At 63.6% G+C, this 56940-nt stretch carries 50 protein-coding genes, 1 tRNA gene and 1 pseudogene (1 of these 52 only partly in view); 28 read left to right on the plus strand and 24 right to left on the minus strand.

What is annotated here, in order from left to right; all coding sequences use genetic code 11:
* From BraRD5C2_RS16745 to BraRD5C2_RS16775, 7 genes and pseudogenes are all read right to left on the minus strand, one after another.
* Window positions 1-320: pseudogene (locus BraRD5C2_RS16745) on the minus strand (hypothetical protein); the annotation flags it as partial.
* Between the two features lie 740 nt (window positions 321-1060).
* Window positions 1061-2635 (minus strand): porin, encoded by a 1575-nt coding sequence (locus BraRD5C2_RS16750; protein WP_223969824.1) that lies wholly within the window; start codon window positions 2633-2635, stop codon window positions 1061-1063.
* An 843-nt stretch (window positions 2636-3478) separates the two neighbouring features.
* Entirely contained in the window at window positions 3479-6583 is a 3105-nt protein-coding gene (locus BraRD5C2_RS16755; RefSeq protein WP_223970107.1) for a DEAD/DEAH box helicase, read from the minus strand.
* A 335-nt stretch (window positions 6584-6918) separates the two neighbouring features.
* Window positions 6919-7185, minus strand: a complete 267-nt coding sequence (locus BraRD5C2_RS16760) for a hypothetical protein (protein ID WP_223969825.1) — start codon at window positions 7183-7185, stop codon at window positions 6919-6921.
* Window positions 7186-7256: 71 nt separating this feature from the next.
* Window positions 7257-9977 (minus strand): carboxypeptidase-like regulatory domain-containing protein, encoded by a 2721-nt coding sequence (locus tag BraRD5C2_RS16765; protein ID WP_223969826.1) that lies wholly within the window; start codon window positions 9975-9977, stop codon window positions 7257-7259.
* The gene (locus BraRD5C2_RS16770; RefSeq protein ID WP_223969827.1) at window positions 9974-12160 is read right to left on the minus strand and encodes a hypothetical protein; all 2187 of its coding nucleotides are present in this window, start codon (window positions 12158-12160) and stop codon (window positions 9974-9976) included. The genes BraRD5C2_RS16765 and BraRD5C2_RS16770 overlap by 4 nt, the downstream gene beginning before the upstream one ends.
* A gap of 29 nt (window positions 12161-12189) precedes the next feature.
* A complete protein-coding gene (locus tag BraRD5C2_RS16775) occupies window positions 12190-12630 on the minus strand; it encodes a hypothetical protein (RefSeq protein ID WP_223969828.1) in 441 nt (146 codons plus the stop codon).
* Window positions 12631-12951: 321 nt separating this feature from the next.
* Between BraRD5C2_RS16775 and BraRD5C2_RS16780 the strand changes: the two genes are divergently transcribed.
* The 6 genes from BraRD5C2_RS16780 (at window position 12952) to BraRD5C2_RS16805 (ending at window position 19006) form a co-directional block, all read left to right on the plus strand.
* Window positions 12952-13806 carry a methyltransferase domain-containing protein gene (locus BraRD5C2_RS16780; RefSeq protein ID WP_223969829.1) on the plus strand — a complete coding sequence of 285 codons (855 nt, stop codon included), beginning with the start codon at window positions 12952-12954 and terminating at the stop codon, window positions 13804-13806.
* A gap of 27 nt (window positions 13807-13833) precedes the next feature.
* Window positions 13834-15051, plus strand: coding sequence for an MBOAT family O-acyltransferase (locus BraRD5C2_RS16785; protein ID WP_223969830.1), 1218 nt, complete (start codon window positions 13834-13836; stop codon window positions 15049-15051).
* A 116-nt stretch (window positions 15052-15167) separates the two neighbouring features.
* Window positions 15168-16283: a hypothetical protein gene (locus BraRD5C2_RS16790; protein WP_223969831.1), complete on the plus strand. Its 1116-nt coding sequence runs from the start codon at window positions 15168-15170 to the stop codon at window positions 16281-16283.
* A 117-nt stretch (window positions 16284-16400) separates the two neighbouring features.
* Window positions 16401-16646 carry an acyl carrier protein gene (locus tag BraRD5C2_RS16795; protein WP_157345131.1) on the plus strand — a complete coding sequence of 82 codons (246 nt, stop codon included), beginning with the start codon at window positions 16401-16403 and terminating at the stop codon, window positions 16644-16646.
* Window positions 16643-17071: a MaoC/PaaZ C-terminal domain-containing protein gene (locus BraRD5C2_RS16800; RefSeq protein WP_223969832.1), complete on the plus strand. Its 429-nt coding sequence runs from the start codon at window positions 16643-16645 to the stop codon at window positions 17069-17071. Before BraRD5C2_RS16795 ends, BraRD5C2_RS16800 begins: the two co-directional genes overlap by 4 nt.
* A 42-nt stretch (window positions 17072-17113) precedes the next feature.
* On the plus strand, window positions 17114-19006 hold the full coding sequence (locus BraRD5C2_RS16805; RefSeq protein ID WP_223969833.1) for an HAD-IIIC family phosphatase: 1893 nt from the start codon (window positions 17114-17116) through the stop codon (window positions 19004-19006).
* Window positions 19007-19322: 316 nt separating this feature from the next.
* Here the strand turns inward: BraRD5C2_RS16805 and BraRD5C2_RS16810 are convergent.
* Window positions 19323-19397, minus strand: a tRNA-Gln gene (locus tag BraRD5C2_RS16810).
* 221 nt (window positions 19398-19618) lie between these two features.
* On the opposite strand from BraRD5C2_RS16810, the gene BraRD5C2_RS16815 reads away from it, so the two are divergent.
* Entirely contained in the window at window positions 19619-21397 is a 1779-nt protein-coding gene (locus tag BraRD5C2_RS16815; RefSeq protein WP_223969834.1) for an acyl-CoA dehydrogenase, read from the plus strand.
* Window positions 21398-21852: 455 nt separating this feature from the next.
* Here the strand turns inward: BraRD5C2_RS16815 and rpsU are convergent, their stop codons facing one another.
* Window positions 21853-22149: a 30S ribosomal protein S21 gene (gene rpsU / locus BraRD5C2_RS16820; protein ID WP_223969835.1), complete on the minus strand. Its 297-nt coding sequence runs from the start codon at window positions 22147-22149 to the stop codon at window positions 21853-21855.
* Window positions 22150-22747: 598 nt separating this feature from the next.
* Here rpsU and BraRD5C2_RS16825 point away from each other — a divergent pair.
* Window positions 22748-22981 carry a DUF6894 family protein gene (locus tag BraRD5C2_RS16825; RefSeq protein ID WP_223969836.1) on the plus strand — a complete coding sequence of 78 codons (234 nt, stop codon included), beginning with the start codon at window positions 22748-22750 and terminating at the stop codon, window positions 22979-22981.
* A 92-nt stretch (window positions 22982-23073) separates the two neighbouring features.
* Here BraRD5C2_RS16825 and BraRD5C2_RS16830 read toward each other — a convergent pair whose 3' ends face one another.
* Genes BraRD5C2_RS16830 through BraRD5C2_RS16840 form a run of 3 tightly spaced genes read right to left on the minus strand, consistent with a single transcriptional unit; the run spans window position 23074 to window position 24919 of the window.
* On the minus strand, window positions 23074-23766 hold the full coding sequence (locus tag BraRD5C2_RS16830; RefSeq protein WP_223969837.1) for a VOC family protein: 693 nt from the start codon (window positions 23764-23766) through the stop codon (window positions 23074-23076).
* Between the two features lie 41 nt (window positions 23767-23807).
* Window positions 23808-24209: a nuclear transport factor 2 family protein gene (locus tag BraRD5C2_RS16835; protein ID WP_223969838.1), complete on the minus strand. Its 402-nt coding sequence runs from the start codon at window positions 24207-24209 to the stop codon at window positions 23808-23810.
* A gap of 41 nt (window positions 24210-24250) precedes the next feature.
* Window positions 24251-24919 carry a hypothetical protein gene (locus BraRD5C2_RS16840; protein ID WP_223969839.1) on the minus strand — a complete coding sequence of 223 codons (669 nt, stop codon included), beginning with the start codon at window positions 24917-24919 and terminating at the stop codon, window positions 24251-24253.
* Between the two features lie 185 nt (window positions 24920-25104).
* On the opposite strand from BraRD5C2_RS16840, the gene BraRD5C2_RS16845 reads away from it, so the two are divergent.
* The 12 genes from BraRD5C2_RS16845 (at window position 25105) to BraRD5C2_RS16900 (ending at window position 37746) form a co-directional block, all read left to right on the plus strand.
* Window positions 25105-25995: a LysR substrate-binding domain-containing protein gene (locus BraRD5C2_RS16845; RefSeq protein WP_223969840.1), complete on the plus strand. Its 891-nt coding sequence runs from the start codon at window positions 25105-25107 to the stop codon at window positions 25993-25995.
* Window positions 25996-26020: 25 nt separating this feature from the next.
* Complete coding sequence (locus tag BraRD5C2_RS16850) at window positions 26021-26584, plus strand: DinB family protein (protein ID WP_223969841.1); 564 nt, start codon at window positions 26021-26023, stop codon at window positions 26582-26584.
* Between the two features lie 209 nt (window positions 26585-26793).
* Window positions 26794-27522 carry an alpha/beta fold hydrolase gene (locus BraRD5C2_RS16855; RefSeq protein ID WP_223969842.1) on the plus strand — a complete coding sequence of 243 codons (729 nt, stop codon included), beginning with the start codon at window positions 26794-26796 and terminating at the stop codon, window positions 27520-27522.
* A 240-nt stretch (window positions 27523-27762) separates the two neighbouring features.
* Window positions 27763-28524, plus strand: a complete 762-nt coding sequence (locus BraRD5C2_RS16860) for a crotonase/enoyl-CoA hydratase family protein (RefSeq protein ID WP_223969843.1) — start codon at window positions 27763-27765, stop codon at window positions 28522-28524.
* Window positions 28525-28600: 76 nt separating this feature from the next.
* Window positions 28601-30271 carry a bifunctional metallophosphatase/5'-nucleotidase gene (locus tag BraRD5C2_RS16865; RefSeq protein WP_223969844.1) on the plus strand — a complete coding sequence of 557 codons (1671 nt, stop codon included), beginning with the start codon at window positions 28601-28603 and terminating at the stop codon, window positions 30269-30271.
* 108 nt (window positions 30272-30379) lie between these two features.
* Window positions 30380-31306: a histone deacetylase family protein gene (locus BraRD5C2_RS16870; protein ID WP_223969845.1), complete on the plus strand. Its 927-nt coding sequence runs from the start codon at window positions 30380-30382 to the stop codon at window positions 31304-31306.
* 125 nt (window positions 31307-31431) lie between these two features.
* The gene (locus BraRD5C2_RS16875) at window positions 31432-31683 is read left to right on the plus strand and encodes an exodeoxyribonuclease VII small subunit (protein WP_028334494.1); all 252 of its coding nucleotides are present in this window, start codon (window positions 31432-31434) and stop codon (window positions 31681-31683) included.
* 553 nt (window positions 31684-32236) lie between these two features.
* On the plus strand, window positions 32237-34165 hold the full coding sequence (gene dxs / locus BraRD5C2_RS16880) for a 1-deoxy-D-xylulose-5-phosphate synthase (RefSeq protein WP_223969846.1): 1929 nt from the start codon (window positions 32237-32239) through the stop codon (window positions 34163-34165).
* Window positions 34166-34303: 138 nt separating this feature from the next.
* A complete protein-coding gene (locus tag BraRD5C2_RS16885; RefSeq protein ID WP_223969847.1) occupies window positions 34304-34867 on the plus strand; it encodes a nucleoside 2-deoxyribosyltransferase in 564 nt (187 codons plus the stop codon).
* Complete coding sequence (locus tag BraRD5C2_RS16890) at window positions 34864-35637, plus strand: TlyA family RNA methyltransferase (protein WP_223969848.1); 774 nt, start codon at window positions 34864-34866, stop codon at window positions 35635-35637. The genes BraRD5C2_RS16885 and BraRD5C2_RS16890 overlap by 4 nt, the downstream gene beginning before the upstream one ends.
* Complete coding sequence (locus BraRD5C2_RS16895; RefSeq protein ID WP_223969849.1) at window positions 35630-36871, plus strand: class I SAM-dependent RNA methyltransferase; 1242 nt, start codon at window positions 35630-35632, stop codon at window positions 36869-36871. Before BraRD5C2_RS16890 ends, BraRD5C2_RS16895 begins: the two co-directional genes overlap by 8 nt.
* Before the next feature lie 53 nt (window positions 36872-36924).
* Window positions 36925-37746 carry a nucleotidyltransferase domain-containing protein gene (locus BraRD5C2_RS16900; RefSeq protein WP_223969850.1) on the plus strand — a complete coding sequence of 274 codons (822 nt, stop codon included), beginning with the start codon at window positions 36925-36927 and terminating at the stop codon, window positions 37744-37746.
* 82 nt (window positions 37747-37828) lie between these two features.
* Here BraRD5C2_RS16900 and BraRD5C2_RS16905 read toward each other — a convergent pair whose 3' ends face one another.
* Window positions 37829-38677: a DUF1194 domain-containing protein gene (locus tag BraRD5C2_RS16905; RefSeq protein WP_223969851.1), complete on the minus strand. Its 849-nt coding sequence runs from the start codon at window positions 38675-38677 to the stop codon at window positions 37829-37831.
* A gap of 243 nt (window positions 38678-38920) precedes the next feature.
* On the opposite strand from BraRD5C2_RS16905, the gene clpS reads away from it, so the two are divergent.
* Window positions 38921-39226 (plus strand): ATP-dependent Clp protease adapter ClpS, encoded by a 306-nt coding sequence (gene clpS / locus BraRD5C2_RS16910; RefSeq protein ID WP_024580653.1) that lies wholly within the window; start codon window positions 38921-38923, stop codon window positions 39224-39226.
* A 6-nt stretch (window positions 39227-39232) separates the two neighbouring features.
* Here clpS and BraRD5C2_RS16915 read toward each other — a convergent pair whose 3' ends face one another.
* The 4 genes from BraRD5C2_RS16915 to BraRD5C2_RS16930 form a co-directional block, all read right to left on the minus strand.
* Window positions 39233-40111, minus strand: coding sequence for a DMT family transporter (locus BraRD5C2_RS16915; protein ID WP_223969852.1), 879 nt, complete (start codon window positions 40109-40111; stop codon window positions 39233-39235).
* Between the two features lie 11 nt (window positions 40112-40122).
* Window positions 40123-41316 carry an adenylate/guanylate cyclase domain-containing protein gene (locus BraRD5C2_RS16920; RefSeq protein ID WP_223969853.1) on the minus strand — a complete coding sequence of 398 codons (1194 nt, stop codon included), beginning with the start codon at window positions 41314-41316 and terminating at the stop codon, window positions 40123-40125.
* Window positions 41317-41366: 50 nt separating this feature from the next.
* Window positions 41367-42455: a chorismate synthase gene (gene aroC / locus BraRD5C2_RS16925; RefSeq protein WP_223969854.1), complete on the minus strand. Its 1089-nt coding sequence runs from the start codon at window positions 42453-42455 to the stop codon at window positions 41367-41369.
* A 75-nt stretch (window positions 42456-42530) separates the two neighbouring features.
* Window positions 42531-43130 (minus strand): histidine phosphatase family protein, encoded by a 600-nt coding sequence (locus BraRD5C2_RS16930; protein WP_223969855.1) that lies wholly within the window; start codon window positions 43128-43130, stop codon window positions 42531-42533.
* A 174-nt stretch (window positions 43131-43304) separates the two neighbouring features.
* On the opposite strand from BraRD5C2_RS16930, the gene BraRD5C2_RS16935 reads away from it, so the two are divergent.
* Complete coding sequence (locus BraRD5C2_RS16935; RefSeq protein ID WP_092124724.1) at window positions 43305-43793, plus strand: sigma-70 family RNA polymerase sigma factor; 489 nt, start codon at window positions 43305-43307, stop codon at window positions 43791-43793.
* A gap of 67 nt (window positions 43794-43860) precedes the next feature.
* Entirely contained in the window at window positions 43861-44625 is a 765-nt protein-coding gene (locus tag BraRD5C2_RS16940; protein ID WP_223969856.1) for an anti-sigma factor family protein, read from the plus strand.
* Between the two features lie 389 nt (window positions 44626-45014).
* Here BraRD5C2_RS16940 and BraRD5C2_RS16945 read toward each other — a convergent pair whose 3' ends face one another.
* Window positions 45015-45980, minus strand: coding sequence for a DnaJ C-terminal domain-containing protein (locus BraRD5C2_RS16945; protein WP_223969857.1), 966 nt, complete (start codon window positions 45978-45980; stop codon window positions 45015-45017).
* Between the two features lie 137 nt (window positions 45981-46117).
* Window positions 46118-46525, minus strand: a complete 408-nt coding sequence (locus BraRD5C2_RS16950; protein ID WP_223969858.1) for an RT0821/Lpp0805 family surface protein — start codon at window positions 46523-46525, stop codon at window positions 46118-46120.
* A gap of 108 nt (window positions 46526-46633) precedes the next feature.
* Between BraRD5C2_RS16950 and pdxH the strand changes: the two genes are divergently transcribed.
* The gene (pdxH, locus tag BraRD5C2_RS16955) at window positions 46634-47272 is read left to right on the plus strand and encodes a pyridoxamine 5'-phosphate oxidase (RefSeq protein WP_223969859.1); all 639 of its coding nucleotides are present in this window, start codon (window positions 46634-46636) and stop codon (window positions 47270-47272) included.
* 37 nt (window positions 47273-47309) lie between these two features.
* On the plus strand, window positions 47310-48062 hold the full coding sequence (locus tag BraRD5C2_RS16960; RefSeq protein WP_223969860.1) for an SDR family NAD(P)-dependent oxidoreductase: 753 nt from the start codon (window positions 47310-47312) through the stop codon (window positions 48060-48062).
* A gap of 137 nt (window positions 48063-48199) precedes the next feature.
* On the opposite strand, the gene BraRD5C2_RS16965 is transcribed toward BraRD5C2_RS16960, so the two are convergent.
* Window positions 48200-48421: a hypothetical protein gene (locus BraRD5C2_RS16965; protein WP_223969861.1), complete on the minus strand. Its 222-nt coding sequence runs from the start codon at window positions 48419-48421 to the stop codon at window positions 48200-48202.
* 130 nt (window positions 48422-48551) lie between these two features.
* A complete protein-coding gene (locus BraRD5C2_RS16970; RefSeq protein WP_223969862.1) occupies window positions 48552-49529 on the minus strand; it encodes a magnesium transporter CorA family protein in 978 nt (325 codons plus the stop codon).
* Between the two features lie 362 nt (window positions 49530-49891).
* Here BraRD5C2_RS16970 and BraRD5C2_RS16975 point away from each other — a divergent pair, with 362 nt between their 5' ends.
* Window positions 49892-50569: a L,D-transpeptidase gene (locus tag BraRD5C2_RS16975; protein ID WP_223969863.1), complete on the plus strand. Its 678-nt coding sequence runs from the start codon at window positions 49892-49894 to the stop codon at window positions 50567-50569.
* A gap of 23 nt (window positions 50570-50592) precedes the next feature.
* Here BraRD5C2_RS16975 and BraRD5C2_RS16980 read toward each other — a convergent pair whose 3' ends face one another.
* Window positions 50593-51783, minus strand: coding sequence for an extensin family protein (locus BraRD5C2_RS16980; protein WP_374708009.1), 1191 nt, complete (start codon window positions 51781-51783; stop codon window positions 50593-50595).
* Between the two features lie 76 nt (window positions 51784-51859).
* Here BraRD5C2_RS16980 and BraRD5C2_RS16985 point away from each other — a divergent pair, with 76 nt between their 5' ends.
* A complete protein-coding gene (locus tag BraRD5C2_RS16985) occupies window positions 51860-53488 on the plus strand; it encodes a 3-(methylthio)propionyl-CoA ligase (RefSeq protein ID WP_223969865.1) in 1629 nt (542 codons plus the stop codon).
* 281 nt (window positions 53489-53769) lie between these two features.
* Window positions 53770-54627 carry a DUF1499 domain-containing protein gene (locus BraRD5C2_RS16990; RefSeq protein ID WP_223969866.1) on the plus strand — a complete coding sequence of 286 codons (858 nt, stop codon included), beginning with the start codon at window positions 53770-53772 and terminating at the stop codon, window positions 54625-54627.
* Window positions 54628-54735: 108 nt separating this feature from the next.
* On the opposite strand, the gene BraRD5C2_RS16995 is transcribed toward BraRD5C2_RS16990, so the two are convergent.
* A complete protein-coding gene (locus BraRD5C2_RS16995; protein ID WP_223969867.1) occupies window positions 54736-55653 on the minus strand; it encodes an MBL fold metallo-hydrolase in 918 nt (305 codons plus the stop codon).
* A gap of 130 nt (window positions 55654-55783) precedes the next feature.
* Window positions 55784-56940, minus strand: the 3' portion of a protein-coding gene (locus BraRD5C2_RS17000; RefSeq protein WP_223969868.1) for an acyl-CoA dehydrogenase. The gene runs 58 nt beyond the window's last position; the window shows 1157 of its 1215 coding nt (coding positions 59-1215); its start codon lies off the right edge, out of view; the stop codon is at window positions 55784-55786.

The raw sequence follows: 56940 nt of genomic DNA on the forward strand, positions 1-56940 counted from the left end.
GGGTCGTGAAATCCGATCGGCGAGCGCGGAAATTCGGGTGTGCCTCCCGGCGGCAGGTCGTGATCCCAGGTGATTTCGCCGTCCTCGACCTTGAGATCGCAGACCAGTGGCAGCAGGAACCCGCAGGTCATCGCGTCAACGAATGGCGGGCAGCGCTTGATGGTGTCCTCGTCGTGCAGGTTGATCGAGGAGAAGGCCGTTGCCGGCATGGTCTTGAGCCAGTCGGGAATGCCCTGCGCTGCCGGAATGGGCCGCGGTATTAGCCCCTCAAGCCCCGCCGGGCAGCGGAAATTGAGCGTCAGCTTGTTGGTGGTGGACATTGGGCGCTCCGATCTCCTGACGGACTACATCAATGCGTCGCAGCCATTCAAGCGCGTTTTCGCGAACAAGCGTGAACGTCCACGGTCGCTAGCAGACTAAGAAGTGGCTGGAGGACAGGGCTTTTTGTTGTCTCTGACACACGCCAGCAGAACAACTATGGCTTGAAAGTTCTTTATCGGCTTATGGAATTCCGGGGAGAACAAGCTTCAATGTCACAGAATTTCGTTATGCTGGGGCGCTCGTTTAACGAGCGTTAGATCAATTTGTAACTCGCCTTATAGACGCTCCCTATGAGCATTTTCGGATCCTTGCGATCCCTTTTTCATAGCCCTTCGTCGAGATAAACGGATCAGCTGAACTCTCTCGGCTCAGAGGTTAGGTTTCGCAGGATGATAGGTGAACGGGTCTGCCGCCCATCCTCGGCCATGTCGTTCCAGCCAACCCATCGCCACTAGCTTTCGGCACGTTGGATTGACGCGCTGTATGGAGGCTCCCTCCCCGAAGATGCGCTCAGCAAGTTGGCGCTCTGTGAGACCTGGCTGCTCGCGGATTATACGAACTATTCGTTGGGCTACCGTCATGGCAGGACAAACGTCCGCCGTGGATGGGTCTGCGTCAATGACCCAATTATGACGTCGCGCGAAAGAAAAATGGCTAGCGAGCAGTCACCACCGAGCAAAGCAAAACCCCCGGCGTTTCCACCGGGGGCTCTGTTAGCTTGCAATCAGGTCAACCGGTATTACCAGTTGCGCTGAGCGCGGAGCATCAGGAGAAGCGTATTCTGGTCCTTCAGCTCGTACAAAGCTGTGGGCTTGCCAATGGGAGCGCTGGGCGCCACGACTGTACCTTCGGCCTTCTGATCCAGGTGGGTGTAGGTCAGGTCTGCCGTGAAGGTCAGGTTCTTGACCGGGGTCCACTGGGTCTGCGTGCCGATCTGCGCAATGTTGTAGTCGGGGTTGCAGGTCGTTATAGCAGCTCCGCTGCCCGCGGGAGCAAGTGCGCTCCGGAGCGAACCACCCACGCCGCCAACACCGCAGATGAGCACCTTGGCCGTGTCGTTATACATGACAGCAGCATAAGCACCGTAGATCGACGTGTTCCAGTAGGGGTTCCAGTTGTGCACGTATGCACCGCGGAAGCCCCAGGTCTGAACCAGCTGCTGCTGCGTTCCGGTCGCGAACACCGAGTCAGGCGCAATGCCGAACCCTACGCTCTGATAGGCGCCGGGCAGATTGGTGCCACCATAAATGGTGTTCCCACCGGCCGAACCGGCAAGGTCCTGGATGTTGTAGCGCGTCGCACCGTCCGTATAGACGCCTTGCAAGTTGATGGTGTCGCCAGGTCCGGTCGGGAGGTTCTTGATCGACAAGGCCAACTGACCTGCCCAACCCCATCTGTCGTCCGGATGGCCGGTCAACTCAGTGCCGCCGTAGTAGGCCGCGTGGTTGTCATGCGCCGCGAACGACGCCTGGAACAGACCCCAAGCCTGGTCGACGCGCAGCATCGCGACGAAGTCCGGTGCGATCGTGCCAGCGTAATCGCTCGCGCCGAAAGGACCGGTAGCGCCGATAGCAGCACCAATCGGGCTGAGGGCGCCAAGATTGGCCACACCAGCCTGATAGTAGGCCGTCTGATCCTGAGCCGACAGAGACAGCGACACGCCGTTGCCGAACTGAGCGGTGTAGGTGAACTGGTTCACACCAGTGATCGTACCGCCGCCGCCGACGAGACCGTCGAAGTTGTTGCCCGGATAGTTGGCCCACGGAGCCGAGAACTGCGAGACCGCCTTACCCATGGTGAAGCCGGCGAACTGGATGAAGGCGTAGTAGACGCCAACCGTACCGCCTGCAACGCCGCCGGAGTTGGCGTTGTTCGGAGCCGAAGCAGTGCCGATCGGCGAGTAAACGGTCGCGCCGTTGCCTTGGCCGGCGTAGGTGTCGGTCGTCCACGAGAACGTCGCATCGAAGAAGGTACGGACGACGCCGTACTCGGTCGCGGTGCGCGTATCGATGTTCAGGTCTTCACGAGAGCGCCAGGTGTAGCCGTTGGTGAAGCGGTTGTTCGCCGCGCCAGCGCCCGAGGTGTTGCCCGTGTTGTCCGAGTTGGTGTTCGCCAAAACGTCCACACGCAGGTAGCCGCCCAGCTTGATACAGGTATCGGTGCCCGGGATGTAGTAGAAACCGGGACCATACAGGGAGCAAACCTTCACGTACTCGACCGCTTTGGCCTTGACGGGAAGATCGGCCGCCTGAGCTCCGCCGACCGCGACGAGAGCCGCCGCCGAGCCGAGGATAAGGCTCTTAACCATCTTCATGTTAAACCTCCAAGTTGCTCTATCTCAGGGAAGGTTCCGGATCCGCCGGGTAAAACACCCTAGGTTGGTTCCCTTTGTCCCTTAAATCCCCGCTCAGTCGCTTCGCGCCTTCGGACACACCCGCATGAACGCGAGGGACTTAAGCGAACCACCTAAAACGGGACGACCTTGGGATGCCCCCCTCCGTCGCAGTTCCATAAGAGACAGAAGGCCCCCGATCACGCAACAAAAGACCGCTCGCGTTGAGGTAAGTTACGGCTGTTTTCGGGCAAATGTTGCACAAATATCACGGGTATTTGAACTGCAGCATATCAACAAGTCATTGAAATACAAAAAGAATATTTGAGATACCGCTAGCGGGCACAAGTTCGGGCAACATCGGGCGGAACGGTGTGCAAAACGCGTCTTCCTATGGAGAAAGCGAAAATCGGAGCCCGTTCCGGCGCCGCTGATTCCGGCTCGGTGCACAATTTTTCGGCCCGAAAACCCCGGTATCTGAATGACATAGCCCGCCTCAAATACCGTCGACTCGCGCCTGGAAGGGGGCATTCCGATTGCTCGGTGCAGGCTGGAAGACGGCGGACGGACCGCCTCACATGTGCACTACCGGCGCTACATGTCACCGCGATGTCAGCGTGCGGGATCAGTTGATTTGTTCTCCGTAGCCACCGCGCGATGAAATATCTCCACTGCACGCGCAATGCACTCACAAGACGCGATGCAGTCCGATTCAGTCACGAGACTCGTCGCTGAAGAGAGTCAGCAAGCGCTGCGAAGCGGCGGCGTGATCGTTCGTATCGGGGAACGCCAACGACGAAGGCTTGGCCAGGAGTAACGTCGTACTCACTCGTCCAAGATATCGAGCAGATCGTCGATTCGCTCGAACGGCGGTTCGTTTGTCTTGCCTGAATAGAAGACGCGATCGCCGTCGCGCTGGAGCGATCGTGCTCTTGATTTAGGCAGCCTCCCCGGCAGAAACGTCGCTGCGACGGCCTCCGGCCCGACGTCGAGCCTCACGATACCTCGCCGCTTGCAATCGATCCTGAGCCTGGCCGCCGCGAAGAAATCCCGGGCGGCCGACGGCAGCTTGCCGAAGCGGCGAGAGGTCTCGTCTTCCAGATCTTCCAGATCGTCTTCGCTCCGGCACCTCGCGACGCGGCCATAGATTTCAAGGCGCATGGATTCCGATTGCACATAACTCCTGGGCAGCAGATCCGCGAGTGGAAGGTTGAGATCGGGCACCCACAGATCCGCGGAGCGGTCGTTCGCCTTCTCCGAGGCCTGCTTCAGAAGATGGCTATAGAGCACCGGCCCGAACACCTGCACGTGGCCGGACTGCCGCTCGGAAAGCAGATCTCCGGCGCCTCTGAGGTCCAGATCGCGCTCGCTGATCGCAAAGCCAGCGCCCGGCCTGCTGAACTCCTCGAGCACGGCCAAACGCTTGCCCGATTGCTCCGAGTTCGATTCCGTCAGCATGGACGCGAAGGCGCGCGTGCCACCGCGCCCCACCCGCCCCCTGAGTTGGTGGAGCTGTGCCAGACCAAACTTTTCCGGCCAACAGACCACGATGGTGTTCGCCCGCGGAATGTCGAGACCGCTTTCCACGATGTTGGTCGCCAGCAACACGTCGGCCTCGCCTTCGACGAAGCTCATCATTCGGTCGTCAAGCTCATCGGCCGGCAGCTTGCCGTGCAGGCAAACGATGCGCAGTTCCGGCGCCACGGCCTGCACGCGCGCCAACAGCGGATCGATATCCTGGATGCGTGGACAGATCAGGAAGCTTTGCCCGTGACGTCGCTGCTCGCGCAGCAGTGCAGCGGCAATGGCGGCGTCCGAAAGCGGCGCAATCCTGGTCACGACCGGAAGCCGATGGACCGGCGGGGACGCGATCACGCTCAGGTCCCTGAATCCGGCAAGACCGGCCGCAAGCGTGCGCGGGATCGGCGTGGCACTCATCCAGAGCGTATGGACGCTCTTCGCCAGACCGGAAAGCTTGGCCTTCTCCGCCGCCCCGAAGTGCTGCTCTTCGTCGACAACGACCAGGCTCAGCTTGGCGAATTTCACGTCCTTCGCTGCGATCGCCTGCGTGCCGACCACGACCTTCATCTTTCCGCTTCGCAGGGCTTCCTTGGTCTGCTTCATCTCCGCAGCCGACGTCGCGCGCGACAGGCTTCCGACTTCGATGCCGAGCGGGGCAAACCGTTTGCGGAACGTCGCGACGTGCTGTCTTGCCAGAACGGTCGTCGGCACAACGACGGCAACCTGCTTGCCTGACAGGGCAACGGCCGCCGCCGCGCGCAAGGCAACCTCGGTCTTGCCAAACCCGACGTCGCCGCAGACGACCCGATCCATCGGATGACCCGAGGCCAGATCATCCAGCACGTCCCGGATCGCCTTCGCCTGGTCGACGGTCGTGAAATAAGGAAAGCGCGCGACGAACCGCTCGTATGCTGGTCCGGGAGCGACCAGCCTGGGCGCGCGCCGTCGGCGTCGCTGCGCGATGTGCTTGGCAAGCGCCTTGGCGGCAAGTTGAATTTCCTGCTCCGCCCTGGTCCGCCGCGCCCACCACGTGCTGCCGTCCGCCTTGTCCAATGTCAGCCTGCCGCGCTCCGCCGCATACGGCCAGATCAGCGCAAGATCGGCGGGCGGAACGAGCACGGCATCATCCCCGGCAAATGCCAGGCGGATCATCTCGCGCGATGATCCCTTCCCCATGTCGTAGGTCTGCAAACCATCGAGCACGGCCAACCCGCGTGGCAGATGAACGACGACCGCGCCGCGCTCCGGCACGTCGGGATGATCGAAGGCCGCACTCGAGGCTCTGGCCATCGGCTGCGGATGATGCGCCCGGCTGCCGAGCACGTCGGTCGCCGTGACGACCACAAGCGGCTTGCGGCCCGCACCGATGAAGCCGGTGTCGAAGTCAGCCAGCAGCGCCGCTTCGCCGCCCCGCCCCTTCGCCGCCTCGCTCCAGTCGGTGACGCGCTCCGCCTTGATCCCGCTCATGCGCTCGATCGCGCGCAGGTCGTCCTCCACCGCCGCAACAAACAGCAGCCGCGATCCGGCGCGCTGCGTGTCGGCGACAAATGCGCGGAGCGCTTTTCGCGACGAGGCGACCTTCGAGAAATCAGGCGTCGGGATGAACGCCGCCTTGCGAGGCAGCGCACTCATGGATTTGTTCAGCCGCTTCCAGTCGGCGGGCGCAAAATACTCGCGGTCCGCCTCTCTGCGGCCGGCCGCCTCCTTGATCGTGCTCAGCCAGCTATCGGCGTGACCTGAAACTCCCGCGTCCGCGATCCAGCGCGCGCGCTGACAATAATCCGGCAGCGCCGCCCGCTGGGCCCGCTTGCCTTCCAACGCGATCCGTTCCGACATCGGATCGATGAGCAATTCCTGGGTATCGAAGACGACGTCGTGCTCGTTGGGATCGACGCCAGCGATCCTGCGGATCACGCCACCGGAATGCTCGATTCTGTACGGCCCAAGCGCGCCGGCAGGAAACACTTCGAACGTCATTCCGTGGAACAGGACGCTTCCGGGATAATCCGCCTCTTCGTCGAGATCGTATCCAATAGCTTCCAGACGATCCTTGAGATCCTGCTCGGCATAGCGCGCGCCGACCTTCAGGCTGATGCTGATGCGGCCCCAGCTCGCGGGCAGCGGCAACCGTTCCATGATCGCCTCGGCCGTCGAAACCAGGAAGACCGGCTTCCTACTCTTCGCAAGACGCCGCAACACCGAACTCCGCCGGCCGGCGATCTCGCGCGACGGCTCCAGCCCGTCGAACGGCAAGGTATTCAGCCTTGGGAACACCAGCACCTCGAGCGAAGGATCGAGCGAATGCAGCACGCTGCCGAGGCGCTCCGCCCGGTTCTCGCTCTCCGCAAGAAAGACGATGCCGTCGCGCCCGGACTTCTTCCATTGCTCGAGAAGATGCAGCGCCAGCATGCCGAGTGGCGAGGAAGATGAGATCCCGGAACGCGTCGATCCCTTGCTGTTCTTCTTCGCGCCAGCAGCCGCGCGGGCCTTCTTGGTCTTCGCCACGTCAAATCCATCGTTATTGCGCAAGCTCGATCGCCCCGAGACAAGCATCTCCGGTCGATCGCGGGCCGCCGGCGCCCCCCGACGCACGCGGCCAGCGCCCTCATTACAGCCTCGCACTCGCGTTGGATAGCCGCGGGTTCAAGATCAATTGCGGCATCGGCGAATGTCTCGCTCCGCACCGCCATCCTTATTGTAATCCAGCTTTCACATCAGATCGCGCCACCCGGGCATCCGAGAATTCACCCGCCCGAAAAATCACCGCAAGCCAGCTGCGCATCGCGCCGGCTCGAATTGTCTTTCGGGTATGAGCCACATCGGCGCTCGCGCCACTGCAGTTTTGTGGCGTCTCCCGTTGTGATTGTCTCGTCCGCAATGCGATGCGTGAATGTGCGCAGCACCGCGAGTTCGCGCCGGGCGATCCGGCAGAGCTTGCGCTTGCGATACACGCGATGAGCTGACGCGACGTCGCGCGACGCGAGAGCGCTCGGTGAACTGCGACGATTCATGTGCCCTAACCCGCAGAAATCTTTCGCAGGTCAACACAGCGGAGGCTGCTCGCTCAAGCGATATTGAGCAACTACCGCTCTTGCGCCAAAAGTCCAGGCATCGCCTCGCAAGCTTGTGGATCGGCGGCGGTATTGGCTGGAGACGGAGATGACCTGCTCGAGAATTGCAGGCTCCGCCCCAATTCAATGTCGAGCTCGGCCTCGTCCTTGCCGATCTCGATGCGGCGCCCCTGTCTTGGGAAGCACTGCCGTGCGCCCAGTTGGGCGCGGATGCTCACGATCTGCCCGCTCGGCTGGCCGGGGAAAAAATAGTACCCGTCCTGATCGGTCGCGGTCGAGGTGACGCGTCCGGACTCTGCCGCCGCTCGAACTTGCACACCCGGCGCGGGCGTCCAGCCGTCGAGCGTGACACGGCCAGCGACCAACTTGGACCCGTCCGAAGCTTGACCGTTCCCGGAGGGCCGCAAAGCCCTGAAATTTTGCACATCGAGCGTCGTGCCGGCAGGCGCGTTCATCAACGATACCCTCACCTCCTTGACCCTTCCGAGCGGGAGGCCGGGCCGACGCCAGTCGTCGCCCTCGTCGATGAATTTGGACCAGGCCAACTGCGTCACATCGAGCGTATGCGACACCCACTCGTCGAGCTTCTTCAAACGCGGAACAGACCACGTGCTGGACGGCACACGCCGATCCGGCGCCTGATCTTCCAGAATGGAAACCGTGCCGCCGTCCTGCATCAGCAATTCGACCTTGAAACGGGATCCAAGGCAGCTCGCGCCATTCTTGGCTGAACAGCGCTTGCGAACAGCAAGCTGCAGGTGGCTCGTGTTCCAGAGGTCGAGCCTCCAGGGTTTGATCACGACGCCTGCGTCGCCGGACGTGTCGGTCGCAAGACTGACGTAGGAATTGGCTGCCGATGCGTCGGCGAAATGTCCTGATTTGACTTCGACACTTGCGCGGTCATTCAAAGATACCCGGCCGATAATCGGGGTCGGCACCTGATCGTCGACCAATGTGATCGACGTCCTGCCGGTTTCATCCGGCGGGTTGCGGGTAAATGATTGCGTCTCCTTGTCGCCGATCCTCACCGACGCATGTTCGACATCCGGAACATACACCGTGAGGCCGTGAAGGTCGCGCGTACCGGCGTGCATATCGGGCCAGGTTGTTTGCGTGACCGGATCTGTCCATGGCGTGATCGAGATCGCGGATTTGTCGATTGCGAGATGGGAGGCGATGTTGGAATGCATCACCTGGTACCGGACCCACGTGTTCGCCGGAGGTGACCAGATGCGCCGGCCAATACCGATCGAGCCGTCAAAGTCATAGACGTAGTTCGCAAACCGTCGCATCCATTTCCGAACGGCCGGCGTCACCGGCTCCTCCGGCGAGGTCCGAAAAACCGCCGTTCCTTCTTCGGAGCCGAAATGGGTGTAGATCAGGCCCTTCACTTTCTTGCCGCGATTGATCGACTGGAGGTGAGATGCAATCAGCATTGCGAGGGCGTTGCCCTGGGACACGTTGCAGCTCGGTCCGCAATAGAGCTCCTTCCTTTCGTCCTCGGGAATATCCGCGAGCACGGTTCGCGCCGACGCATCGAACTTGTCTTCGCTGTCGGTGTCGAGCGGTGGCGGCTGTGCACGAGGCAAATTGTAGAGCTGCTCGTAGGTCGATGAGAGCGGCAGCAGCCCGTGCTGGACTTCAGGTCCGTCAGGAACAGCGAATATGTCCTTCACATCGGCAGGAAAATAGGACCAGACCGAGAGCACACCAAGCTTTCTCAAAAGGTCGGAATGGTAGGCATGGCTCTGCTTCTGGTCAGCAAGCGGAGCATGCGTATCGACGAGGGCGGGGTTGTCGAACGCAACAAATTTCGCAACCTGTCCTGGAACGCCGAAGTCCTGAATAAGCGTGTTGCCACCGTGGGACGTCAGTATGGCGGGGCGAACGTTCCACGCTTCCAGCCACGGGATTTCGGACAGAACCGTGTACCGGCTGAAGTGATCACGCTCCACTCTGGTGAGGGAAGCGGAACAGCCGGTCGCACACGACGGCGCGATAAATTCAATCCGGTCTAGCGACATCGGATCTACAGGGTGCGCCACGCTGTTCGATTGAAGTGGGACGATCACCTCGACGATCCAGCCGAGCGGTCCGACCTCAAACTGAATGTCTTGTCCGCGAGCGATGTCTCCCGGACCAAAAATGCTCGATCCGCCTTTGCTATCGTGTAACATGATCGAAAGGTCGGCGGGCGGAGCCGCGGAGAAATAGAATCTCACGTTACGGCTTGGCTGAGGAGGCAGGCCAACAGAAGATATACTCAGGCTCGATCGTGCCGCGGACAGGGAAAGCGCCGGCTGAATCTCCGTTCGAACAGGAAATGGAGAGTCCTCGTGCCAGCTGTGGAAATGATCGATGTTTCCGCGATGCCACTCTCGCAGAAGCAGGGCAAACGTGGGTTCTGAGCCGATGCCCGAAGGGTATCGATTCAACTGTCCCGGGCCGACAAAGAACGCCGAGATTTCCTCGCGACCCTGCGGCCAAAGCGAGTCGGATATCGTCAAACCGAGTTCTTCATTGAAGAAGCGATGAATGGCAGCGCCGTGCCAGGGGCGAAGCGCGTCGGTGTCTGCGGCAAAGCTGACGATATGCGAGAACGGGTACGGCAACAGGCGAACCGGAGCATCCGGTTTCCCGCCATCGGCAAGGGCTGATGCCGGGCCGAGCGCACAGCATCCGAGCGCTACAATCAGGCGCAGAACGATCAGATAGGCGCCCGGCTTTTTCATCTCGACGTATCGGAAAGGATTTTAGCCAATGGCGCCGTCAGCTCCTGCGCGAGCCATTGATGTCCGAGTTTCGAGTAATGTCCGTCGTGTTGAAATGTCAGCAGCCTCGGCACGTCCCCGTATTTCCCGGAGAAGTTGGGGTTCACGCAGGTGTATCCGTTTCTGGCGCAGTACTCTGTTATATTTCTGACAAAGCCCTTTGCGCCCGCGGCAACTTTGGTGCCGTCGGCCAAGGTCAGCGTGATCTCACAATTATTCCGGCACTGTGCCTGATCGACCCCGGTATGAAATATGAAATTCTGACCAGGGTGGTGCTTCTCGATATATGAGACGATGTCGGTCCAGTACTGGAATGCCTCCTTGCCGGGTTGCGGCATAACATCGAAAGGCACTGTCAACGCCGTGCCGAATGGAATTCCTTTGACATATTCCGGCAGAGTCGGCTTGACGGTGAATACCGCAAAAACCGGCGAGGCGGTCCGGAAGGTCAATGCACCGCTTGCATCATGGAGGAAATTCGGAAGCGGGCTGTTCTCCGGATCGAATCCCAATCCGTCGCGCAGCATCGTTGGACTGACCTGCGAGACCAGCCCCGCAAGCATCGATACCAAAGTGCCCTGAACTCCGAACTTCGAAGTGTAGTCCCGAATTCTTGGATAGTTCGTCCCGATGTCGCCATTGTCGGTCGCGGCGGAGATGACCTCGACGCATCTATGCATGGCCACGCCGAGACTTTCCTCGAGAAGAATATTGACCTTCTCGAACGGGCGGACTTGCAGGGCGACCATGTCGCTGCCACCCGTACTGGCAAGACGGATGCAATTATCGGGATTGTCGAAGAAGCGGTCCCGGTCGACGTAACCCTGGTTGTTCACGAATGTGGTCGAATCGTACTCCTGGACCGTGCCGGCGCCTGGCCAGTATTGGCGGCTATGCGGTTCGTAGAACGCGGCGTACGGAGACGGCTTGCGGGCGCCTATGAATTTCGCGCGGGCTGAATCAGGAGCATGGCCGTCCTCATTGACGTAGATCGGACGCACGTCGATGACGAGATCATCGCGATCATACGACGGAACGAACCATCGACCGAGCGTTGCGGAATGCTCGAACTCTTCGCGTCTGAGGCGAAGGGATACCGGCTTCGTCGGATCTAGCGCGGTGAACACGAAGCTACCGTCCGCCGCGAGCACGCCCTTTGTCGTGGCGCCGGATTCGTCCAGCAATTCGATCGACGTGTTCGGCGCAATCGCGCCGCCGACCACCTTGCCTGCCAAAGCGACGCCGTTGCTGGTTGGCGGCGGCGCCGGCCGAACCAGAGCGAGCGTCTGAAAACGCATGGTCGTTCCGGCCGCACCATCGACCTTCACGAACCATTGCGAGATCGCCTTCGTCTGACCGTTTCTCAGGTTCAGGAGGACGTTGGGAGGTAGCGGGACGGTCACCTGGCTCCCGGCAAGCTTTATGTCTCCGACCACCTGCGCGTTGTTGGCACGCGTGACGATGTCGTCGGGAACAACCGGCGGAAGCAGACCTGCCGGCTCCGGGCTCTTGGCGGGCAGATCCAGTGCCCAAGCGAGAGATTGTCCGTCATTGAGAATAAATCCGACTGTCAGCTTACCTGTCGTCGGAGGGGCCGCGAACTTGATCTGTAAATGGGTGGCATCCCTCGCCGGAGTGAAGTCGGGTGACCAGATCAGCCACGCCTGTCCATGGGTGATCTCGAAATCCGCTTCGGTGACGCTGATTGGGCCAGAGCGCCTTTCGCGAAAGTTGCCGCCGTAAATCTCGAAGAGCCCGTTCTTGCGATAGGGCCCCACGGCATCAAGCATCGCAAAAACCGGTGCGCCGCGCCCGCGATACTCACTCGCATCCGGCGTTTGGTCGACGAGCGTGCCTCCGGCGCCGGCCAGCAACGACTCCAGCGTCGCGACGCGCGCCGACAACTGGTGAAGCTCAATCTCCGCCTTCTTGTCGAAGGCCGATGGCGTTGGAGCAGGCGGAGGCGGCGGAGGAGGAGGAACTTCCGGCTTGGGCGGAGCGCGTTCAGCCAACATGCGATCGACCCGCTGATTGATGTATCTGCGCGTCTTCTCGACCGTTGCCGCTATGCCGCCGCAAACTGCGACGACCAGGATGATACCGGCAATCGTCCTTCTAAGCTTCGAACTCGTCATGTTGAGCAAGCGATGTCCCAGGGAGAGAGCTGTAGCCGTTATGGGCCAAAGGAGAGCTTGTCTTCGGTTAGCACGACCTCGTCGCCCTTTTTCTCGAAGGCGATGGTGCCAAACCGCTTCATGCCGTCGAACTTGGCGCGGTTGTACTCATCCATGCTTTCGACCGAGATCAAATAGACCACGACTTTCGGACTCGAGCTGAACTCGGGTTGCGCGAGGTAATCCTTGGCGTAGCGGGCGGCGGTGGCCCTGATGAGATCGGAAGCCTCCGCGCCGGATTTTTGTAAATCGACAAGGTTCGGCTTCAGGTCCAACACGAGGATGAGGCGGTCGTCTTTGGCCGCCGCCACCCGGTGTTCTTTCTCTACCACAAGTGGCGCGGCAGCCGCGAAGGCAAAGGAAATTCCTGCCAACGACAGCGTCCCCATGATGACGGCCTGACGCAGCAGGCCAAATGCGCTTCGGAAGCGGCTTTTCATGTTCCGGCCCTTGATTTTGGGGCTATCTGGCCGAGCTTTTTGGCTCCGTCAAGCTATCAATTGGCCACCGGCTTCCGCCCTGCCTCGCCGGGATACCCTACGGCCTGGCGGTCGAGAAGAATTATCCCAGTTCAAGGCCTTGCACGGACAAGCCCGGCTATGTCAGAAGGGCGATGTTTTCAACCAAAGGGTGGTCAAGTGACTGGTTCCACGGACATCGTGCGGCGGTCGAGAATCGCAGAGATCGATATTGCTGCGTATCCCTACCTTACAGCACTTGTTGAGCGACAGATTGCCGCGTGGCCGCAGCACGAGGCTACCTTGGCGACCAGTCTCGGCAACAGGTCGCTCGAGGTCATGCGCGACACCGAGGCATCATCGCAACTCGTCACCAAGATCGCGCTGCATCACTTCGGAACCATCGACAAGATTTGCCACGACTACCGGTACTTCTGCGAGAACATGATCCTGGAAGCCGAATTGTTCTTCCGGCGCCATGGACGCTATGAGCGCTCCAAATTCAGTGAGGCCGTTCGCGACGTCTATTCGAAGCCCGACGTCATGGAAAAATACATGAACGGGCTGCTGCTGTCGGGCGTGTTCTGGCACAACCACGCCTGCGCGCTGACCTTCTATCGCAGCCAGTACCTGCCGATGCTCCCGGAAGGCTATCGTCATCTCGAGGTCGGGCCCGGTCATGGCGCGCTGCTCTATCTGACGGCAACGGATCCTCGATCCGGCTCGATCGTGGGTTGGGACGTCAGCGAAGGCGCCATCGCAGCCACGCGGCGCACGCTTGAAGTGATCGGCGTCAGTGACGAGATCGAGCTGGTCCGCCAGGACATGTTCGACGCGCCCGATCAACGCGACACCTTCGACAGCATCGTCGTGAGCGAGTTGCTCGAGCATCTTGAGGACCCACTCAAGGCTCTGCGATCTCTGATCCGCTATCTGAAGCCCGGCGGACGGATCCTCGTGAACATGCCTGCCAACAGCCCTGCTCCCGATCATCTCTACCTCATCGACAAGCCGCAGGAGATGATCGACCTCATGACGTCGGCGGGCTTCGAGATCGAGAAGAGCGAGCTGTTCCCGATGACGGGCTATCGCCTCGAGCGGTGCCTGAAGGACCGCCTGACGATCAACTGCGTGGCTGTTGGACGGCGGCCCCGCTAGGGACTCGTTGCGTCGAGAAGGGATGCCATGCTTTTCCAATCAGCGGCCGCCGTCGTTAGCGGGCCCTCCCTGAACAGCTTCGAGTTTCTGTACATATCGGCGGCCGCCATCATCATCTGCTGCGCCGTCAGTCTGCAGATGGCGCGCAGTGTCGCCCTGCTGCTGCTGAGCTTCGCATTCTTCGTCAGCTTCGGCTTCGATCCGGCGTCGATCATCGTCCTGGCGGCCTTCCTTGCCGTTTCATACGGGATCGGCCTGTTTCGCAAGCAACGCGGCGCGCGCTTTACCATGGAAGCGCAACTGCTCGTCGTAGCGTTGCTCTGGATCTTCCTGTTTCTCGCGCGAGACCCCCGACTGTTGGGAGGGGCCAACCCGTTCCATTACATGCCGGTCCACATCATCGGCATTTCCTACATGGTGTTCCGTTGCGTGAGCTACCTGATGGAAGTGGAATTCATCGAACGGCCGAGCTTCCTTCGATTCTGCACCTACGTGCTGTTCTTTCCCGCGTTGCTGGCCGGCCCGATCGAGCGTTATCGGAGCTTCGAGCAGCAGCTGGCGTCTCCTGTCTTCGATTCCAAGGCAGTCATCCCCGCGCTTCATCGCATCGCCAACGGGATGATCAAGAAGTTCGTCATCGCCGACAATCTCTCGGCGTTCGGCATCTTTTCATTCGACAATGCCACGCAAATGTCGGGGCCGATGTTGTGGGTGGGGGCCCTGGCTCAGCTCGGCCTCATCTATCTCGATTTTAGCGGCTACTGCGACATCGTGATCGGCACAGCCTCGCTGATGGGCTTCAGGTTGATTGAAAACTTCAATCGGCCGTTCGATTCAACGACGATCCAGGAATTCTGGAATCGGTGGCACATCTCGCTCAGCACGCTGGTGAGAGACTACGTCTTCACGCCGCTCAACTTCATTGTCATCAAGAAAGCGCCACGCAGCATTCAGTTTGCCTTGATATCGGCCGTGTACTTCCTCTCGATGATCCTGATCGCGCTTTGGCATGGAGTGACGTGGGGCTTTCTGGCCTTCGGCACGGTGCACGGCGGAGCCCTGGTTGCGAGCCAGCTCGTCCGCAAATATGTCGGTGTCAAGAAGGGGCCGGTCGCCACTGGGCCTTCGATCTATCTCCGCCGCTTTCTCGTCTACGCATTCGTCTCGACAACGCTGATCCTTTGGCTCAAGTCCTACTCGGAGTGGGGCGCGATCTACGGCAAGATGCTGGGGCTGTATCCATGACATTGGGACGCGATGACATTCTCAAGATCGTGTGGCTGGCCGCGAAGATCGCCATCATCGTGCTGCTGTCGAACACCGGCCAAGCCCTGTTCGTTTACCAGAATTTCTGAACGCTGATGGTCGAGACTCCAAAAACAAAGGGATCCCGGGGCCGCGACGTCCTCTCCCGGTTGGGAGTGACGGTTGTCGCGCTGATCGCGATACTGGCCTGCCTGGATGTTGTCCTGCGAGTGGCCGCCCCAGCCAGCGGCATCTTTCGGGCAACGATCGACGTCCAGTCACCGACAGCTCTTTATGCCAAGCTCGAAGAGTTTCGAAAGTTCGACGGACTGAAGGTTGCCGTCCTGGGCGACTCCTTGATCTTCGGCCGCGCCATGCGGGACAAGGGCGATGCTGACTGGCAGGCGCATACCTTGTCGAACCAGTTGCAGAATTGGCTTGCCGAAAAGCATCCCGGTCAAAAAGTACTCGTCGCCAACTTCGGCATGAACGGAACGCTTCCGACCGACCTTGAGAACCTTGTGCGCATCGTGCTGCCCTCGAAGCCGGATGCCATCGTGTTCGATCTGAGCCTGCGGTCTTTCTCCCGGGATTTCGATCGGGAAGGTGAAACCAGAACCCGTCTCTGGTTGGACACCCTCTCCGTGGATGCCAACGGTACCTATTCCACCGGCAAGGATGGCGGAATCACGCGATGGAGCCACGACGCACTCGCCAACTGGTGGTTTCTGTACCGGTCTCGCGATTATCTCCAAGCCCTGTGGTTCGACGGCAGTCCCTTCAACTTCCTGGTGGGCCTGCGAGATGCCGCGGACAAATGGCTGCAAGGCTCGACCGGGGCCACGAGCGATGACCTTGGCGATGTCGTGCTGCTGATGCGGGCACGAGCGCGGTACGAGAAGATCGATCTGGCCCCGGACAACCCGCAACGACAGGCCCTGGATCGGATCCTGCGCCGCGTGTCGGAGGCAAAGCAGCCCACGCTGATCTTCTACGCGACCGAGAATCCCAAAGTATTGCCCGACCTGCTTCCGAAGCAAAAGTTTGCCGAGCTGCAGGCTCAACTCGTGCAAATCATCTCACCGCGGCCTCCGGAGCGAGTTTACGTCGGGCCGCTCGCTACCCTTCCAGCGTCCGAATTCCTCGATCACGTCCATCTCGATAAGGCCGGCTACGCCCAACTGAGCGCGGAACTGGGCCCGCCCCTGGACGCCATGATCGGAAGACGATGAGGGAGCCTTGTGAATGGCGGAGCCATCTGCTAGTTCTCGCGCCGAAAAGGCGGATTTTACGGGGCTTGCTCGGCAATTTCGACGCCGCCGTCTCACCCAAATCATGGGATGATTGTGATGACTGACGAGGAAATCTATTCCCGCCTCACGCCGATTTTCCGGGACGTCTTCGACGACGACACGCTGACGCCGCATCCGGAAATGACCGCGGCCGAAGTGCCGGCGTGGGACAGCCTCAGCAATATTCGGCTGGTCGTCGCTGTCGAGGTGGAGTTCAAGATCCAGTTCTCGACTGGCGAGGTTGCTGCCCTGAAGAACGTCGGCGAGTTCGTCAACGTCATTCGTCAAAGAGCTGCGCGTTGAGCGAACAGCCACGAGTGCTGCTGTGGAACGAGCTTAAGGAAGGCATGACCGTCTCGCTTCCGTTCCGGATCGGTCAGAGCGAGATGGATACCTTCCGAAAGCTGTCGGGAGATTCGAGCCGCATTCATATCGATTCCGAATTCGCACGAAGCCGCGGATTCGCAGGGCCCGTGGTGTACGGCGCGCTCACAGTCGCCAGACTTTCGCATCTGGTCGGAATGCACTTGCCGGGCGACCTCGGGCTGGCGACGAGCTGGCGGATCGACTTCAACAAGCCGCTCTACATCGACGAGGAAGCGACTTTTAACGGCGAGCTTACTCATGTGTCGCAATCCACCCACACCGTCAGCCTGAAGTTTCGGGTGTACGCGGGTGAGAAGTTGATCGCCAGCGGCACCGCCGGATCCAAACTTCTAGATGAATGACACTATCTTGGTCACAACTGACATCATCCTGGTCACAACGCCATGACGTTTCAGCTTCAAGAACTGCCCTGGTTAGAGGCGCCGCCGGCGGATTTCAAGGCGCTATGCAGCGCGCTTGACGCAACCGATGAGCCGAACGGCGCCGAGATCGCCGCACTTGCCGCCAAGAACCTCAACACGGACCAGCTCACGCGCCTTTCGAAGAGCATCGAACGCGCGCGAACCAAGAAGAAGGCGATTTCGCCGCTTCGCGAATTTCATCTTGGATTGCTCGGCAACGGTACGACGTGCCTGTTCACCCCTGCGCTTGCCGCTGGTGCCGCGCGTCATGGCGTCATGCTCCGCGTCACCCAGGCTGATTACGATCAGGTTGCGCAGGAAGCGCTCGATCCATCCTCCGCGATCAACTCCTGCAAACCGGACGCCGTTCTGCTGGCGCTCGATTTCCACGGGTTGCCCCTCAACAACGGCGGCAGCGGCGCGTCGAACCAGTCCGCCCTCGACTACGTGGGCATGATACGCGAAGGTCTCGAGCGCGGCGCCGGTGTGCCGGTCATTTTCCAGACCGTTGCCTGCCCTCCGCAGCCACTGTTCGGAAGCATGGACGCGCAAGTACCCATGTCGATGCGCCGCCAGATCCAGGATTTCAACGACGGGCTTCGTGAGCTCGCCGCGAAGCGCGGTGACTACATCCTCGACGTCGCCGCGTTGGCGGAATCGATCGGCACCCAGAATTGGCACAATCCCGTTCAATGGAATCTCTACAAGCTGCCATTCGCGCAGACGATGGTGCCAGTCTACGTTGAATATGTCGGACGGCTGCTCGGCGCCATCCGCGGCAACGCCCGCAAATGCCTCGTGCTCGATCTCGACAACACGCTCTGGGGCGGCACGATCGGCGACGACGGACTGGAAGGGATCGTTCTCGGTCAGGGCGACGGGGTCGGCGAGGCCTTCACCGAAATCCAGCGAACGGCGCTTCAGCTGCGCGATCGCGGCGTCATCCTGGCGGTATCCTCGAAGAATACGGATGAAGTCGCGCGACAGCCGTTCCGGGAGCATCCCGAGATGTCGCTGAAGCTGGAGCATATTGCGGTCTTTCAGGCCAACTGGAGCGACAAGGCCACCAACATCGAAGCCATCGCCAAGACGCTTAACATCGGGCTGGATTCCATGGTGCTGCTCGACGACAACCCCGCCGAGCGGAGCCAGGTCCGAAAGGCGCTGCCGATGGTGGCGGTGCCCGAGCTGCCCACCGATCCTTCGCTCTATGCGCGCACGCTCCTGAACGCGGGCTATTTCGAAGCCGTGACGTTTTCCGAAGAGGATCGTCAGCGCGGCGACCTCTATCAGGCAAATGCCCAGCGCGCGGAGCTGTCGGCCAAGTCCCGCGACATGGAAGAATTCCTGGCGTCGCTCGGCATGACGATCGAATTCCACGCGTTCGATGCCGTCAATCTGGGGCGGATCGCGCAGCTCATCAACAAGACCAATCAGTTCAATCTGACGACGCGGCGCTACACGCATTCCGAAGTCGAGACCATGTCGCGTTCGCCCGATTGCCTGACCTTCCAGATCAGGCTTCGCGACCGCTTTGGTGACAACGGGGTCATCGGCGTCGTGATCGCGCGAAAGAAGGACACGACCTACGACATCGACACCTGGTTGATGAGCTGCCGGGTCCTCGGGCGACGGGTTGAGGAAGCCATCATTGCCGAGCTCGTCCGCCATTGCCGTTTGAATGGCGTCGACACGCTCGAGGGAAGCTACCTGCCCACCGCCAAGAACGGGTTGGTGCGCGACCTATACAAGAAGCTCGGATTTGCGCCGGCCGGCGGTACGGATGACCACCGCATCTGGAAGCTGGACATCACCGAATACGACGTCCCCTCCTTGCCGTTCGAGGTTATTCGCGACAACGCCGCGAATGCCTGAAATCCGGCGTTCGTACGCCGCGCTGCAGACCCCGGAGCGGTAGCCACGGCAGCCCGATCGCGCGCCGGCTGGCCGCGCCTCGCTCTCCGTGCCGAAGACAGTCAACGAAGAAGACTGTCTCGGCTGGCAGGCGCGATCGAATCGGCCTCCCCGGGATCGCTCGCAAAAACGGGAACTTGCAGCGGCGGGCGAACCACTTCCAAGGCTTTCGCCCCGGACGCCGTCGACATGGCGAAGACTGACGCCAACCTGCGGAAGCCGACCAATTCTGGCCTACACATGTGATTTTTCAGATACTTAACTGATGTCGCGCGAATGGCTGGGGCGGGAGGGATCGAACCTCCGAATGGCGGAATCAAAATCCGCTGCCTTACCGCTTGGCTACGCCCCAACGCGCCGATCGAAGGCCACGCCGGTCTATAGGGTGAGTCCGGCCTTTTCAACAGGGTGGCGCGCGAAAAGGCACGAAAGCCGCAGGTTGATACCGGCACCCTTATTATAAGGGCGACGCTGCGGTGGCCGAAACGGACCGGGCGATGTCCGCTCGGACAGTTGAGAGGCCGCTTGTTTCATGGGAAGACAATTTCCAAACGCCTCGTCGGGAGTAACGCCATGACCTACCGTGCGCCGATCAACGATATCCTGCTGTCCCTCAACCATGGTGCGGGGCTCGCTGCCGCCGTGGCGGCCGGCCACTACGGCGATTTCGATGCCGACATCACCGCTGCGGTGCTGGAAGAAGCCGGCAAGTTCGCCTCCGATGTGCTGGCGCCACTGAACAAGGTCGGCGACGAGCACGGCATCAAGCTCGACAACGGCAAGGTGACGACCGCACCCGGCTGGCCCGACGCCTATCAGCGCTGGACCGCAGCGGGATGGAACGCGGTGTCGGGGCCGGAAGCGTTCGGCGGCCAGGGCCTGCCGCTCGCGATCAACGCCGCCTGCACCGAGATCTGGAGCGCATCGAACGTTGCCTTCGGCCTCTGCCCCTTGCTGACGCTGTCCGCGATCGAGGCGCTCGATGCCCATGGCAGCGCCGAGCTGAAGAAGGTCTATCTCGAGAAGCTCGTTACCGGCGAATGGACCGGCACCATGCAACTCACCGAGCCCAACGCCGGCTCCGACGTCGGCGCGCTGCGCACCCGCGCCGAACGCGCAGGTGACGGCACCTACCGCATCAAGGGCACCAAGATCTTCATCACCTATGGCGAGCACGACATGACCGACAACATCGTGCACTTCGTGCTCGCACGATTGCCCGATGCGCCCGCCGGCACCAAGGGAATCTCGCTGTTCCTGGTTCCGAAATTCATGGTCAATGCCGACGGCTCGCTCGGCGAGCGCAACGACATCCATGCGAGCGGCGTCGAGCACAAGCTCGGCATGCACGCTTCGCCGACCTGCACCATGACCATGGGCGACAAGGGCGGCGCGATCGGCTTTCTGATCGGCGAGGAAAACGCGGGCATGCGCTGCATGTTCACGATGATGAACCAGGCCCGCCTCGGCGTCGGCCTCGAAGGCGTCGGCATTGCCGACCGCGCCTATCAGCAGGCGCTGGCCTATGCGCAGGAGCGCCGCCAGGGCAAGGCGATCGGGCACAAGGGCGACGGCATGGATCCGATCATCGTGCATCCCGACGTCAAGCGCATGCTGATGCAGATGCGCAGCATGACGGCGGCGGCGCGCACGATCTGCTACGCCACCGCGGTCGCGCTCGACGTCTCGGTGCGCGCCAACGACGCCAAGGTGCGCGCCGACGCCGCGGCACGCGGCGCGCTGCTGACCCCGATCGCCAAGGCGTTCTCCACCGACATCGGCAACGAGGTAGCCTATCTCGGCGTGCAGGTCCATGGCGGCATGGGCTTCATCGAGGAGACCGGCGCCGCGCAGCATTACCGCGATGCCCGCATCACCTCGATCTATGAAGGCACCAACGGCATCCAGTCGATCGACCTCGTCACCCGCAAGCTCGGCGCCAATGGCGGCGCATCAGTGTGGGCGCTGCTCGACGAGCTCGCCGCCACCATTAAGCAGGTCGAGACCTCCAACGATCCGGCGTTCGGCACCACCGGCGCCAAGCTCCGCGACGCCCATGCCGCGCTGGAGCGCGCCAGCAAATGGCTGCTCGAGCGGCTGGCCTCCGCGCCGAACGAGGCGCTGGCCGGCGCGACGCCCTATTTGCGGCTGTTCGGCGCCACGCTCGGCGGCTGCATGCTTGCCGGCGAGGCGCTGGCCGCGAAGGCCAACGGCGAAGCCGAGCCGCAGCGCTACGTCGCATTGGCGCGCTTCTTCGCCGAGAACACCTCTGTGCAGGCGCCGTCACTGGAAAAGACCGTGACGGAGAGCGCCGAGGCGGTGACCGGTGCGGATGCGGTGCTGGCGGGGTAGGCCTCGCAATGTCGCCCGGGCACAGGCGGAACTCATCGTAGTCGTCCTGGCGAAAGCCAGCACGTTGCGCTGCCGGTGGACCATACTTTCGCGTTCGAGTGACCCGATTAATCCGAGCTCTCGTTCCGCCCTCTCTTGAGCGGAGGGCGCAGGGAAGCCGGATGCCGATCAACGATCCCAGCGAGACGAGCGAAACTCCCTGGGGCCGTCCAGCAAATCACGCTTGCGGGCAGACTGATCGATCCTGCTGGCCGAATGATCGGCCATTGCGTTGATGGCCGCGCCGGCTAGATTTTGCGCACGCTGCCGTCGCTTTTCGTCCCTCGATCGAACATGCCGATCCTGGTCTCGCCGACGGCAGATTTCATCGGAGAGACGTTCCTGGAGGCATCCGTTGCCTCGATAAGGTCGCTGCGTCATCTTGCACGCTCCCTCCAACTGGATTGCGGTACGGACTAACGCTCCGGCGAGCCGCTTGTTCGCGGTGGCGATTGGCCGGGTGCAGAGAATTTCGGCGTCAATACTTTGGGCTTCCTCGGCGGAGCCGCAATCAATCCCTCGCGGATCGCCTGCTTGCGGGCAAGCTTGCGCGCTCGCCGCACGGCCTCCGCCTTCTCTCGAATCCGTTTTTCCGAAGGCTTTTCGAACGATCGGCGGCGCTTCATCTCCCTGAAGACGCCCTCACGCTGCAGCCTCTTCTTCAGAACGCGCAGCGCCTGGTCGATATTGTTGTCCCTGACAAGAACCTGCAATGGATCACCTCTCGCGGCGCTGAACCCTTTCAGTTCTGATTGAATCAGAACCGAAGCTCTAGCTTCTCGTTTGACGCGTTTTCTTCACGCGAACCGGTACCCACTTCGCTCGAAAACGCTCTCGGTACATTGAACGGACAAATACGAAAGCCCGCTCCATCGGTGACAGAGCGGGCCGCACTGCCATTCCAGTACATCCGTGAAACGGCAGCCGATCAACAACATGACGAAAGTTCAGCCGCAGTGCTGCAAGCACGCGTTCTCACCTTCATCCGACGATGTCTTTGGAAAAGGGTCCGCACGGACCGATCTACAAGGCTCAAGGCCAGTCGATCCGACACAAGTATACACTTATCTCAGCTATGCAAGGCGCAATTGCCAGTTCCGGGATTTATCTCTCGCGGTTCAAGCGTTTGAGATCGTAGCCGGGAGACGAGAGCGGGTCACCCGAGCGAGCGCGTGAGCGGTTCCGCGAATCGATATCATTGTTGAATAGCAAATTCGGACCTCCTGACGCAGAGTGTGGCGCTGCCGGGTGAATTCAGCGCGCCGACACTCGAGAGCCTGGGCAGCTCCCATCGCAAAGAGGGAGCCGCAATTGGCAACCCGCTATTATTTCGATATCCGCAACGGCGAAGAGCTCTATGCCGACAGGCAGGGGATCGAGCTGCGCGACGAGGAGACTGCTGCCCACGAAGCGATGCAGTCATTGCTCAGCATGGCGAAAGACAACCCGCCGTTGGACAAACACAGTCTGCTGGTGTTCGAGGTCCGCACGAACGAGGGGCCGCTGTTTCAGGTCAGCCTCAATCGCGGCATAACGCGGCATTAGGTGCGTCAGCGCGCAACCCAACGTCAAGAATTTGGCCGGCGAAGGCCCGCCGGTCCTCTCGCGAACCGGCCTCCGCTTCGCGCGAAGACGCTCTAGCGGTCGGACAGGCTGCCGACGATCGATGCGCGGCGGGACAGTTCGATCCAGTTGCCGTCCGGATCGAGGATCATGGAAATCCGCGCGACCTCGCCAAGCGTCACCGGCGCGAGGCCCTCGCGCACGCCCTTGGCGCGCAGCTCATCGTGCACCGCGTCGATATCGGCGACTTGCAGCGTGATGTAGCGCCAGCCGCGCGCGCCCCGAATTGGATCGACGGCCGCGGCCCGATCTTCCCTGAGCAGGATCAGGCTGTCGCCGAGGCGAAACGCCGGACCACCGGACCAGGATTGCTCGGCGAAGCCGAGAATGTCGCCGTAGAACCTGCGGTGCACGGCGAGGTCGCGCACGGCCATGGAAACGGCAATTTGGGTGATGCCGTCATGTCCGGGCGGCACCAGGCAAACCCTGTTGCCGTCGGGATCGGCCATGCGCTGCGGCGCTCCAACGCCGTCGCGCGCAACGATCAGTTCGCGATAGCCGCTCGGCGCCGCATCCGGCAGCGGCTCGACATGATGGTTGAGCTTGATCACCGAACCATGTGCGTCGTGCCGATATTGCTTCTGCCCGCGCCGGATCGGCAACATGTGGTCGAAGCGAACGCCGGCGTCCTGTTGCCAAAACTGCAGCATCGGCTCCAGATTGTTGGTGGAAAGGCCGACGTCGATCACGTTCTTTGCGAGTTGCATGTCCAGTCTCCCCAACCGCCGCACGCGCTCGCTGGGCCGGCTCAACCGGGAAAGCGATCGCCAAACATCGGCAGTCCGCTGCGCGACTGTTCGCGCGTCGCCTCATCCTGGATGACGTCCCAATGCTCGGCCAGCACGTCACCCTCGATGCGCACGATGTCGGCGACGACCCATGCCGCCGGCAGACCATGACCGCTGAACCGGCCGTGCAGAATGACGAAATCGCCGCTCGCCGCGCCGACATGGTTCTCATAGCGCAGCGTCGCGGGCAAGCCCTTGACGAGATCGAACAGCCCGTCCCGGCCGGGCGCGATGTGCGCGCTGTGCTGGATGTAGCGCGGCGACCAGAGCCGCTCAGCCGCGGCGTAATCGCGCTTGTTGAACAGGGTCTCGAACGCATCCAGTACGAACTGGACGCGGCGATCCTGGTTCGACGCGGTCATGGCTTCGCTTCCTTGACGCTATCAGGGTTACTTGATCAGGGTTACTTGCGGACCAACGGGATCTGAAGATTGGTCGGCCTGTTCTGCTCGATGTCGAAACCGCGGCCGTCGACATTGCGGGCGCCCCAGAACAGCAGGTCGCCCCTGAGATAGACCAGGTCGTATTCCATGAAGTTCGTCCCTTCCTTGAGACCGAACGGAAGGAACGACTTGCCGAAGATGCTCTGCGGCGCATCAACCGCCCACGGCGCGTAGCCGGCAGCAGCGACCTTGTTGAGCACATCGACAAAGCCCTGCGCCAGCGGCGTGACCTCGTAGGCCTCGTCGGCGACGAAGTCGACCTTCTGCGCCCCCGGTGCGATCGGATGCGCGCCCTGCCACTGCATGTGTCCGACGATCCTGATCCGCGCCAGCGGCACCTTGCCGTATGGATCGGCCGAGTTGACCACCACGAGCTCGAACCGGTCGGAGGACTGATAGGTGAAAGCGCGCTTGAGATAGAACGGCTTGATCGAGCCATCCGGATTCTTGCTCGGCCGGATCTCGGGCGCGATGCTTTCCCAGTTTCCGGCGAGTGCCTGCTTGATCGTTGCGACGTCCTGTTCCATGGCGCTTGCCCTCGTTTGATTGCCCGGTGATTGCGCGGCGGCGCCGCCGGGCGCTGTCAGCACCAGCAGCGGCAACAGCAATGCTCTGAGGCTCATCCGCATGCGCAAGCTCCGGCCTGGCTTCGCGCGGCTCCTCTGCCTGTGAGGCAGGGCCCGCACTGGGAATACGCTTCGCTATAGAGGGCGCTGGCCGGCTTGAAAAAGACTTTGTAAGCTGGCCCCATGCTTGCGAGACATGCCTGCGAGAGATGGCAACGTGATGGGCAGGCCGTGATCGGGAGACTGCGATGGAGCTTCGGCATCTGCGCTATTTCGTTGCCGTGGCCGATGCCGGCAGCCTGACGGTCGCCGCCGAGCAGAAGCTCCACACCTCACAGCCTTCGCTCAGCCGGCAGATCCGCGATCTCGAGGAGGAGGTCGGGGTGCAACTTTTGAATCGCGGCGCGCAGGGCATCGAGCTGACCGCCGCCGGCAAGGCATTCCTCGACCATGCCCGCATGGCGCTGCTGCAGGCCGAAGCCGCCAAGGAAGCGGCGCTGCGCGCAGCCCAGCCGCCGAAGCCTGTCTTCTCGCTCGGCTTCCTGTCGGGCGCCGAAATCGATCTGCTGCCCGAGGTGAGCCGCCTGTTGCGCGAGGAGTTTCCCGGCATCGACATCCGCCTGTCGAGCGAATACTCGCCTCTGCTCGCCAAAGCCCTGATGCGGCGCAAGCTCGATGCGGCCTTCATGCGGGCGGACGAGAACATGGAGGACCTGGCGTACAAGCGCGTGCGCACCGACCCGCTGGTGTTCGTGTTTCCGGGCAACCATCGGCTGGCGGCGCAGACCGTCGTCGCGCCGGAAGACGTCGCGGGCGAGACCTTCTATCTGCCGTCCAAATCCGCGCCCGCGGTGCGCCGCGTCGTGCTCGACTATTTCAACCGCGCCGGCATCGATCCGAGGCCGGAGCACGAGGTGCACAACGTCGTGCACGCGATATCGATGATCACCTCGACGCATGGTGTGATGCTGCTGCCGGCCTACACGGCGCGCTATCTGCCCGACAGCATCACCACCCGCCCGGTGCAGGGAGAGCCGCCGACGCTCGATCTCGTGCTCGCCTATCACAAGGCCAACAAATCCCCGATCCTGAAGCTGTTGCTATCGCGGGTCGGCCGCCTGGCCGGAGCGCCGGCCTGATCCCTTCAATCCAGTGAGGACCAATATGCAAGCAGGCCTCGTTCAGACCTTTCGCGCCTTTGCCTACAACAATGCCTGGGCCAATCATCGCCTTCTCACGGCATGCGCCGGGCTCAGCCAGGCAGAGTTCGCCGCCGCGCGGACCGGATTCTTCCCGAGCCTGCAGGCGACGCTGAACCACATCCATGTCATCGATCTCTTCTATATCGACGCGCTCGAAGGGGGCTGGCTCGGGCCGAAGGCGTGGGCCGATGAAGTGCCCTACCCGTCGGTCGCGGCGCTGCAGGCTGCGCAACGCGCGATCGACCAGCGCCTGATTGTTCACTGCGATGCACTGACGCCAGAACGGCTCGATGAAGTGGTCAAGGTCAACCGCGACACTTCCGTGCAGACCGAGCGGCGCGACCGCCTTCTGATGCATCTGCTTCAGCACCAGATCCATCATCGCGGCCAGGCCCACGCGATGCTCTCCGAAACCACCGTCAAGCCGCCGCAGCTCGACGAATTCTTCGCCGCCGGCGAGGCGCCGCTGCGGGAAACCGAGTTCAAGGACCTCGGCTGGCGCGAAGCCACCGTCTGGGGCGGCTAGAGCTTCGTTCCGATCGAATCGAAACGAAGCTCTAGATTCTTGTTTTGACGCGTTCCTTTACGCGAGCTGGTATCCACTTCGCTCGAAAACGCTTTGAGCGCCAGGTTCCGCACGCGATCGGGCGTCGCGGACCGGTTCCCGATCCGGAACAGCCTTGAATCCCGGCGCCTCCGCGCTCACCTGTCGATGAAACGTGGGGAACTCCAAACATGCCATTCGCCAATCACCGGGGCCAGCGCATCCATTACACTGTTGAAGGATCCGGGCCACTGATCGTGCTCCAGCACGGCCTGCTGCTCGACGCCGCCAGCTGGAAGCAGTGCGGCGTGGTCGACGCGCTCGCCGATCGCTTCCGCGTCGTCTGCGTCGATTCGCTCGGACATGGTTTGAGCGACAAGCCTGCCGATCCCGAATTCTACGATCAGGAACAACGTGCCGGCGATATCGTCGCCGTGATCGATGATCTCGGCCACGAGCGCGCACACGTGGTTGGACATTCGATGGGCGGCTGGGTGGCGGTCGGCGTTGCCCGGTTCTTCCCGGCCCGGCTGGCGTCGCTTTCGATCGGCGGCTGGGACTTTGTTACCGGGCTGCCGCGCGGCAACGCCGGCCCGCTGACGTATGGTGCCTTCATGACGTTTGCACGCCGCACCGCGCCGCAACTCACGGGATGGGTGACGTCCGACCTCGAAGGCGGCGTGCGCGCCTGCTTCGATGCGCTCGGCCAGATCGATGGCGCCAGGGACGCCGTGCTCTCCTCACGCGTGCCCGTGCTGCTCTGGAACGGACAGGACGACGGACCGCATGCGCCGATGCAGCGCTTTGCCGCGGAGAACGGCCTTGAAGCTATGTCGGTCCCCGGCGATCATCTCGGCGCGCTGTTCCAGCATGGCGCCGCGGTCGGCCGGGGCATCGGCTCGTTCGTCGGGCGCGGCTGAGCGGAGCACGATGAAGGGATACGTGCGACGGCCGCGGTTCGGCTTGCGCGGCCGGCACCCCGGAAATCGCGAATTCCGGTTAACTGCATTGCGCCGTTCTCATACTCGCCCACGGGGAAAAGCAGAGCAGAACACGCTGGAGCCCTTGGGGCTTGCACGGGATCATGTAGGATAGCGGTCACGACCTCGGCCGGCGACGCTGCCGGCCGACACTCGGACCGCTTACCCTGGGACTGCTTGATGAGCGCGCATGTCATAGTCACCGACGAAGCCGCCACACGCGTGATCCGGCTGCGCAGGCCCGAGAAGAAGAACGCGATCACCCAGGAGATGTTTCGCGCGATCAGCGATGCGATCGACAAGGCGCAGAACAATCCGAAGATCCGCTGCCTGATCATCACCGGCGGCTCCGGCGTGTTCACCGCGGGCAACGACATCGAGGACCTGCTCGCGCAGGGCACCTCGACCGGCGAGACGCCGCCCGCCTCCGATCTGGTCAAGTTCCTGTATTCACTGGCCCACAATGTGAAGCCGATCATCGCTGCCGTCGACGGCGTCGCGATGGGCATCGGCACCACGATGCTGTTTCACTGCGACTATGTGCTGGCGAGCAAGACCGCGCTGTTCTCGACGCCGTTCTCAAATTTCGGCCTGGTGCCGGAAGGCGCCTCCAGCCTGCTGATGCCGCGCACGATGGGCCATCAGCGCGCCTTTGCGATGCTGGTGATGGGCCGCACCATGTCGGCCGACGACGCCCGCGTCGCCGGTTTCGTCAACACCGTGGTGGCGCCGGGGCATGCCGAGGTCGAGGCGCACAAGGTGGCGCGCGAGATCTGCGCACTGCCGGCCGAGGCGGTGGCGATCTCGCGCCGCCTGATCCGGCTGCCGCCCGAGGACGTCACCCGCCGCATCGAGCAGGAGAACCATCTGTTCAGCGAGCGGATGCGCTCCAACGAGGCGGTCAGCGCCTTCAAGGCCTTCGTCGCGCGCACCAAGGATTGAAACGAAGCGTCGCAAAATTGTAGTGGCGTCGCGCCATGATCGTGTGTTCCATGATCGTGCACGCCATGGACAGGTCATGAGACACCATCGCCTTACGCCCCTCGCCGCGCTCTGCGCACTCGGACTGGCCGCGGCAAGCCCCTGCCTGGCGCAGACCGCAGCGCCGGTGAGCCTGCGGATTCTCGCGATCAACGATTTCCACGGCTATCTGCGGCCGCCGCCGGGCGGCATCCGCATCACCGATCCCGCTGACGCGACCAAAAAGATCATGGTGCCCGCCGGCGGCGCCGAGCGGGTGGCGACCGTCGTCAAGCAGCTGCGTGAAGGCCATAAGAACAATATCTTCGTCGCGGCCGGCGACCTGATCGGCGCGAGCCCGTTCTTGTCGGCGATGTTTCACGACGAGCCGACCATCGAGTCGCTGTCGATGATGGGGCTTGCGATCTCGTCGGTCGGCAATCACGAATTCGACGAGGGCAAGGACGAGCTGCTGCGGATGCAGAATGGCGGCTGCCACCCGGTCGACAAGTGCCAGGGGCCGCATCCCTTCCTGGGGGCCAAATTCCGCTATCTCGCCGCCTCCACGATCGACAAGGCCACCGGCAAACCGGTGTTTCCGCCCTACGAGATCAAGGAGTTCGACGGCATTCCGGTGGCCTTCATCGGGCTGACCCTGAAGAACACGCCGAACCTGGTGTCGCCGGCCGGCGTCGCGAGCCTCGAATTCCGCGATGAGGCCGAGACCGTCAATGCGTTGGTCCCCGAGCTGAAGGCGAAAGGCGTCAAGGCGATCGTGGTCCTGATCCACGAGGGCGGCTTTCCAACCGGCGACTATAATGAATGCCCCGGCATCTCCGGGCCGATCGTCGACATCGTCAAGAAATTCGACAAGGCGGTCGACGTCGTGATCTCCGGCCACACCCACCAGGCCTATGTCTGCGAGATTGACGGACGGCTCGTCACATCAGGCGACAAATACGGCACGCTGGTCACCGCGATCGACCTTCAGCTCGATCCGAACAGCCACGACGTAATCAGCGCCAAGGCCGACAACACCATCGTGACGATCGGCGGCACAGCCAAGGACCCGGAGCAGAGCGCGCTGCTGGAATCCTACGACCGGCTGGCCGCACCGATCGCCAACCGCGCGGCCGGCTCGGTCACGGAAACGCTGTCGCGCACGCCTGCCGAGACCGGCGAAAGCGTGCTCGGCGATATCGTCGCCGACGCGCAGCTGCGCGCGACGAGCTCCGAGCCGAATGGCGGCGCGGTGATCGCCTTCACCAATCCCGGCGGCGTGCGCACCGACATCGTCAAGCGCGAGGACGGCGCCATCACCTATGCCGACATCTTCGCCAGCCAGCCGTTCCGCAACCAGCTGGTGACGATGACGCTGACCGGCAAGCAGCTCAAGGACGTGCTGGAGCAGCAATGGGCCGACCCGAAACGGCCGCGTGCGCTACAGGTCTCGAAAGGCTTTGCCTATGCGTGGGATGCGAGCAAGGGCGACGGCGCGCGCATCATCGCCGCGCGGATGTCGCTCGACGGCAAGCCGATCGACCCGGCCGCGAGCTATCGCGTCACCGTGAACAATTATCTCGCCGAGGGCGGCGACGGCTTCACGGTGTTCAAGGAAGGAACGGCGCAGCAGTTCGGCATCTACGACGTCGATGCCCTCTATGCCTACTTCAAGGCCAACAGCCCGGTCGGCCCGGCGGCGGGCAAGCGGATCGAGCGGATCAATTGAAGTGCGGACATGGAACATCCGTGGGGCCGAGACAGGCCTTTCCGGCGAGCCGGTAACGGCCTAAATTAGACGCTCCTCGCACGCGCCCCCAATGCGCCGGGAATTTGCATGACACTGCTTCTGACGCACACCGCCTGCCTCGATCACCTGACGCCACCCGGACACCCCGAACGCCCCGACCGGCTGCGCGCGGTTGCCGAGGTGCTTGGCGAAGACCGTTTCAAGGCGCTGGTGCGCGACCTCGCACCGGAAGGCGACCTCGACAGCGTGCTGCTGTGTCATGGCGAGCACTATGTCGGCGAGTTGCGCCACATCGCGCCGACCTCCGGCATGATTTACATCGACGGCGATACCTCGATGTCGCCGGGCACCTGGGAAGCCGTGATGCGCGGCGTCGGCGGCGCAGTGGCGGCGACGGATGCGGTGATGGAGGGCAAGCACCAGAACGCCTTCGTCGCGGTGCGCCCGCCCGGGCATCACGCCGAGAAGTCGACGCCGATGGGCTTCTGCTTCTTCGACAATGTCGCGATCGCCGCGCGCCACGCGCAGCGCAAATACGGCATCAAGCGCGCTGCGATCATCGATTTCGATGTCCATCACGGCAACGGCACGCAGGATATCTTCTGGGCCGATCCGACCGTGATGTACTGCTCGACGCATCAGATGCCGCTATTCCCCGGCACCGGCGCTGCCGGCGAGCGCGGCGAGCACGACACCGTCGTCAACGCGCCGCTTTCGCCCGGCGACGGCGGCGCCAAATTCCGCTCCGCCTTCGAGAACCTGATCCTGCCGCAGCTCGAGAAGTTCTCCCCCGAACTCGTCGTGATCTCGGCGGGCTTCGACGCGCATCACCGCGATCCGCTGGCCTCGATCAACCTGACCGGCGAGGATTTCGGCTGGGTCACGCGCAAGCTGATGGACCTCGCCGACAAGAGCGCCGGCGGCCGCGTCGTCTCCGTGCTGGAGGGTGGCTACGACCTCGAGGGCCTGAAAGAGTCGGTGGCATCTCACGTCACCGCATTGATGGGCAGGTAAATCCCCGCCACAATACCCCCGCAAAAATTCGATTGATTCTGCGCCGGGGCAAGCATGGCCTGCGACGGGTCATGTTTGGACGACGAGATCCGATCGCGGTCTGATCGGCGCACTGGGAACACATAATGGCCGAAAATACCCAAGCCGACGTCAAGAAGCTCTCCTTTGAACGCGCGATCGAGGAACTCGAATCGATCGTCAAGCGGCTCGAGGACGGCAAGGTCCCGCTTGAGGAATCGGTCGCGATCTATGAGCGCGGCGAGGCGCTGAAGCGGCGCTGCGAGGAATTGCTGCGCCAGGCCGAAGCCCGCGTCGACAAGATCACCACCGACGCCTCGGGCCAGCCGACCGGCACCGAGCCGCTCGACGTGCAGTAGCGGCAAGAGGCGCCGATACGCCGCGATCATGCGACAGGATGTCCGCCTCGGCGGGCGATTGTTGCTGCGCATTTCCGTTGAACGACGACGCAGCGGGGCGACCGCGGCAATCGGGTGCGGCTGCGAATCAGGCCAATCCGGACCATCGGGGCTGCCGCTAAAATAGCCAAAATGGAACCCGATCCTAGCCCAAGCATTGAAAAGTCTAGACTTTTCGGGACGGCGCATAGGAACCCTGCGCGCCCTATCGGGTTGGCTTTGGCTGCGGCTTTGGTGTAATGCTTCCAGTTCTATGGGCATTTGAGGGTGTCGGGCGGCCCGAATTTTTCGGGCGGCATGCATCTCAAATGGTTCGACAAAACTGAACCGGGACGGGTGAAGAGCGACCAAGGTGATGCATATCACGTGGTCCAATCCGGAGTGAATCTAGGCTTACAATCAGGCAGGGCCTGCCGGGACGGCACCCAGTGTCTGGCATTCGCTGCGCGGTGAGCGCGCCAACCCATCTCGCGTCGGGCCGTTCGTTCCGACAGGCAAAAATTGGAAATTCGCTGTGACCACATTTAGTAAAACGCCGCTTCTTGACACTATTCACACGCCGGATGACCTGCGCAAGCTGAAGGTCGAGCAGGTGCGGCAGGTTGCCGACGAGCTCCGCCAGGAAACCATCGACGCCGTGTCGGTGACCGGCGGCCATTTCGGCGCCGGCCTCGGCGTGGTCGAACTGACCACCGCCATCCACTACATCTTCGACACCCCGCGCGACCGCCTGATCTGGGACGTCGGCCACCAAGCCTATCCGCACAAGATCCTGACCGGTCGCCGCGACCGCATCCGCACCCTGCGCACCGCCGGCGGCCTCTCCGGCTTCACCAAGCGCACCGAGAGCGACTACGATCCGTTCGGCGCTGCGCACTCCTCGACCTCGATTTCGGCCGGCCTCGGCATGGCCGTGGCACGCGACCTCTCCGGCGGCAAGAACAACGTTATCGCCGTGATCGGCGACGGCGCGATGTCGGCAGGCATGGCCTATGAGGCCATGAACAACGCCGGCGCGATGAACTCGCGCCTGATCGTGATCCTCAACGATAACGACATGTCGATCGCACCGCCGGTCGGCGCGATGAGCGCCTATCTGTCGCGCCTCTACTCGGGCAAGACCTACCGCTCGCTGCGCGAGGCGGCCAAGCAGATCAACAAGCGCCTGCCGAAGATCCTCGCCAACCGAGCCAACCGCGTCGAGGAATATTCCCGCGGCTTCATGATGGACGGCGGCACGCTGTTCGAGGAGCTCGGCTTCTATTATGTCGGCCCGATCGACGGCCACAATCTCGACCATCTGCTGCCGGTGCTAAAGAACGTCCGCGACATGGAGACCGGGCCGATCCTGGTTCACGTCGTGACCCAGAAGGGCAAGGGCTACGGCCCGGCCGAGGCTTCCGCCGACAAGTACCACGCCGTGGTCAAGTTCGACGTCGCGACCGGCACCCAGGCCAAGGCCAAGCCGAACGCGCCGGCCTACCAGAACGTGTTTGGCCAGAGCCTCGTCAAGGAAGCCCAGAAGGACGACAAGATCGTCGCCATCACCGCGGCGATGCCGTCGGGCACCGGCGTCGACATCTTCAACAAGGCGTTCCCGGACCGCACCTTCGACGTCGGCATCGCCGAGCAGCATGCGGTGACGTTCGCCGCCGGCCTCGCCACCGAAGGTTACAAGCCGTTCTGCGCGATCTACTCGACCTTCCTGCAGCGCGGCTATGACCAGGTGGTCCATGACGTCGCGATCCAGAGCCTTCCGGTCCGCTTCGCGATCGACCGCGCCGGCCTGGTCGGCGCCGACGGCGCGACCCATGCCGGTTCGTTCGACAACGCCTATCTCGGCTGCCTGCCGAACTTCGTGATCATGGCGGCCTCCGACGAGGCGGAAATGGTTCACATGGTGGCGACCCAGGTTGCGATCAACGATCGTCCGAGCGCACTGCGCTATCCGCGCGGCGAGGGCCGCGGCGTCGAGATGCCTGAAGTCGGCATTCCCCTGGAGATCGGCAAGGGCCGCATCGTCCGCGAGGGCAAGCAGGTCGCGCTGCTGTCGTTCGGCACCCGCCTCGCCGAGTGCGAGAAGGCCGCCGATGAGCTCGCTGCTCACGGCCTCTCCGCCACGATTGCCGACGCGCGCTTCATGAAGCCGCTCGACGAAGAGATGATCATGAAGCTCGCCCGCGACCACGAGATCCTGATCACCATCGAGGAAGGCTCGATCGGCGGCTTCGGCTCGCATGTCATGCAGTACCTGTCCGACAACGCCATGCTGGACAGCGGCATGCTCAAGTTCCGTTCGATGATCCTGCCCGACGTGTTCCTCGACCATGACTCGCCGGCTGCGATGTATGCCCGCGCGGGTCTCGACGCCAAGAGCATCGTTGCCAAGGTCTTCGAGACCCTCGGCAAGGACTACAAGACCGAGACCGTCAAGCTCGCCTAGAGCCCTTAACCGTTCCGATCGAATCGGAACGGAGCTCTGGATTTTTGTTTTGACGCGTTTTCTTCACGCGAGGCCGATACCCACTTCGCTTGAAAACGCTCTCATTGCTCGGGCGGCGCCCCTGGTGCCGGCAAGTCTATGAAAATCTATCTGGCAGGTCCTGACGTGTTCCTGCCGGATGCCGTGGAGATCGGCCGCCGCAAGGCGGAGGTTTGCGCCTATCACGGGCTGACCGGGCTGTATCCGCTCGACAACAGCATCAATCCCACGGTCGCCGGCGCCTCGCTCACCATCTTCAAAAGCAACGAGGCGATGATGGAGTCGGCCGACGCCGTCATCGCCAATTTGACGCCGTTTCGCGGCCCCAGTGCCGACGCAGGCACCGTCTACGAACTCGGCTACATGGCAGGACGCGGCAAGCTGTGCCTCGCCTATTCGAACGATCCCACGTCCTACGCCAATCGTGTGGCGCGGCTGCAGCAGGTGGTGCCGGCATCCGACGGACGCCTGATCGACGCGGAGGGGCTGACGGTGGAAGAGTTTGGCTTGCCGGACAATCTGATGATGATGCACGCGCTCGATCTGCACGGCAGTCCGCTGGTGACGCCGAAGGAGCCTGCGGCCGACCTCTGGCACGATCTCACCTCCTTCGAGACCTGCGTGCGGCTCGCCGCCGCGCAGCGCCGGCAGGGCGCCAAATGACCAAGCAAGTGACCAAGCCGGGCGACAACGACAACGGCGTATCCGCCAGCAAGCGCATCGACGTGCTGCTGGTCGAGCGCGGCCTGTTCGAAAGCCGGGCGCGGGCGCGCGCCGCGATCGACGCCGGCCTCGTCACCGCCGACGGCAAACAGGTTGCGAAGGCATCCGAGATCGTGGCGCCCGGCGCCGAACTCACGGCCGAACCGGCGCACCCCTATGTCTCGCGCGGCGGCGTCAAGCTCGCCGGTGCGCTCGAGCATTATCCGATCGACGTCGAGGGCCATGTCTGCCTCGATGTCGGCGCCTCGACCGGCGGCTTCACCGAAGTGCTGCTCGCCAATGGCGCGAGCCTCGTCTTCGCCATCGATGTCGGCCACGGCCAGCTGCATCCCTCGCTGCAGGGGCATCCGAAGATCGTCTCCATGGAGGAGACCGACATCAGGAATTTCGAGGGCAAGCGGCTGCCGGCGCGGCCCGATGTCGTCGTGATCGACGTCAGCTTCATCTCGCTGAAGCTGGTGCTGCCGGTGGCGCTGTCGCTGGCGGCCGCGCCGATGCATCTCTTGGCGCTGATCAAGCCGCAATTCGAGGCGGCCCGCAAACACGCCAAGCGCGGCGTCATCCGCAATGCGATGGTGCACCAGGAGATTTGCGACGATATCGCCGCCTTTGCCGCCTCGCTCGGCTGCACCGACATTCAGGTGTTCCCGTCATCGATCACCGGCGGCGACGGCAACATCGAATTCTTCCTCGGCGCACGCCGTGGCTGAGCTTCTAACCATCGACCATGTCGGCCATCGCGGCGACGGCGTTGCGATCGACGGCGCGCAGTCGGTCTTCGTGCCGACCACGCTGGCCGGCGAAACGGTCGAGGTCGACGACGTTCCGGGCAATCATCCCGACCGGCGGCGGCTGGTGCGGGTGACGCAGGAAAGCCCCGAGCGGATCGCGCCGTTCTGCCCGCATTTCGGCGTCTGCGGCGGCTGTGCGATCCAGCACTGGAGCGACGCGCCCTACCACGCCTGGAAACGCAACATCGTGATCGAGACGCTGGCGCAGGCGAAGGTCGCGGCCGACGTCGCACCGCTACTCGACGCCCATGGCGCGGGCCGCCGCCGCATCACGCTGCACGGACGCATGGGGACCCATGAGGTGCTCAAGGTCGGCTTCGCTGCGGCCGGTTCGCATGACATCATCCCGGTCGACCGCTGTCCGATCCTCGATCCGGCGCTCGACGGTGCGCTCGAGGCGGCCTGGGCCACAGCCGAGCCGCTGATCTCGATCGGCAAGCCGCTCGACATCCAGGTGACCGCGACGCTCAACGGTCTCGACATCGACGTGCGCGGTTCCGGCGCGCTGCCGACCAGCCTGATCACCACGCTGTCGCGGGTCGCGGAGAAACACCGGCTGGCGCGGCTGACACGGCATGGCGAACTGGTGCTGCAGCGCGGCTCTCCCGAGGTCGCGATCGGAAAGGTGAAGGTCGTGCTGCCGCCGGGCTCGTTCCTGCAGGCGACCGCCAAGGGCGAGGAGACGCTGGCTGCGCTGGTTCGCGAGCATTGTGGGCGCGCCAAGCACATCGCCGATCTGTTTTGCGGTGTCGGCCCGTTTGCGCTCCGCCTCGCCGAGAAGGCGCGGGTCACGGCCTTCGACAGCGACGCCGGCGCGGTCGCGGCACTGCAAAAGGCTGCGCAATTGACGCCGGGGTTGAAGCCGCTCAAGGCCGAGGCGCGCGACCTGTTCCGCCGCCCGCTGATGCCGCAGGAATTGCGCGACTACGACGCCGTCGTGTTCGATCCGCCCCGCCAAGGTGCGCAGGCGCTGGTCACCCAGCTTGCGGCGAGCAAGGTGCCGGTGGTCGTCGCGGTGTCCTGCAACGCTGCAACGTTTGCGCGCGACGCAAAAATCCTGATCGATGGCGGCTACAAGATATCAGCCGTCACCCCGGTCGATCAGTTCCGCCACACCCCACATGTCGAACTGGTGGCGCGCTTCGCACGCTGAGGCATCGCGGCGACTATCGCAGCGGGCGGCGGTCTCGCTATAATACGCATCTTATGTCCCACGATCCGCTGCTCGCACGTATCATTCCCGTCCTTGCCGACGTGCCGGGCGTCGCCGCCATCGTGCTCGGCGGCTCGCGGGCGCGCGGCACGGCGCATGAAGCCTCCGACACCGATCTCGGCCTCTACTTTCGGGATGGCGCCGCGCTGGACATCGATCGGCTGCGCGACGCGGTGGCCGGCCTTGTCGACAACCCCACTGCTGCCCATGTGACGCCGGTCGGCGAATGGGGACGGTGGATCGTCGGCGGAGCCTGGCTTGCGATCGGCGGCCGCAAGGTCGACCTGCTCTACCGCAGCATCGATGAGGTCGCTCACGTCATCGATGCCTGCCGGAACGGGGAGATCAGCATGCACTACCAGCCGGGCCATCCGCACGGCTTCTGCTCGGCGATCTGGATGGGCGAGATTGCGCTGTGCCGCGCCCTGCATGATCCCGATGGCTTCGTCGCGGCGCTGAAGGCAAAGACCTCGCCCTACCCGCCGGCCTTGCGCGACGCGTTGGTGCGCCGCTTTCAATGGGAAATCCTGTTCGCGATCGAGAATGCCGAGCTTGCGCTGCCGCGCGGCGACAGCACGCATATCGCCGGCTGCGCCTATCGCGCGCTGTCCTGCATCGCGCAGGTGCTGTTTGCACTGAATGGGCAGTATCTGATCAACGAAAAGGGCGCGCTGGCGCAGGCGGCAAATTTTCCGTTGACGGTTCGCGGCCTCGCCGGGCGCGTCGCCGAGGTGTGGCGGCAGATTGGTGCGGCCGAGCACACCGCCGCGATGCAGACGTTGCGGGTGCTGGAGAACGAAGTTCGGGAGATGTAGGGCGGGTTAGCGAAGCGTAACCCGCCGCGCCTCCGCGGAACGAATGGTGGGTTACGCTTCGCTAACCCACCTTACAAGGCTGCTACCGCCCCCAGCGATCCTGCCAGATCTTCTCGCCGATCGTGCAACTGACCCGTGGCTCCTTCTCGGCGGTCCGCACGACCGGGCGGTCGGGGGTGCGGCCGGCGACCTCGAGCAGCAGCTTGGTGCGGATCGCTTCCTTGAACTTCTCGCGATCCTTGATCGACACCACGAACGAGCCGGGCCCACCGATCACGCAGTCCTCGTAGTAGAAGTCGAGATTTTCGATATCCATCGTCGAATAGGACGGCTCCTTCACCATGATCGGCAGGCCGTTGATGACGATGCCCTTGTCGAGCGCCGCATCACGCGCAGGCGTGATCGGCATGCCGTTGTTGTTGGGGCCGTCGCCGGAGATATCGATCACGCGGCGCAGGCCGCGATGTGGATTCTCGTCGAACATCGGGATCGCGAAATAGATCGCGCCCGAGATCGAGGTGCGAGAGGCGCGGCGCACCGGCGTCTTCATGATCTCGGCGGAGACCGCGTCGGCGGATTCAGGGCCGTCGATCACCCGCCAGGGAATGATGACCTTCTGGTCGTTGGAGGCGGCCCATTCGAAATAGGTGATCGAGATCTTGCCGTTCGGGCCGGCCTTCAGCGCCTGCAGGAATTCCTTGGAAACGATCGCCTGCGCATAGCCCTCGCGCTGGATCGCGAGTTCGTCCATGTCCATCGAATAGGAGACGTCGACCGCGATGATCAATTCGATGTCGACGCTCGGCGTGGATTCCTTTTCGGCCAGCCGGCCTGTCTGTGTTCCAGGGCCTGGCGCGGCAACACCGGCCACGTCGCCGCTGGCCAACATGCCCGCGACAAGCACCGCTCCGATCGAGACATACCAGCGCATTGCGGCCCTCCCGTCGTGTCCTGTCATGGTGACACGCAAATCAGGCGGCGAAAAGCGCAGATATCATCTGTCCTTCACATTCAAGTTAGAGGCCTGCAAGTTAGAGGCCCGCAAGCTAGACATCACCTGCCACGAATGCGGCACCGCGCGCCGTGCCGTTGCCGCAATGACGCCGTGCAAATCGAACGGTTCCAACACGCACGGGAAGACGGTATTCTTACGGTGCAATCGCGAGGGAGTGCGATGCCCGATAGCGTCGTCAAGCCGAAAACCAGGACGAAGACCAAGGTCGAGCGGCCACGCCTGCACAAGGTGATCCTGGTCAACGACGACTACACGCCGCGCGAATTCGTCGTCACCGTGCTGAAGGGTGAATTCCGCATGACCGACGACCAAGCCTACAAGGTGATGCTGACCGCGCACCAGCGCGGCGTCTGCGTGGTCGCGGTGTTCACCAGGGATGTCGCCGAGACCAAGGCGACGCGCGCCACCGATGCCGGCCGCGCCAAAGGCTATCCGCTGCTGTTCACCACCGAGCCGGAAGAATAGCAAGCATCACCGCCGCACTGGCTCGGTCCGCTGGCTCAGCGCAATGTCGGCGACGACCGCCCCCATCACCAGCGCGCCGCCGATCAGGGCACGCAGCGACGGCACCTCGGCAAACGCCAGCCACACCCAGAACGGCATCAGCGGCGTCTCGAGGGTTGCGATCAGCGAGGCCTGCGCGGACGGCAGCAATCTCGAGCCGACCGTGAACAGGGTGAGGCCGAGACCGACCTGGCATACGCCGAACATCGCGAGCACGCCGAGATCGGCACCGGTGACCGCGCCGATGCCGAGCCCCAGCGGCAAACTCACGCCGCTGCCGAGAAAGTTCGAGAGCGCCGCGGCGGCGATCATCGGTGTCCCCTTGTGCCGCCGGATCACCACCGTCATCAACGAAATCGCCAGCACCATCACGCCGGCAAGGCCGATGCCCCTGTAGTCCGTGATGGCAGCGGCACCACTGACGGTGATGGCGACGCCCGCGAGTGCGACAAGGCTCGCCAGCAATGTGCCGGGCCGAGCCCGCTCGCCGAGCCAAAGCCGGGCGATCGCGGCCGCCGCAAACGGCTGCATCGCGATGAGAATGGCGACATTGGCGACGCTGGTCAGTTGCAGCGCCGGAATGAACGTCACCATGCCGAAGGTCGAGAGGCCGGCCACCAGCCATCCGCTCAATGGCATCACGACGAGATCGCGCGCGCCGCGCCAGCCCTGCGTGGCGACCAGGAACAGCGCGATCGCGCCGCCCCCGAACAGCCCGCGCCAGAACAGGATGGTCCAGGAATCGAAGTGCAGCAGCCGGGTGAAGAACGGCGCAGTGCTCCAGGCCACGGCAGCCGCCACGACCAGCGCGACCCCGGTGCGATGCTGCGCGTGGGTGTCAGTCACGTACGCTGCCCTTAGCCGGCAGCAGCGACCGGCGCCTCGTCGAACAGGCCGTAGACCCGCTCGGCCTTGGCAAATCCTGCGATCGGAAACTCGCCGAGATCGCTCCAGCCGCCGTCGTGAATGCCGGCGAAGCGTTCGGAAGCCACGACGGTGCGGCCGAGACGGCCGGCGATCTTCTCAAGCCGCGCGGCGAGATTGACCGCCGGGCCGATGCAGGTGAAGTCGAGCCGGTTGCCGCCGCCAATATTGCCGTAGAGCACGCGCCCGAGATGCAGCGCGACGCCGAAGCGGAAACGCTCGACGGCGTCGCCATTGGGAAATTGCAGCGCCTCGACCCCGGCGCGGGATGCGCGCGCCGCCTCCAGCACCCGCGAGCAGACCTGCACCTCGTCGCCGAGATATTCGTCGACCGGGAACACCGCGAGCAGGCCGTCGCCCATGAATTTGAGCACCTCGCCGCCATTGTCGCGGATCGCGGTGACCTGGCAATCGAAATAGAGGTTGAGGATCTCGACAACCGTCTCGGACGGCAAGCGGTCCGACAGCGCGGTGAAGCCGCGCAGGTCGGACAGCCAGATCGCCGCATCCATCGTATCGGCGCTACCGCGCCTGATCTGGCCGCCCAGGATGCGCTCGCCGGCCCGATTGCCGACATAGGTGTCGAGCAGCAGCGTGGCGGTACGGCGCAGGGTGACGATCTCGATGTAGCGCGACAGCGGGATAGTGATCGAGCGGATCGCATCGAGCTGCTCGTCGGTGAAGCCGCCCGGCTGCCTGGTGGTCCAGCTCGAGGCGTTGGGGGGGCCGGCGGTGTTGATCAGCGGCACGGCGATATAGTCGGTGACGCCCTCCGCCTGCAGATCCACGACGACCGGAAAGCGGGTGCTGGCGGGGTCGTCGAGCCGCGCGCGCACTTCAACGCCCTGCTTGAAGACCATCGACAGCGGGCTGACGGCATATTCCGGGGAGTCTTCGATGTTGTGACCGACGGTACCGGTCTCGACCTCGGAGCCCGGCTTCCAGAAGAAATGGCGGCCGTAGATCTCGGGATGCAGCGTGCGCACGAAGACGCCGACGCGCCACAGCGGCAGCCCGGCTCGCACCAGACGTTCGCAGCATTCCGCCATCATCTGCGCCGGTGTCGGCGCCGATCGCGCGCCGCCGATCATCCATGCGATGATGTCCCGAAGCTCCGACGCGTTCATGGCATTCCCCAGGTGAGCACCCGATCCGGTGGCCACCACTATATAGGGGATCAGCGCCCGGTCTGCCCGCGGTCGCGCAGAAAATGATCCGCCAGCACGCAGGCCATCATGGCCTCGCCCACCGGCACCGCGCGGATGCCGACGCAGGGGTCGTGGCGGCCCTTGGTCAGGATGTCGGTATCGGCGCCCTTGCGGTCCACGGTCCGGCGCGTGGTCAGGATCGAGGACGTCGGCTTGACCGCAAAGCGCACCACCACCGGCTGGCCGGTCGAGATGCCGCCGAGCACGCCGCCGGCATGGTTGGACAGGAAACGCGTTCCGTTATTGCCGGTCCGCATCTCGTCGGCGTTCTCTTCGCCCGTAAGCTCGGCGGCACCGAAGCCGGCGCCGATCTCGACGCCCTTGACGGCGTTGATGCTCATCATCGCCGAAGCCAGATCGCTATCGAGTTTCGCGTAGATCGGCGCGCCGAGCCCGGCCGGCACGCCCTCGGCGACGACCTCGATGACGGCGCCGATCGAGGAGCCGCTCTTCCTGATGCCGTCGAGATAGCTTTCGAAGAACGCCGCCTTGTCCTTGTCGGGACAGAAGAACGGGTTGTTGGCGATCTCGTCCCAGTCCCATTTTTCGCGGTCGATCTTGTGCGGCCCCATCTGCACCAGCGCGCCGCGCACCTTCACTTCGGGCAGGACTTTGCGCGCGATCGCGCCGGCGGCAACGCGGGTCGCGGTCTCGCGCGCGGAGGAGCGTCCGCCGCCGCGATAGTCGCGCAGGCCGTATTTCGCCTCATAGGTAAAGTCGGCATGGCCGGGGCGGAACTTGTCCTTGATCTCGGAATAGTCCTTCGAGCGCTGGTCGGTGTTCTCGATCAACAGCGCAATCGGCGTGCCGGTCGTGACCTGCACGCCGCTTTCCGGATGCGGCATCACGCCCGAGAGGATCTTCACCGCATCCGGCTCCTGGCGCTGGGTGGTGAAGCGCGACTGGCCCGGCCTGCGGCGGTCGAGGTCGTGCTGGATCTCCTCCACCGTCAAAGGGATCATCGGCGGACAGCCGTCCACCACGCAGCCGATCGCGACCCCATGGCTTTCGCCGAAGGTCGTGATACGGAACATATGGCCGAAAGTATTGAAGGACATGGCGTGTCGTAACGCGCAGGGTCGGCAGCGTCAAACGGGTTTCATGATCCCCGGAACGTGGCTGGCCGGGCGCCCTTAACTATACTTCTGCAGGCCCGCCGCGCTGAACACGTAGACCGCGCCCTGCTCGATTGTGAGGTCGGCGGCCGACGCCGGGGTCTCGAAGCCGAGCGCCACCATCAGCGCCCGCGCGGTGCCGCCATGGGCGACGGCGACGGTGTCCGAGGTCACCGAGCCGTACCACTCGGTCATCCGTGCCTGCACGTCGACATAGCTCTCGCCGCCCTCCGGCGCGACCTGCCACTTCTCGGCCAGGCGGCGGGCATAGACGACGGGGTCGGCGGCCTGCGCCTGCGCCAATGTCGAGCCTTCCCACGTCCCGTAGGCGATCTCGCGCAGCCGCGCGTCGAGGGCGTAGTCGCCCGGCGGCAGGCCAAGTTCGGTGCGCACCAGCTCCATGGTCGCGCGCGCCCGGACCAGCGGGCTTGCGACGAACGGCAGCGTCGTCTTGTCACGGCCATCGCGCGCCAGGAGATCGGCGAGGATGCGGCCGGCATGTGCCGCCTGGGCGCGGCCGCGCTCGTTGAGAGCAATATCCTGCACGCCCTGAAGCCGGCCTTCGGCGTTCCATGAGGTCTCGCCGTGGCGGATGTAGTAGGTCGTTGGCACCGGCATTCGCTTCGAATTTTTCTGGCCCGGAGGTACACCAGCACTTTGGCTGGCGACAAGCCCAAATCGGGCGCAGCCGAGGCGCTATGCGCGCAGGTCAGCGCAACCGGAATAGCGACGCCGTTAGGGTGTTATGTTTGATAAGGCGGCTGTCGCCGCGACCATCGAAGACTGGGATGCATGACCGCGTTTCGTCAAAGTGTCGAAGCCATGATTCCAGCGCTCCGCCGCTATGCGCGCGCGCTGGTGCGTGACTCGGATATCGCCGATGACCTGGTGCAGGACACGCTGGTGCGCGCGCTGCGCTCGGAGCGGCTGTTTCTCGGCGGCGACGTCAGGAGCTGGCTCTACACGATCCTGACCAATCTGAACAAGAACCGAAGGCGCTCGCTGGCGCGGCGGCCGGCCTTCATGCCGCTGCTCGACAACAATGCCGACGCCAGCGGCACCGAGGCCGAGGGACGCGACATCGAGCGCGCGCTGTCGACGCTGGTCGAGGAGCAGCGCTCGGTGCTGCTGCTCGTGATGCTGGAGGGCATGAGCTACCGGGAGGTCGCCGACATCCAGGGCGTACCGATCGGCACGGTGATGTCCCGCCTCGCCCGCGCGCGCGCCCATGTACGGGCCTCGATCGAGGGCCAGCGCCCGGCGCTCCGGCGGGTGAAATGATAATGTGCGCGATGGCAGGTGTTATGCATGAACGTTTTTCGAACAAGATTTGGCAGAGACGATTGATATGACCGACCCGAACATCCCCGTCACCGAAGACGAGCTGCACGCTTACGTCGACAACGAGCTGCCGGCCGAACGCCGTGGCGATGTCGAGGCGTGGCTCGCCACGCATCCCGACGACGCGGCGCGGGTGCAGTCATGGCGCGCGATGGCCGAGACGCTGCATGCGCGCTACGACACGGTGCTGGACGAGGCGGTGCCGAAGCGGCTCGAGCTCGAGCGGCTGGTGCGCCAGCCGCGGCGCTGGGTCTATGGCGCGGTGGCGGCGACGCTGATGGCCTTCATCGCCGGCGGCGGCGTCGGCTGGATCGCGCGCGGCGCCTCGGCGACGCCGTCGACCTACCAGAGCTTCACGCTCGATGCGCTGGATGCGCACCGGCTCTACGTGGTCGAGGTCCGTCATCCCGTCGAGGTGCCCGGCAGCGAGCGCGATCATCTGCAGCAATGGCTGACCAAGCGCTGCGGCTGGGACGTCCGTGCGCCGGACCTCACCGGGCTGAAGCTGGTCGGGGGTCGCCTGCTGCCGGGGCCGAGCGGACCGGCGTCGTTCCTGATGTATGAGAGCACGTCCGGCGAGCGCTTCACGGTCTACACCGCCAAGGCGAAAACCGAGGCGACCCAGATGCGCTATGCCGTGCAGGGCAGCGACGGCGCGCTGTTCTGGGCCGATCGCGGCGTCGCCTATGTCGTGAGCGGCGGCACCGACCGGACGCGCCTGACCCAGGTCGCGCAAGCCGTCTACGATCAGATGGAGAAGAACGGCGGCTGACCTCCCGTAGATTTACGGAAAATCAACCGCCGACATTGTGCCGTTTCGAGTAAGTGAATCCAGCCTCACTCAGCGTCCCAATTCCGACATTGAAAATTTCGATTCGCGTCATGGACGCGTCTCATTGTCGTACCGGATGCTCACGCGAAGATGATCCGCGCCCGATCCGCCGATCGGCGCACGCGGCCTCGATTGGGGTTTTGTGTACCGCGCTGGTCCCCCTCTCGAGGCCGCACTCTTTTTCCGCAATCCGATCTGCACGCCGCAGATTTGGACGTCGGACGGCCGGTCATTCTTTGACGCCCTCGCAATGCCCGCGTCTACCCCGATAGAGTCCGGGGTAGTGCAGTTTCGCGTCTTTAGCGTCTTTTGGGGCGCGCTCTCGGCGGTCAGCCGAGATCGCTGCGCGGATTGTAGGGATTTCGCTCCCGCCACGTCTGCATCAATGCCTCAAGCTCGGCATCGTTCCCGTCGGGAAGGATGATGCGGGTCGTGACGTAGAGGTCGCCGACAGCGCCCGCCTTCGCCAGCCCCTTGCCCTTGAGGCGGAAGGTACGGCCGCTGGAGGTGTTCTTCGGGATCGACAGTTCGACCGCGCTGCCGAGCGTCGGCACGCGGACCTTGCCGCCCAGCACCGCTTCGTAAAGGGTCACAGGCAGATCGATCCGGAGGTTGTTGCCGTCGACCTTGAAGAACGGATGCGGCGCGATCGAGATCGTGATCAGGAGGTCGCCGGGCGGATGGCCCTGCGCGGTGTCGCCCTGCCCCTTCAGCCGGATCTGCTGGCCTGCGGTGACGCCGGGCGGAATCTTGACGTTGAGCTCACGGCCGGTCGGCAGGCGCACGCGCTTGTCGCCGCCCCCGGCCGATTCCTCCAGCGACACCGTCATGGCGACCGAAAGATCGAGGTCGACGCCGACCCCGCCGCCTTCAAATTCAAACGGACTGGCCCGTCCCCCGCGCGCACCAGCGCCGCCACGCGCGGCGTTGCCGAACATGCTGTTGAGGATGTCCTCGAAGCTGCCGCCGCCCATGCCGCCACCGGGACCGGGGCCGCCGCGGAAGCTGTACTCGAAGCCGCCGGGACCTGTACGGCCGCCGGCGCCGCCGCCGGGGAAGCCCTGGAAGCGGGGCTTGCCGTCCGCATCGATCTCGCCGCGGTCGAACTGCTTGCGCTTGTCTTCGTCGCCGACGATCTCGTTGGCCGTGTTGATCTCCGCAAAGCGGGCAGCCGCCTTCGGGTCGTTGTTGTTATTGTCAGGGTGATGCTTCTTGGCGAGCTTGCGATAGGCGCTCTTGATCGTCGCAGCGCTGGCGCTCCGCTGCACCCCCAAGACCTCATAGGGGTCGCGCATCCGTCACGTCTCCTTCACGGGAAAATCAGCTTCGGCCGGGAACCCATCCGGGCCCGCTTTGCCTTCATGTGGGGGCTCAGTGGCATTTTTGCAACTAGCTTGGTGCCGGCATCAGCCGGAACTTTCAGGACTTGCTCTCAGGACTTGTTCCAAGGCTTCAGGCTATGGATTTGCCACCGGCCTTGTCCAGCCCTGCAGGCGGCGCCCTGCAGCCAGGTCTCGGTGGCTCCATTGACATAGCTGGCGAGGAAATCCCGGCACGTCTTGCCGTCCTCGCCGGCATAGGCTTGGGCCAACGGCGTCACCGAGCCGCGCGCACCGGTCTGGGGATTTTCCCAGGGCTGGCTTGAATCCTTGTCGCCCTTGGTCAGCACATCGGAGGCGGCGTTGCGGGCAAAGGCGAGATCGCCGTCGGTCGGCATCACCGCGCTGACCTGGGTCGGGTTGATCGAGCCCGTCACATCCTTGTCGTCCATCTTGGCGAAAGCATCGGTGCGCGACAGGCTGCAGCCGCTTGCGCCGACGCCGATCAGGATCAAGGTCACCACCGCGCCCGCGGGGTGGATCGCCGATAGGCCAACGCGCCCCCATGCCCTATATAGGGCTAGAAACGCGCTCTCGGACGCGGGCGAATGCAAATCGGGACTCCTGACATGACCGACACGACCTCCATCAAACACCCGACACCGTTAACATCGGGTGATTTCACCGCAGCGGAGGAGCCGTTCGCCCTGTTCGGCGAATGGTTTGCGGAAGCGGTCAAGTCCGAGCCGAACGATCCGAACGCGATGGCGCTCGCAACCGTCGATGCCGACGGGCTGCCCGACGTGCGGATGGTGCTGATGAAGGGCTTCGACGCCGACGGCTTCGTGTTCTACAGCCACATCGCCAGCGCCAAGGGCCGCGAATTGGCGGCAAACCCCAAGGCCGCTTTACTGTTCCATTGGAAATCGCTGCGCCGCCAGGTGCGCATCCGCGGGCCGGTGACGCCGGTGACCGACGCCGAGGCCGACGCCTATTTCGCCACACGGCCGAAGCAGGCGCAGATCGGCGCCTGGGCCAGCAAGCAATCGCAGCCGCTGGAGAGCCGCTTCGCCTTCGAGCAGGCGATCGCCAAGGCCGGCGCGAAATACGTCATCGGCGAGGTGCCGCGTCCGCCGGGCTGGAGCGGCTGGCGGATCACGCCGCAGCGCTTCGAGTTCTGGCACGACCGCCCGTTCCGCCTGCACGATCGCATCGAATTCCGTCGCGATGCCGGCAGTGCATGGTCGAAGGTGCGGCTCTATCCGTGATGACGACAGCTTAAAAGACGCCAACCTGAAAGACACCATGTCCCCTCCTTCCAACGCGCCGCGCCGTACCCTGCTCCTGACCGGTGCCAGCCGCGGCATCGGTCACGCCACCGCGATCCGCTTTGCTTCCGCCGGCTGGCGCGTCATCACCTGCTCGCGGCATGCATTTCCCGAAGTCTGCCCCTGGGGCGCTGGACCGGAAGATCACATCGAGGTCGATTTCGGCGACCATGACGACACCGTTCGCGCGATCAGCGAGATCCGCAAACGGCTGGTGAACGACGAGTTGCACGCGCTCGTCAACAATGCCGCGATCTCGCCGAAGGGGGCAGGCGGCGCGCGGCTCGGGACCATGGACACCGATGTCGAGACATGGCTGCACGTGTTCCGCGTCAACTTCTTCGCGCCCATCATGCTGGCCCGCGGACTGATCGACGAGCTCAGGCACGCCAAAGGCGCAGTGGTGAACGTCACCTCGATCGCGGGCTCGCGCGTGCATCCGTTCGCCGGCGTTGCCTACGCGACCTCGAAAGCCGCGCTGGCATCATTGACGCGGGAAATGGCATCCGACTTCGGCCGCGTCGGTGTCCGCGTCAATTCGATCGCACCGGGCGAGATCGATACTTCGATCCTGTCGCCGGGCACCGAGAAGATCGTTGATCAACAAATCCCGATGCATCGCCTCGGCACTCCGGACGAGGTCGCCAAGATCATCTATGTGCTGTGCACCGAGACCAGCTCCTATGTGAACGGCGCCGAGATCCACATCAACGGTGGCCAGCACGTCTGAGCTTTGGCTTGGATGGGAATTGGGGGGAGAGAGGTTCGAGGCGATCCCGGCCGCCGCCGCGGCCGTACTCCAAGGATTGCTTCGATTGCAGGCGTAACGACGCAGACGAGGCTTCTGCCTCCAAAAGGCCTCAGCCTCTAGTCGGCGTAGAACCGGCGAGACTTCTTCTCAAACGGCTGCAGCGCGATGTCGTTCAACGCGCTGGAGCATTCGTCTTCGTCCTCGCCATCCAACATCGCAGCGCCACAGTAGCGGCAAAGTCTCGGCGAGATCGCCTGCACCTTGCCTGCTGCGCGGTCTTGTTGATAGCGCGCAAAGTCGATGACGTTACGCCGTGGCGTTATGATCTTCTCAACCATTGCTGTCCTCCGGCTTCGAGGCGGGCGTTATCGCAGACAAGTTTCGCCCAAACGTTCAGCGCAACACTCAAATTTTAGGAGAGCAAATAAGGCAGAAAACGCGTCCCAAAACGCGACGTGTGGAACCGGTTTACAGCCACTTCTTCCACTTGAAGATCCAGTACGGCACGATCGCCGCGATCAGCATCAGCACCAGCGCGTACGGATAGCCGTGCACCCATTCGAGTTCCGGCATGAGCTTGAAATTCATGCCGTAGATCGAGGCAATCAGCGTCGGCGGCATCAGGACCACCGCCATCACCGAGAACAGCTTGATGATGTTGTTCTGTTCCAGATTGACCACACCGAGCATGGCGTCGAGCACGAAGGTGATCTTGCTGGAGAGATAGGAAGCGTGGTCGGTCAGTGAGGCCACGTCACGCTGCATGGTCTTGAGCTGCTCACGCATGTCCTTGGACCATTTCACGCCTTCCACGATCGCCGAAAGGAACGTGACGAGGCGGCCGATCGAGACCAGGCTTTCGCGGACCTTCGAGGTCAGGTCGCCCTTTCGGCCGATCGCGATCAGGATTTGCGAATATTGCTTGGCGTGGCCGTGGCGCTCGCTCTCCGGCTCGAAGATGTCGTGGGAGACCTGGTCGATGTCGGCCCCGCACCGCTCCAGGAGGTCGGCGCAGCGGTCGATCACCGCATCCAGCAGTTCCATCAGCACCTGCTCGCCGGTGATGCCGGGCGCACAGGAGCGCGCCAGCTTGTTCTCGACCAGTGCAAACGGTTTCGGCAGGTCGTAACGCACCGTGACCAGCCGATGGCTGGTCAGGATGAAGGTGACGGCCGTGGTGCGCGGCATGTCGGTGTCGGATTGGCACATCAGTGTCGCGGTCATGTAGCGCGCGCTGTTCTCGATATAGAGCCGGCTGGAGATCTCGATCTCCTGCATGTCTTCCCGGGTCGGAACCGCGATCCCCGCGAGCTTCTCGACGGCCCGGTCCTCCTCAACGGTCGGGTTCACCAGGTCGACCCAGACCGCGCTCTCCGGGAGCGCGTCGAGGTCGGTCGCGGCGGCCTTCTTGAGGGACAGATCGGAGGGAACGAACACCGACAGCATTACGAACTCCGAGAAACAGGGCTGGAAACAGGGCGGGCAAGACCCGTCGACTTAGCGCGATTCTGGATGGCGCTTCATGACCGGGACATTAACCGGACATCCACCTTTGTGGCGGCCAGGCGGCGGTGAATGTGACGTTGAAGCGGCTTCGACTGGACAACCGTTGCCTGTTTGCACAAAAACTGGCCCTACACCAGATGACTTGCGGCAAAAAAGCCACAGGCGACGTCCCGCGATGCGGGAAAGGCATCTAAACTCTGGGAATAATGGCACGTCTCGGCAATAATGCTCGTCATGGAATCGTGGCGTTTTGGGCGCAATCGTGGCGCTTTGAGACGCGGATTTTCGATTGGAATGTAATCATGTCGTCGTTCAAAGTTACCTTTGGGATCCTGGCCGCGGGCCTCATGTTGTCGGGCTGCATGCAGGCCACGACCTATGAGGCAACCAACACCGCCGCCTTCAAGCCGCATGACAAGGAACTGCTGGCCAAGACCACCTACGTCAAGACACCGGTGGCCGAGCCGTTCCGCCGCGCCATCGTCGAGTATCACCGCAAGGAAGCCCCCGGCTCCATCGTGGTCGATTCCGACAACCATTACCTCTACTACGTGATGAACGACGGCAAGGCGATCCGCTACGGCATCACCGTCGGCGAACAAGCCATGGCCTGGTCCGGCATTGCCAAGGTCGGCAGCATGACCGAATGGCCGGCTTGGCATCCCACCCCCGGCGAAATCTCGCGCCTCGGCGTTCCGACCTTCGTGGCCCCCGGCCCGGACAATCCGATGGGCTCGCGCGCGATGTATCTCTACTCGGGCGGCAAGGACACGCTGTTCCGCATCCACGGCACCAACCAGCCGGAATACATCGGGTCGTCGATCTCCTCGGGCTGCATCCGCATGACCAACGAGGACGTCATCGACCTCTACAACCGCGTCAAGCTCGGCACCATCGTCGTGGTGCTGGAGCCGAAGCACGGCGACTCGCCCTACAAGCCGCAGATGGCGCTGCAGGGTGCCGGCGGCACCACCTACTGATCGTCTTTACGTCGCCATCGCGATCAAAGGCGCCGGCTTTGCCGGCGCTTTTTTGTTGGCTGTGGCTTGGTCTCGGCAGCGCCGTCGGGTGCGGCCCCATCATCTGACTTCGCCGCATCCGGCTCACCGGCCTTGCCGCGGTCGGCTTCGGACGCGTCAGGCTTGGATGAGGCCGGCTTGGATGCGTCCGATTTTGCGGCGACCTCGCGCGGCGGCGCCTCTTCGGGGCGCCCGGCCGGCAACAGCGGCGCGACACGCGGCAGCGGATCGTAAACGTTCCACTGGCAGATCCGGTAATTGTTACGACGCTCCATCAGGTCGAGATGGACGTGGTCCTCGTGGTACCAGTCCGAGCCCGGACCGAGCACGGTAGAGAAGCGGGCGCAGACCGAATGCAGCACGGTCTCGCGCAGATCGCGCGGCACACTGCGGTCGGTCAGCGAGATCGACTTGCCGTTGGCGAGACCGAACGCGCGTACGTCGAGCGCATTGGCGCGGCCGTGTTCTGAGAGCTGCGCGCCCACGACGCGATTGCGGCCGCGGCATTCGAATGAATCGAAATTATCGAGATTGCTGATCCCGCCCCCGAGGCTCTGCGCCAGCGGCGCGATATCGGTGCGGACCCAGTCGGCGACCGCACTGGCCATCTTGCAGCGGAGGATCGCCGCGGGCTTGACCGCGACCTTGCGCTTGTCCGGCAGCACGATGGCCTCGAGCCGCACCAGATCCTCGCCGCCGCAGCCGCCGGCGCCGTGGATATCCGGAATGCTCGGCGCGATCGCGATCTCCTCGGTGAGTGCCTGCCGGCAGGCCGAAAGCTGCGGCGGGGGCGGCTCGGCGGGTTTGGCTGCCTCGGCTGGCCTCGCCGTCGCGCCGGGCCTGGCAGCCTCAGCAGGCGCGGCCGGTGGCTGTGCTGCGGCCGCGGGCGGCGCTGGCTCCGCGGCCGCAGGCGCTTTCGTTGCTGGCGGCGCCTCCGCGGGGCGCGGCTTCGGCAGAGGCACGGCCGAGCGCCGGACCGGCTTGTGGGCCCTTTGCGGCCGGACACCGAACAAATCGTCCCAGGGAAAGCCAGGCGCGCCGCGGGCGGCCTGCGCGGGCCCGGCTTGCATGCCAAGGCAAAGCAGCGCGGCGGTAGCGGTAACCATTGCCGCGGCGGCGCGACGAAACGCACCATCAGGCCATTTTCGGCTTGCTTTCTCCGCGCTACAGTTCATGTCAGTTCCATGATTTTACTGCCGGCCGTCCAAGATGCCGGCGGATCATGCGTGAGGATCGAGGAGGGATTTGCGTATGCTTGGCTTGATGCAAGATTGGCCCTTGCTGTGTCACAAGATTATTGAGCACGCCGCCAAATATCACGGCACGCAGGAAGTGGTGAGCCGGTCGGTCGAAGGCCCCATTCATCGCACCACCTACGCCCAAATCCATGCCCGCGCCCTGAAGGTCTCGCAGAGCCTGGAACGCGACGGCATCAAGCTCGGCGACCGCGTCGCTACGATCGCCTGGAACACCTGGCGCCACCTCGAAGTCTGGTACGGCATCATGGGAATCGGCGCGATCTGCCATACGGTCAATCCACGACTGTTTCCGGAACAGATCGCCTGGATCGTCAACCACGCCCAGGACCGCATCGTCATCACCGACCTCACCTTCGTTCCGGTGCTGGAGAAGATCGCCAGCCAGCTGCCGAGCGTCGAGCGCTACGTGGTGCTGACCGACAAGGCGCACATGCCGCAGACCACGCTGAAGAACGTGGTCGCCTATGAGGACTGGATCGCGGCATCCGACGGCAAGTTCGAGTGGAAGACCTTCGACGAGAACACCGCCGCGGCGATGTGCTACACCTCCGGCACGACGGGCGATCCCAAGGGTGTCCTGTATTCGCACCGGTCCAACGTGTTGCACGCGCTGATGGCCAACTCGAAGGACGCGCTCGGCACCTCCGCCGCGGACACAATGCTTCCGGTGGTGCCCTTGTTCCATGCCAACAGCTGGGGCATCGCGTTCTCCGCACCGTCGATGGGCACCAAGCTGGTGATGCCCGGCCCGAAGCTCGACGGCGCCTCGGTGTACGAATTGCTGTCGACCGAGAAGGTCACCCACACCGCGGGTGTCCCGACAGTGTGGCTGATGCTGCTGCAATACATGGCGGCCAACAACGTCAAGCTGCCGGATCTGCAGATGGTGATCTGCGGCGGCTCGGCGATGCCGCGCTCGATGATCAAGGCATTCCTCGACATGGGCAGCCAGGTGCGCCACGCCTGGGGCATGACCGAGATGAGCCCTCTCGGCACGCTGGCCACGCTGAAGCCGCCGTTCACCGATCGCAGCGGCGAGGAGCGGCTCGACATCCTGCAGACCCAGGGCTACCCGCCGTTCGGCGTGGAGATGAAGATCACCGACGATGCCGGCAAGGAGTTGCCGTGGGACGGCAAGACCTTCGGCCGCCTCAAGGTCTCCGGCCCCGCGATCGCCAAGGCCTACTTCCGGGTCGATAGCAACATCCTCGACGATGCAGGCTTTTTCGACACCGGCGACGTCTCCACGATGGACGAGCACGGCTACATGCGGATCACCGACCGCTCCAAGGACGTGATCAAGTCAGGTGGCGAATGGATCTCCTCGATCGATCTCGAGAACCTCGCGGTTGGCCACCCGGCGGTGGCGGAAGCAGCCGTGATCGGCGTCCATCACCCCAAATGGGACGAGCGGCCGCTCCTCATCGTGCAGCTCAAGCAGGGCGAGAGCGCCACGCGCGAGGACATCCTGAAGTTCATGGATGGCAAGATCGCCAAATGGTGGATGCCCGACGACGTCGCCTTCGTCGACGGCATTCCCCACACCGCGACTGGCAAGATCCTGAAGACCGCGCTGCGCGACCAGTTCAAGGATTACACCTTCCCGACCGCCGCGGCGTAGGCGGCCGTCTTATCCTCGCCTGGAGGGGGAGGATCGGTTCGCATGAAGCGCAGCGGAATGCGAACCGAGGTGGGATGACAGTCCCTCGATTGAAGCAGTGCCCGTGCTGAAGGATCACCCCACCCCGCCGCTCATTTCATTCGCGTCGCCCCTCCCCATCCAGGGGAGGGTAAGAGCACCACCCCAAATCCCTTGAATTCGCCGCAGGTCCGTGGTCTCACACGATCATTGGCGGCGGCTGAGGTCGCCGGGGGCAATCTCAACCGGCAGATTATTCGACGATGGCGCGCAGGTTTTCCGCTCCCTACCAGCAGGAGCCCGTGTCCGGTCTCGCCACCTGGTCGCGCAACCTCGCCATCTTCTCCGTCGTTGCGGTGGTGGTCTCGATCCTGATCGTCCGCTTCGGCTTCCTGGAGGTCAAACCGGCGCTCGCGACCTTCTTCGGCGCACTGGGCCTCGCCGGCCTGTCGATCCTGCTCGGGCTGGCCGCCTTCGCCGCGATCTGGCAGAACGGCACCCGCGGCATGGGCCGGATCCTGCTCGCCTTCCTGATCGCCGCCGCGGTCCTCGCCTACCCGGGCTACCTGACCTATCAGTACCGCAAGCTGCCGCGGCTCTACGACGTCACCACCGATCCGATCGACCCGCCGAAATTCGAGGCGCTGGCGCGGCTGCGCACCGGCGAAGGCACCAATCCGGCCGCCTACGCCGGCCTCGCTTCGGCCGAGCGGCAGCGCGCGGCCTATCCCGATATCGAAACCGTCGAACTGGAAACCCCGGTCGATCGTGCCTATGAGATGACCCTGCGGCTGGTGAACCGCCGCAAATGGCTCGTCATCGACGCACGCGCGCCGCAGCCGCCGCGCCGGATCGGCCGCATCGAGGCGGTGGCACGCACGCCGATCATGGGTTTCCGCGAGGACGTCTCGATCCGGGTCACGCCCGACGACGAGGACTCGCGCGTCGATATCCGCTCTGCCTCGCGCTATTTCGACACCGATCTCGGCAGCAACGCCGCGCGGGTCAAGAAGCTGATCGAGGACCTCAACAGCGCCGCCGACAACGAAAACGCCAAGCCGGCGAAGAAGGCGGCCCCGGTCGCGCCGAAGGCGCCGCCGGCGAAGTCGGTGAAGAAGTGACGCGCTAGCGTCATTCCAGGGCATCGCGCAGCGATGAGCCCGGAATCCATCGGGCTCCACGGTGAAATGGATTCCGGGTTCTCGCTTCGCGAGCCCCGGAATGACGAGCTAGCCCATCCTGTACGTGCCGCCGATCACGGGATCGCCATCCGTCGCCACGACGCCGCGCGCGACCAGATCCTCCAGATGCGCCAGCACCGAATAGCCGGCGGCATTGGCGAGGCGCGGATCGAGCCCGATATAGATCGCCCGCACCATGGTCGGGATGTCGGCCTCGCCCTTGCCGAGGCGATGCAGGATCGACGCCTCGCGCGCCCGGCGATGCCGCGCCAGAAAACGGACATAGCGCGGGCCTTCCGGAATCTCCGGGCCGTGGCCTGAGAAATAGAGCTGTTCGGGCCGCTGCTCCAGCTGCTCCAGCGAGGCCATGTAGTCGATCATCGAACCGTCGGGCGGCGCCACAATCGAGGTCGACCAGCCCATCACATGGTCGCCGACGAAATTGATGCTGCGCTCGGCCCACGCAAACGCCAAATGGTTGGCGGTGTGGCCGGGGGTCGCGACCGCCTCCAGCGCGAAGCCCGCGCCCTCGATGACGTCGCCGTGCTTGACCTCGATGTCGGGCCGGAAATCGCGGTCAGCGCCGGATTCCGGATTGTGCTTCTCGCTCTCGAAACGCGGGCGCGAGGCGCGGTGCGGCCCCTCGGCATAGACAGGCGCGCCGGTCGCGGCCTTGATCCGCGGCGTGTTCGGCGAGTGGTCGCGATGGGTATGGGTGACCAGGATGTGGGTCACGGTCTCGCCCCTGACCGCATCGAGCAGCGCCTTCGCATGCGCCTCATCGTCGGGACCGGGATCGATGATCGCAACCTTGCCCTGCCCCACGATGTAGCTCACCGTGCCGGTGAAGGTGAACGGGCTCGGGTTGTTGCAGAGGACGCGGCGCACGCCGGGCCGGACCTGTTCGACCACGCCGGGCTTCAGCGGAAAGTCGCGGTTGAACGGGATGTCGTCGTTGTCGGCCATGCGGACCTCTTAGCGTCATTCCGGGATGGCCCGTAAGGGCCAGACCCGGAATCCCGAAGTGAGGGAAAAGAATACGGCTCGAGATTCCGGGTTCGCGCTTACGCGCGCCCCGGAATGACGACCTGATACGTTACGAGAACGCCTGGATGCCGGTGATCGCGCGGCCGAGGATCAGCGCATGGACGTCGTGCGTACCCTCATAGGTGTTCACCGTCTCGAGGTTCGCGGCGTGACGCATCACATGATACTCGATCTGGATGCCGTTGCCGCCGTGCATGTCGCGCGCCATGCGGGCGATGTCGAGCGACTTGCCGCAATTGTTGCGCTTGACGATCGAGATCATCTCCGGGGCCATCTTGCCCTCGTCCATCAGGCGGCCGACGCGCAGGCTCGCCTGCAGGCCGAGTGCGATCTCGGTCTCCATGTCGGCGAGCTTCTTCTGCACCAGCTGGGTGGCGGCGAGCGGCCGGCCGAACTGCTTGCGGTCGAGCGTGTACTGGCGCGCGCGGTGCATGCAGTCCTCGGCGGCGCCGAGCGCGCCCCAGGAGATGCCGTAGCGGGCGCGGTTGAGGCAGCCGAACGGGCCCTTGAGGCCGGAGACGTTGGGCAGCAGCGCGCTTTCCGGCACCACGACGTTGTCGAGCACGATCTCGCCGGTGATCGAGGCACGCAGCGAGAGCTTGCCGCCGATCTTCGGCGCCGACAGGCCCTTCATGCCCTTCTCGAGGATGAAGCCGCGGATCTGGTTGTCATGCGCGGCCGACTTGGCCCACACCACGAACACGTCGGCGATCGGCGCATTCGAGATCCACATCTTGGAGCCGTTCAGCTTGTAGCCGTCGGCCACCTTCTCGGCGCGGGTCTTCATGCCGCCGGGATCGGAACCGGCGTCCGGCTCGGTCAGGCCGAAGCAGCCGACCCATTCGCCGGTCGCGAGCTTGGGGAGATATTTCTTGCGCTGGTTCTCGTCGCCATAGGCGTAGATCGGGTACATCACCAGCGAGGTCTGCACCGAGTTCATCGAGCGATAGCCGCTATCGACGCGCTCGATCTCGCGCGCCACCAGGCCGTAGGCCACGTAGCTCGCATTGGCGCAGCCATATTCCTCGGGCAGCGTCACGCCGATCAGGCCGAGCTCGCCCATCTCGTTGAAGATCTCGCGGTCGGTCTTCTCTTCCAGATAGGCCTTGGTGACCCGCGGCAAGAGCTTGTCCTGCGCATAGGCCCGCGCCGTGTCGCGGATCAGGCGCTCGTCTTCGGTGAGCTGGTCATCGAGCAGGAACGGAT

The organism is Bradyrhizobium sp. RD5-C2 (genome assembly GCF_019972155.1).
Taxonomy (GTDB): Bacteria; Pseudomonadota; Alphaproteobacteria; order Rhizobiales; family Xanthobacteraceae; genus Bradyrhizobium.

What these genes read in the sequence shown, in the direction of transcription:
- aroC (WP_223969854.1), bottom strand. Translation starts at nt 42,455, where the DNA reads ATGTCCTTCAATACTTTCGGCCATATGTTCCGTATCACGACCTTCGGC.
- BraRD5C2_RS16840 (WP_223969839.1), bottom strand. Translation starts at nt 24,919, where the DNA reads ATGCGGATGAGCCTCAGAGCATTGCTGTTGCCGCTGCTGGTGCTGACA.
- BraRD5C2_RS16860 (WP_223969843.1), top strand. Translation starts at nt 27,763, where the DNA reads ATGAGCGCGCATGTCATAGTCACCGACGAAGCCGCCACACGCGTGATC.
- BraRD5C2_RS16795 (WP_157345131.1), top strand. Translation starts at nt 16,401, where the DNA reads ATGACTGACGAGGAAATCTATTCCCGCCTCACGCCGATTTTCCGGGAC.
- BraRD5C2_RS16960 (WP_223969860.1), top strand. Translation starts at nt 47,310, where the DNA reads ATGTCCCCTCCTTCCAACGCGCCGCGCCGTACCCTGCTCCTGACCGGT.
- BraRD5C2_RS16830 (WP_223969837.1), bottom strand. Translation starts at nt 23,766, where the DNA reads ATGCAACTCGCAAAGAACGTGATCGACGTCGGCCTTTCCACCAACAAT.
- BraRD5C2_RS16900 (WP_223969850.1), top strand. Translation starts at nt 36,925, where the DNA reads ATGTCCCACGATCCGCTGCTCGCACGTATCATTCCCGTCCTTGCCGAC.
- BraRD5C2_RS16995 (WP_223969867.1), bottom strand. Translation starts at nt 55,653, where the DNA reads ATGGCCGACAACGACGACATCCCGTTCAACCGCGACTTTCCGCTGAAG.
- BraRD5C2_RS16835 (WP_223969838.1), bottom strand. Translation starts at nt 24,209, where the DNA reads ATGACCGCGTCGAACCAGGATCGCCGCGTCCAGTTCGTACTGGATGCG.
- BraRD5C2_RS16930 (WP_223969855.1), bottom strand. Translation starts at nt 43,130, where the DNA reads ATGCCGGTGCCAACGACCTACTACATCCGCCACGGCGAGACCTCATGG.
- BraRD5C2_RS16945 (WP_223969857.1), bottom strand. Translation starts at nt 45,980, where the DNA reads ATGCGCGACCCCTATGAGGTCTTGGGGGTGCAGCGGAGCGCCAGCGCT.
- BraRD5C2_RS16815 (WP_223969834.1), top strand. Translation starts at nt 19,619, where the DNA reads ATGACCTACCGTGCGCCGATCAACGATATCCTGCTGTCCCTCAACCAT.
- BraRD5C2_RS16855 (WP_223969842.1), top strand. Translation starts at nt 26,794, where the DNA reads ATGCCATTCGCCAATCACCGGGGCCAGCGCATCCATTACACTGTTGAA.
- BraRD5C2_RS16785 (WP_223969830.1), top strand. Translation starts at nt 13,834, where the DNA reads ATGCTTTTCCAATCAGCGGCCGCCGTCGTTAGCGGGCCCTCCCTGAAC.
- BraRD5C2_RS16875 (WP_028334494.1), top strand. Translation starts at nt 31,432, where the DNA reads ATGGCCGAAAATACCCAAGCCGACGTCAAGAAGCTCTCCTTTGAACGC.
- BraRD5C2_RS16760 (WP_223969825.1), bottom strand. Translation starts at nt 7,185, where the DNA reads ATGAATCGTCGCAGTTCACCGAGCGCTCTCGCGTCGCGCGACGTCGCG.
- BraRD5C2_RS16970 (WP_223969862.1), bottom strand. Translation starts at nt 49,529, where the DNA reads ATGCTGTCGGTGTTCGTTCCCTCCGATCTGTCCCTCAAGAAGGCCGCC.
- BraRD5C2_RS16790 (WP_223969831.1), top strand. Translation starts at nt 15,168, where the DNA reads ATGGTCGAGACTCCAAAAACAAAGGGATCCCGGGGCCGCGACGTCCTC.
- BraRD5C2_RS16850 (WP_223969841.1), top strand. Translation starts at nt 26,021, where the DNA reads ATGCAAGCAGGCCTCGTTCAGACCTTTCGCGCCTTTGCCTACAACAAT.
- pdxH (WP_223969859.1), top strand. Translation starts at nt 46,634, where the DNA reads ATGACCGACACGACCTCCATCAAACACCCGACACCGTTAACATCGGGT.
- BraRD5C2_RS16845 (WP_223969840.1), top strand. Translation starts at nt 25,105, where the DNA reads ATGGAGCTTCGGCATCTGCGCTATTTCGTTGCCGTGGCCGATGCCGGC.
- BraRD5C2_RS16985 (WP_223969865.1), top strand. Translation starts at nt 51,860, where the DNA reads ATGCTTGGCTTGATGCAAGATTGGCCCTTGCTGTGTCACAAGATTATT.
- BraRD5C2_RS16940 (WP_223969856.1), top strand. Translation starts at nt 43,861, where the DNA reads ATGACCGACCCGAACATCCCCGTCACCGAAGACGAGCTGCACGCTTAC.
- BraRD5C2_RS16990 (WP_223969866.1), top strand. Translation starts at nt 53,770, where the DNA reads ATGGCGCGCAGGTTTTCCGCTCCCTACCAGCAGGAGCCCGTGTCCGGT.
- BraRD5C2_RS16775 (WP_223969828.1), bottom strand. Translation starts at nt 12,630, where the DNA reads ATGAAAAGCCGCTTCCGAAGCGCATTTGGCCTGCTGCGTCAGGCCGTC.
- BraRD5C2_RS16750 (WP_223969824.1), bottom strand. Translation starts at nt 2,635, where the DNA reads ATGAAGATGGTTAAGAGCCTTATCCTCGGCTCGGCGGCGGCTCTCGTC.
- BraRD5C2_RS16935 (WP_092124724.1), top strand. Translation starts at nt 43,305, where the DNA reads ATGACCGCGTTTCGTCAAAGTGTCGAAGCCATGATTCCAGCGCTCCGC.
- BraRD5C2_RS16905 (WP_223969851.1), bottom strand. Translation starts at nt 38,677, where the DNA reads ATGCGCTGGTATGTCTCGATCGGAGCGGTGCTTGTCGCGGGCATGTTG.
- BraRD5C2_RS16975 (WP_223969863.1), top strand. Translation starts at nt 49,892, where the DNA reads ATGTCGTCGTTCAAAGTTACCTTTGGGATCCTGGCCGCGGGCCTCATG.
- clpS (WP_024580653.1), top strand. Translation starts at nt 38,921, where the DNA reads ATGCCCGATAGCGTCGTCAAGCCGAAAACCAGGACGAAGACCAAGGTC.
- BraRD5C2_RS16980 (WP_374708009.1), bottom strand. Translation starts at nt 51,783, where the DNA reads ATGAACTGTAGCGCGGAGAAAGCAAGCCGAAAATGGCCTGATGGTGCG.
- BraRD5C2_RS16755 (WP_223970107.1), bottom strand. Translation starts at nt 6,583, where the DNA reads ATGCTGGCGCTGCATCTTCTCGAGCAATGGAAGAAGTCCGGGCGCGAC.
- BraRD5C2_RS16765 (WP_223969826.1), bottom strand. Translation starts at nt 9,977, where the DNA reads ATGAAAAAGCCGGGCGCCTATCTGATCGTTCTGCGCCTGATTGTAGCG.
- BraRD5C2_RS16920 (WP_223969853.1), bottom strand. Translation starts at nt 41,316, where the DNA reads ATGAACGCGTCGGAGCTTCGGGACATCATCGCATGGATGATCGGCGGC.
- BraRD5C2_RS16885 (WP_223969847.1), top strand. Translation starts at nt 34,304, where the DNA reads ATGAAAATCTATCTGGCAGGTCCTGACGTGTTCCTGCCGGATGCCGTG.
- BraRD5C2_RS16805 (WP_223969833.1), top strand. Translation starts at nt 17,114, where the DNA reads ATGACGTTTCAGCTTCAAGAACTGCCCTGGTTAGAGGCGCCGCCGGCG.
- BraRD5C2_RS16865 (WP_223969844.1), top strand. Translation starts at nt 28,601, where the DNA reads ATGAGACACCATCGCCTTACGCCCCTCGCCGCGCTCTGCGCACTCGGA.
- BraRD5C2_RS16890 (WP_223969848.1), top strand. Translation starts at nt 34,864, where the DNA reads ATGACCAAGCAAGTGACCAAGCCGGGCGACAACGACAACGGCGTATCC.
- BraRD5C2_RS16870 (WP_223969845.1), top strand. Translation starts at nt 30,380, where the DNA reads ATGACACTGCTTCTGACGCACACCGCCTGCCTCGATCACCTGACGCCA.
- BraRD5C2_RS16965 (WP_223969861.1), bottom strand. Translation starts at nt 48,421, where the DNA reads ATGGTTGAGAAGATCATAACGCCACGGCGTAACGTCATCGACTTTGCG.